At 37.9% G+C, this 57,671-nt stretch carries 36 protein-coding genes, 9 tRNA genes and 9 rRNA genes (1 of these 54 cut by a window edge); 19 read left to right on the top strand and 35 right to left on the bottom strand.

The genetic code is table 11. The annotated features are described in order from the left end of the window. Together NWE55_RS07980 and dinB are read right to left on the bottom strand one after the other, a co-directional pair. On the bottom strand, positions 1 to 351 hold the 5' portion of the coding sequence (locus tag NWE55_RS07980) for a S66 peptidase family protein (RefSeq protein ID WP_155091604.1). The gene continues 543 nt to the left of window position 1, outside the view; the window shows 351 of its 894 coding nt (coding positions 1-351); the start codon lies at positions 349 to 351; its stop codon lies off the left edge, out of view. A gap of 20 nt (positions 352 to 371) precedes the next feature. Then, positions 372 to 1,442, bottom strand: coding sequence for a DNA polymerase IV (gene dinB, locus NWE55_RS07975; RefSeq protein ID WP_155091605.1), 1,071 nt, complete (start codon positions 1,440 to 1,442; stop codon positions 372 to 374). A 229-nt stretch (positions 1,443 to 1,671) separates the two neighbouring features. Here dinB and NWE55_RS07970 point away from each other — a divergent pair, with 229 nt between their 5' ends. Beyond that, positions 1,672 to 3,522 carry a monovalent cation:proton antiporter-2 (CPA2) family protein gene (locus NWE55_RS07970; protein WP_258204686.1) on the top strand — a complete coding sequence of 617 codons (1,851 nt, stop codon included), beginning with the start codon at positions 1,672 to 1,674 and terminating at the stop codon, positions 3,520 to 3,522. A 182-nt stretch (positions 3,523 to 3,704) separates the two neighbouring features. On the opposite strand, the gene NWE55_RS07965 is transcribed toward NWE55_RS07970, so the two are convergent. Beyond that, complete coding sequence (locus tag NWE55_RS07965; protein WP_160339588.1) at positions 3,705 to 5,792, bottom strand: transporter-like protein; 2,088 nt, start codon at positions 5,790 to 5,792, stop codon at positions 3,705 to 3,707. A gap of 100 nt (positions 5,793 to 5,892) precedes the next feature. Here NWE55_RS07965 and NWE55_RS07960 point away from each other — a divergent pair, with 100 nt between their 5' ends. Further along, positions 5,893 to 6,363: a CYTH domain-containing protein gene (locus NWE55_RS07960; RefSeq protein ID WP_160339581.1), complete on the top strand. Its 471-nt coding sequence runs from the start codon at positions 5,893 to 5,895 to the stop codon at positions 6,361 to 6,363. A gap of 349 nt (positions 6,364 to 6,712) precedes the next feature. Here NWE55_RS07960 and NWE55_RS07955 read toward each other — a convergent pair whose 3' ends face one another. Both NWE55_RS07955 and NWE55_RS07950 read right to left on the bottom strand, forming a co-directional pair. Next, positions 6,713 to 7,201, bottom strand: coding sequence for a septal ring lytic transglycosylase RlpA family protein (locus NWE55_RS07955; protein WP_155091608.1), 489 nt, complete (start codon positions 7,199 to 7,201; stop codon positions 6,713 to 6,715). A 186-nt stretch (positions 7,202 to 7,387) separates the two neighbouring features. Further along, entirely contained in the window at positions 7,388 to 7,843 is a 456-nt protein-coding gene (locus NWE55_RS07950; RefSeq protein WP_155091609.1) for a hypothetical protein, read from the bottom strand. Between the two features lie 497 nt (positions 7,844 to 8,340). Here NWE55_RS07950 and NWE55_RS07945 point away from each other — a divergent pair, with 497 nt between their 5' ends. Next, the gene (locus tag NWE55_RS07945; RefSeq protein WP_155091610.1) at positions 8,341 to 8,940 is read left to right on the top strand and encodes an ATP-binding cassette domain-containing protein; all 600 of its coding nucleotides are present in this window, start codon (positions 8,341 to 8,343) and stop codon (positions 8,938 to 8,940) included. 771 nt (positions 8,941 to 9,711) lie between these two features. Beyond that, positions 9,712 to 10,659: an SIMPL domain-containing protein gene (locus NWE55_RS07940; protein WP_155091611.1), complete on the top strand. Its 948-nt coding sequence runs from the start codon at positions 9,712 to 9,714 to the stop codon at positions 10,657 to 10,659. Positions 10,660 to 10,781: 122 nt separating this feature from the next. Here the strand turns inward: NWE55_RS07940 and NWE55_RS07935 are convergent, their stop codons facing one another. Further along, the gene (locus NWE55_RS07935) at positions 10,782 to 11,210 is read right to left on the bottom strand and encodes a thioredoxin family protein (RefSeq protein WP_230381498.1); all 429 of its coding nucleotides are present in this window, start codon (positions 11,208 to 11,210) and stop codon (positions 10,782 to 10,784) included. Between the two features lie 37 nt (positions 11,211 to 11,247). Then, positions 11,248 to 13,500 (bottom strand): TonB-dependent receptor, encoded by a 2,253-nt coding sequence (locus tag NWE55_RS07930; protein ID WP_155091613.1) that lies wholly within the window; start codon positions 13,498 to 13,500, stop codon positions 11,248 to 11,250. Positions 13,501 to 13,605: 105 nt separating this feature from the next. On the opposite strand from NWE55_RS07930, the gene NWE55_RS07925 reads away from it, so the two are divergent. Beyond that, positions 13,606 to 14,262, top strand: a complete 657-nt coding sequence (locus tag NWE55_RS07925) for a metal-dependent transcriptional regulator (RefSeq protein ID WP_155091614.1) — start codon at positions 13,606 to 13,608, stop codon at positions 14,260 to 14,262. Positions 14,263 to 14,292: 30 nt separating this feature from the next. Here the strand turns inward: NWE55_RS07925 and NWE55_RS07920 are convergent, their stop codons facing one another. Beyond that, the gene (locus NWE55_RS07920; protein ID WP_155091615.1) at positions 14,293 to 15,228 is read right to left on the bottom strand and encodes a siderophore ABC transporter substrate-binding protein; all 936 of its coding nucleotides are present in this window, start codon (positions 15,226 to 15,228) and stop codon (positions 14,293 to 14,295) included. A gap of 161 nt (positions 15,229 to 15,389) precedes the next feature. Between NWE55_RS07920 and NWE55_RS07915 the strand changes: the two genes are divergently transcribed. The 3 genes from NWE55_RS07915 to aspS all read left to right on the top strand — a co-directional run bounded on the left by NWE55_RS07915 (position 15,390) and on the right by aspS (position 19,498). Next, positions 15,390 to 16,460 carry an NADH:flavin oxidoreductase/NADH oxidase gene (locus NWE55_RS07915; protein WP_155091616.1) on the top strand — a complete coding sequence of 357 codons (1,071 nt, stop codon included), beginning with the start codon at positions 15,390 to 15,392 and terminating at the stop codon, positions 16,458 to 16,460. A gap of 33 nt (positions 16,461 to 16,493) precedes the next feature. After that, positions 16,494 to 17,654: an MFS transporter gene (locus tag NWE55_RS07910; protein WP_155091617.1), complete on the top strand. Its 1,161-nt coding sequence runs from the start codon at positions 16,494 to 16,496 to the stop codon at positions 17,652 to 17,654. 86 nt (positions 17,655 to 17,740) lie between these two features. Then, the gene (gene aspS, locus NWE55_RS07905) at positions 17,741 to 19,498 is read left to right on the top strand and encodes an aspartate--tRNA ligase (RefSeq protein ID WP_155091618.1); all 1,758 of its coding nucleotides are present in this window, start codon (positions 17,741 to 17,743) and stop codon (positions 19,496 to 19,498) included. 55 nt (positions 19,499 to 19,553) lie between these two features. On the opposite strand, the gene pth is transcribed toward aspS, so the two are convergent. The 3 genes from pth to NWE55_RS07890 all read right to left on the bottom strand — a co-directional run bounded on the left by pth (position 19,554) and on the right by NWE55_RS07890 (position 21,838). After that, entirely contained in the window at positions 19,554 to 20,120 is a 567-nt protein-coding gene (pth, locus tag NWE55_RS07900) for an aminoacyl-tRNA hydrolase (protein WP_155091619.1), read from the bottom strand. Between the two features lie 137 nt (positions 20,121 to 20,257). Then, the gene (locus NWE55_RS07895) at positions 20,258 to 20,863 is read right to left on the bottom strand and encodes a 50S ribosomal protein L25/general stress protein Ctc (protein ID WP_155091620.1); all 606 of its coding nucleotides are present in this window, start codon (positions 20,861 to 20,863) and stop codon (positions 20,258 to 20,260) included. A gap of 33 nt (positions 20,864 to 20,896) precedes the next feature. Then, the gene (locus NWE55_RS07890) at positions 20,897 to 21,838 is read right to left on the bottom strand and encodes a ribose-phosphate pyrophosphokinase (protein WP_155091621.1); all 942 of its coding nucleotides are present in this window, start codon (positions 21,836 to 21,838) and stop codon (positions 20,897 to 20,899) included. Positions 21,839 to 21,997: 159 nt separating this feature from the next. Between NWE55_RS07890 and NWE55_RS07885 the strand changes: the two genes are divergently transcribed. Further along, positions 21,998 to 22,077 (top strand) — tRNA-Leu (locus NWE55_RS07885). Positions 22,078 to 22,129: 52 nt separating this feature from the next. Here the strand turns inward: NWE55_RS07885 and NWE55_RS07880 are convergent. After that, a complete protein-coding gene (locus tag NWE55_RS07880) occupies positions 22,130 to 22,627 on the bottom strand; it encodes a DinB family protein (protein ID WP_155091622.1) in 498 nt (165 codons plus the stop codon). 183 nt (positions 22,628 to 22,810) lie between these two features. On the opposite strand from NWE55_RS07880, the gene NWE55_RS07875 reads away from it, so the two are divergent. Continuing rightward, complete coding sequence (locus NWE55_RS07875) at positions 22,811 to 23,287, top strand: regulatory protein RecX (RefSeq protein ID WP_155091623.1); 477 nt, start codon at positions 22,811 to 22,813, stop codon at positions 23,285 to 23,287. Positions 23,288 to 23,509: 222 nt separating this feature from the next. On the opposite strand, the gene rrf (NWE55_RS07870) is transcribed toward NWE55_RS07875, so the two are convergent. The 17 genes from rrf (NWE55_RS07870) to NWE55_RS07790 form a co-directional block, all read right to left on the bottom strand. Continuing rightward, a 5S ribosomal RNA gene (gene rrf, locus NWE55_RS07870) occupies positions 23,510 to 23,619 on the bottom strand. Positions 23,620 to 23,725: 106 nt separating this feature from the next. After that, a 23S ribosomal RNA gene (locus tag NWE55_RS07865) occupies positions 23,726 to 26,617 on the bottom strand. A gap of 117 nt (positions 26,618 to 26,734) precedes the next feature. Next, positions 26,735 to 26,808, bottom strand: a tRNA-Ala gene (locus NWE55_RS07860). 86 nt (positions 26,809 to 26,894) lie between these two features. Further along, a tRNA-Ile gene (locus NWE55_RS07855) sits at positions 26,895 to 26,968 on the bottom strand. A 74-nt stretch (positions 26,969 to 27,042) separates the two neighbouring features. Beyond that, positions 27,043 to 28,560 (bottom strand): 16S ribosomal RNA (locus NWE55_RS07850). A gap of 262 nt (positions 28,561 to 28,822) precedes the next feature. Further along, a 5S ribosomal RNA gene (gene rrf / locus NWE55_RS07845) occupies positions 28,823 to 28,932 on the bottom strand. A gap of 106 nt (positions 28,933 to 29,038) precedes the next feature. Then, positions 29,039 to 31,930: ribosomal RNA gene (locus NWE55_RS07840) — 23S ribosomal RNA — on the bottom strand. A 117-nt stretch (positions 31,931 to 32,047) separates the two neighbouring features. After that, a tRNA-Ala gene (locus NWE55_RS07835) sits at positions 32,048 to 32,121 on the bottom strand. Positions 32,122 to 32,207: 86 nt separating this feature from the next. Beyond that, a tRNA-Ile gene (locus tag NWE55_RS07830) sits at positions 32,208 to 32,281 on the bottom strand. A 75-nt stretch (positions 32,282 to 32,356) separates the two neighbouring features. After that, a 16S ribosomal RNA gene (locus tag NWE55_RS07825) occupies positions 32,357 to 33,874 on the bottom strand. Between the two features lie 262 nt (positions 33,875 to 34,136). Beyond that, positions 34,137 to 34,246 (bottom strand): 5S ribosomal RNA (rrf, locus tag NWE55_RS07820). 106 nt (positions 34,247 to 34,352) lie between these two features. Further along, positions 34,353 to 37,244, bottom strand: a 23S ribosomal RNA gene (locus tag NWE55_RS07815). Between the two features lie 117 nt (positions 37,245 to 37,361). Next, positions 37,362 to 37,435, bottom strand: a tRNA-Ala gene (locus tag NWE55_RS07810). An 86-nt stretch (positions 37,436 to 37,521) separates the two neighbouring features. After that, a tRNA-Ile gene (locus NWE55_RS07805) sits at positions 37,522 to 37,595 on the bottom strand. A 75-nt stretch (positions 37,596 to 37,670) separates the two neighbouring features. Next, positions 37,671 to 39,188, bottom strand: a 16S ribosomal RNA gene (locus NWE55_RS07800). The 16S, 23S and 5S rRNA genes sit together here with 6 tRNA genes alongside, the layout of an rRNA operon. A gap of 773 nt (positions 39,189 to 39,961) precedes the next feature. Beyond that, entirely contained in the window at positions 39,962 to 41,611 is a 1,650-nt protein-coding gene (locus NWE55_RS07795; RefSeq protein ID WP_155093436.1) for a DUF6029 family protein, read from the bottom strand. A 3-nt stretch (positions 41,612 to 41,614) separates the two neighbouring features. Then, positions 41,615 to 42,103 carry a TlpA family protein disulfide reductase gene (locus NWE55_RS07790; protein WP_155093437.1) on the bottom strand — a complete coding sequence of 163 codons (489 nt, stop codon included), beginning with the start codon at positions 42,101 to 42,103 and terminating at the stop codon, positions 41,615 to 41,617. 120 nt (positions 42,104 to 42,223) lie between these two features. On the opposite strand from NWE55_RS07790, the gene NWE55_RS07785 reads away from it, so the two are divergent. Beyond that, positions 42,224 to 43,186 (top strand): Omp28-related outer membrane protein, encoded by a 963-nt coding sequence (locus NWE55_RS07785; protein ID WP_160340045.1) that lies wholly within the window; start codon positions 42,224 to 42,226, stop codon positions 43,184 to 43,186. Between the two features lie 75 nt (positions 43,187 to 43,261). Here NWE55_RS07785 and NWE55_RS07780 read toward each other — a convergent pair. From NWE55_RS07780 to rseP, 3 genes are all read right to left on the bottom strand, one after another. Continuing rightward, positions 43,262 to 43,335, bottom strand: a tRNA-Asn gene (locus tag NWE55_RS07780). A gap of 621 nt (positions 43,336 to 43,956) precedes the next feature. Next, positions 43,957 to 44,030: transfer RNA gene (locus NWE55_RS07775), tRNA-Asn, on the bottom strand. An 83-nt stretch (positions 44,031 to 44,113) separates the two neighbouring features. Next, the gene (rseP, locus tag NWE55_RS07770) at positions 44,114 to 45,463 is read right to left on the bottom strand and encodes an RIP metalloprotease RseP (RefSeq protein ID WP_155091988.1); all 1,350 of its coding nucleotides are present in this window, start codon (positions 45,461 to 45,463) and stop codon (positions 44,114 to 44,116) included. Positions 45,464 to 45,713: 250 nt separating this feature from the next. Here rseP and serS point away from each other — a divergent pair, with 250 nt between their 5' ends. The 5 genes from serS to NWE55_RS07745 all read left to right on the top strand — a co-directional run bounded on the left by serS (position 45,714) and on the right by NWE55_RS07745 (position 50,505). Then, positions 45,714 to 46,985 (top strand): serine--tRNA ligase, encoded by a 1,272-nt coding sequence (gene serS, locus NWE55_RS07765; RefSeq protein WP_155091987.1) that lies wholly within the window; start codon positions 45,714 to 45,716, stop codon positions 46,983 to 46,985. Between the two features lie 115 nt (positions 46,986 to 47,100). Then, entirely contained in the window at positions 47,101 to 47,412 is a 312-nt protein-coding gene (locus NWE55_RS07760) for a DUF4286 family protein (RefSeq protein WP_155091986.1), read from the top strand. A 10-nt stretch (positions 47,413 to 47,422) separates the two neighbouring features. After that, positions 47,423 to 48,211 carry a 16S rRNA (adenine(1518)-N(6)/adenine(1519)-N(6))-dimethyltransferase RsmA gene (rsmA, locus tag NWE55_RS07755; RefSeq protein WP_155091985.1) on the top strand — a complete coding sequence of 263 codons (789 nt, stop codon included), beginning with the start codon at positions 47,423 to 47,425 and terminating at the stop codon, positions 48,209 to 48,211. Then, positions 48,192 to 49,544, top strand: coding sequence for a magnesium transporter (gene mgtE, locus NWE55_RS07750; protein ID WP_155091984.1), 1,353 nt, complete (start codon positions 48,192 to 48,194; stop codon positions 49,542 to 49,544). Before rsmA ends, mgtE begins: the two co-directional genes overlap by 20 nt. 19 nt (positions 49,545 to 49,563) lie before the next feature. Next, positions 49,564 to 50,505 (top strand): 2-hydroxyacid dehydrogenase, encoded by a 942-nt coding sequence (locus NWE55_RS07745; protein ID WP_155091983.1) that lies wholly within the window; start codon positions 49,564 to 49,566, stop codon positions 50,503 to 50,505. A 76-nt stretch (positions 50,506 to 50,581) separates the two neighbouring features. On the opposite strand, the gene NWE55_RS07740 is transcribed toward NWE55_RS07745, so the two are convergent. Beyond that, positions 50,582 to 52,417 carry a GNAT family N-acyltransferase gene (locus NWE55_RS07740; RefSeq protein WP_155091982.1) on the bottom strand — a complete coding sequence of 612 codons (1,836 nt, stop codon included), beginning with the start codon at positions 52,415 to 52,417 and terminating at the stop codon, positions 50,582 to 50,584. Positions 52,418 to 52,604: 187 nt separating this feature from the next. Here NWE55_RS07740 and NWE55_RS07735 point away from each other — a divergent pair, with 187 nt between their 5' ends. From NWE55_RS07735 to NWE55_RS07725, 3 genes are all read left to right on the top strand, one after another. Further along, the gene (locus NWE55_RS07735; protein ID WP_155091981.1) at positions 52,605 to 53,366 is read left to right on the top strand and encodes an exodeoxyribonuclease III; all 762 of its coding nucleotides are present in this window, start codon (positions 52,605 to 52,607) and stop codon (positions 53,364 to 53,366) included. 31 nt (positions 53,367 to 53,397) lie between these two features. Further along, positions 53,398 to 54,303: an OmpA/MotB family protein gene (locus NWE55_RS07730; protein ID WP_155091980.1), complete on the top strand. Its 906-nt coding sequence runs from the start codon at positions 53,398 to 53,400 to the stop codon at positions 54,301 to 54,303. Positions 54,304 to 54,507: 204 nt separating this feature from the next. Beyond that, positions 54,508 to 55,815 (top strand): mechanosensitive ion channel family protein, encoded by a 1,308-nt coding sequence (locus tag NWE55_RS07725; protein WP_155091979.1) that lies wholly within the window; start codon positions 54,508 to 54,510, stop codon positions 55,813 to 55,815. Between the two features lie 50 nt (positions 55,816 to 55,865). Here the strand turns inward: NWE55_RS07725 and xseB are convergent, their stop codons facing one another. After that, a complete protein-coding gene (gene xseB, locus NWE55_RS07720) occupies positions 55,866 to 56,060 on the bottom strand; it encodes an exodeoxyribonuclease VII small subunit (protein WP_155091978.1) in 195 nt (64 codons plus the stop codon). Beyond that, complete coding sequence (gene xseA, locus NWE55_RS07715; RefSeq protein WP_155091977.1) at positions 56,030 to 57,508, bottom strand: exodeoxyribonuclease VII large subunit; 1,479 nt, start codon at positions 57,506 to 57,508, stop codon at positions 56,030 to 56,032. The genes xseB and xseA overlap by 31 nt, the downstream gene beginning before the upstream one ends. Positions 57,509 to 57,671 lie beyond the last annotated feature (163 nt).

Raw genomic sequence — 57,671 nt, 5'->3', positions numbered from 1 at the left:
ATGACAATGCAGAACAGTAACATCGCTAAAACCGATAATCCACTTGGGATTAGCCATTAATAAATCAAAGTCGATTGCATCCACGATGCGGACAGTACCATATCCACCTCGTGCACACCAGATAGCCTTAACAGATTCGTCAGCTAACTGCTTGTTGAAATCCGCAGCTCGCTCTTTATCACTCCCCCCTAATTGGAAATTATCAAGGCCAATAGTATCGCCAAGTACGGGTACCAATCCCCAACTTTGTAGTAACTCAATAGCAGGTTGTGCTTCTTCTCTGCTGAATTTTCTCGCTGTACAAACAATTGCAACTTTATCTCCTTCTTTTAAATATGCAGGTTTAATCATTTTCTTTTTAATAATCATTGTTAAAAATCAAAAGCCAACTGTATAGCTATTGGCTTTTTTCTCTCCTCTGTATTGAGATTGGATACTGTAACTCCAATCAAGCGAACAGAGTCTTTTAGTTTCTCTTGGTATAATAAATCTTTTACTATATCGCGAATAATAGCCGCATCGGCAATAAAATACGGAACTGTTTTACTCCTTGTCTGCTGCAAAAAATCAGCATACTTAATCTTCAAGGTAATCGTCTTACCAGCGACATTTACTTTCTTTAACCGCAATACGAGTTCTTCCACTATCACTTCCAGTTTATCCATCAAAAAAACTTCTGAAGACAAATTCTCATCAAATGTCCGCTCTGTTCCCACAGATTTCATAACTCGATTTGGACGAACTTCCGAAGTTTGTATTCCCCTAACTAAGTGATAATACTCAGCCCCTGATTTTCCAAAGTGTTCACTTAAAAAGGCTTCACTTTTCTCTTTTAAATCCCTTCCGGTAAAAATTCCTAAATGATACATCTTCTCTGCAGTTTTCTTACCTATACCAAAGAACTTCTTTATCTCTAAGGCCTCTAAAAAGGGAATCACTTCCTCAGGCTCTATCGTTTTTTGTCCATTTGGTTTATTGTAGTCACTTGCAATCTTCGCTAAAAACTTATTGATAGAAATTCCAGCAGATGCGGTTAGCTGTAAGCGCTCGAAAATCTTTTGTCTAATCTCATAAGCAATTAAAGTAGCACTCGGGCAACCTATTTTATTTTGAGTAACATCCAGAAAAGCCTCATCTAATGCTAATGGTTCCACGAGATCAGTATATTCATAGAAGATACTTCGAATTTCTTTGGATATCTCCTTATAGCGATCGAATCGCGGTTTGACAAAGATTAAATCTGGGCAATTTCGCTTCGCTTGAGCACCACTAATAGCACTTCTAACGCCAAACTTTCTTGCTTCATAACTCGCTGCTGCAACTACTCCTCTCTCACCACTACCACCCACAGCAATAGGTTTTCCTCTCAGTTCGGGAAAATCCAATTGCTCTACCGATGCGTAAAAAGCATCCATGTCGATATGTATAATCTTTCGATCCATCTATCACAAATGTACTATTCAAATGAGTATGAAAGTTAAAATTTATCCTAAAAAAGGCCAATATTTTTAATCGAATGCTTACTTATAGGAATAAGATTTTTATAAATTTGTAGGAGCTATGAAGAAAACCGTTAAAATATTAAAATTATACCCCTTAAGATCTTATTTATTTTATAGTTTCTTTATACTAATCTGTTTTACAAACAATATGTAGTTAAAAACGAAAAAAATGAATGAATTTTTAATACAAGCTTTTATATTTCTATTTGCTGCTGTAATCTGTGTACTTATCTCAAAGAAATTAGGTATGGGGTCTGTCTTAGGATACCTATTTGCAGGAGTATTAATCGGCCCTTTTGTTTTGCAATTTGTCGGAAAAGACGGTGCTGATATTATGCATGCAACTGAGTTTGGAGTAGTTATGATGTTATTCCTTGTGGGATTAGAATTAGACCCAAAGGAGTTCTGGAAAATAAAAAATGAAATTATTGGTTTAGGTACTGCTCAGCTTGTTGGAACCACAACAATTGTAACAGCCATAGCACATTGGGGGTTAAATATGACTTTAGGAACCTCTCTGACGCTTGGGTTTATTATAACCATGTCTTCTACCGCGATCATCTTACAAACAATATCTGAACGAGGTTTAAACCAATCCAACGCAGGTAAATCGAGTTTTGCCGTATTACTGTTTCAGGATATAGCTGTTATCCCAATGATGGCAATTATTCCCTTATTAGCAGTATCAGCCAAAACGCCAATAGAAACCGGAACGGGTAGCTGGTTAGATGGAGCTCCTGTGTTTATGAAGACCTTAGCGATATTAGGTGCGATTTCTATTATTTTCCTTGTTGGAAATTATATTGTTAATCCATTGTTCAAATCAGTAGGTAGACTCAAAATTAGAGAGATATACACAGCCTCTGCTTTACTTTTAGTTATTGGGGTTGCAATATTGATGCAAGCGGTAGGACTTTCTCCTGCCTTAGGAGCTTTTATAGCAGGTATTGTACTGGCAAATAATCCTTACAAACACCAATTAGAAAGTGACATAGAACCTTTCAAAGCACTGCTTCTGGGTATTTTCTTTATTGCTGTTGGTTCGACAATCAACTTTGATATCATTGTCAATGAGCCTTTAATCATCTTAGCATTATTAGTCAGTGTGATGTCCATCAAAGCGATTGTATTACTCGCAATCGGTAAATGGAAAAAATTCCCTAAAGATCAGTCCTTCTTATTCGCTATTCTACTTTCTCAAATAGGAGAATTTGCCTTTGTAATTTTGGCTTTGGCCAAAACAATCAACTTAGTAAATCAACAGTGGTACGACTATATGTTAGCTACTACAGCTCTATCAATGGTCGTTACACCAATCTTACTCCTTTTAAACGAAAAGTGGATTGCCCCTTATCTTGGGTTAACACCGTCAACTAAGGAAAGTCAAGAATACGATGACTTAACACATATCAGTGCAGAAAAGAAAATTGTAATTGCTGGATTTGGAGATTTTGGAAATACAATAGGACGATTATTACAAGCAAATGACATACCTACATTAGTACTCGACAATGATGCTGAAAGAGTTGATCACTTGCGCAAGCTTGGCTTTAATGTTTACTATGGAGACGCAACGTCCATTAACATCTTGAAATCTATTGGACTTGATCAAGCAGATTATGTGATTGCCGCTATGGATCCTCCTGAAGTTAATCAGCAACTTGTAGAGGTCATCCGCAAGAATTTTCCAAATGTCGAAATAATCGTACGCGCCAAAAATAGAAAGAATGCATACGAATACTTACAAGACGGCTTAACTGAAGTATATAGAGAAACCTTCTTTACAGCGGTATACGTCGGAGCGGTAATGCTTGAAAAACTTGGCTTTAGTCACGAAGAAGCAAGGCAACAAAGCGAATTATTTATCAATAGCGATAGAAAGTCCCTGAGAAAATTAGCAAAGAATATCCACAACTTAGAGGACTATATAAATGTCTCGAGAATTGAATTTGCTGAACAATCAGAACTTCTAAAACAGAAACTATCTGAGAAAAGAAATAACCCAAAGAACAATTCATAATGAATAAACAGCCCTATTGATTGATAGGGCTGTTTTATTTACATAAACCCCCATCATACAAGAGTTTAACTTTGCTCTTATAAAGAAGATCTCTTGTCAATACTCCATAAAAAAAGCAGTGATATTCTCTATGAAGAGTATCACTGCATTATCTTTATATGCGAATAGATATTAATTATATCCTATTTCTTGTCTTTCTGTATGTCTGTATCACTTTTCCCTGTTAAGTTGTTCGGATTCTCAACAACACCAGAAGAAGTCGGCAAGAAAAACTCCATTGGAAAACTCTTAAAGTGTCTCCAGGTAACACGAGCAAGGTCTTTTGTTTCCTTAAAGGGAATATTACGCGAACGGAAGGCTAATAACAAGGACAAGCTAAAACTTACCATGAAGTTCATAAATCCAATCAGCCACATTCCTATAAAAGCCCATACAAGCATTTCAACTGGCGCAGCAAAACCAGATCCATAAAGACCTAAAGCAATATTACCACTCACAAAGGTAATGTGGCGAATGTCAATTCCCAATCCTAAAAAAGCACCAATAGTACCACAAGTACCCATAAAGACTCCAAACCAAACGTTAGATACCATACCAGGCCACTTAGTATCTACCCAGTTTGCCAACTTAGCAGTACGTTTTGGTCCAAGATTTCTCTTCAACCAAGGGTGTTCTTGAATGCGGTAAAGTACTTTATTGTGTTTGTTTCTATTGGAAACATTTCCAGAAATAATACCCGATAAAAATAAGAAGATACCAGCAATACCAGCGTGAAATAAGGCTCTCGAAGCAAACGGATCTGTATCGACAAGCATCTTAGTCCACTCCTCTTGAGTACCCACAATATTCACTCCAAACAATTGGTCTATCCCCCATATTAAAAACAATGCAACTGGAAAAGCCAAAATTACGTTTCCTACAAAAGCGATAAACTGAGAGCGAAACAAACGCGCAAATAATTTAGCAAAACCAAGGTGTTTGTCATCGCTATCGATATGTTGTTTTCTACCATCTTCAATAGCCTTAATAATCGTTGCGGCAGTCATTGCTGGCTGCTTTGTAGCTAAAGTAAAACCGAGTAAATAAATAAGACAGAAACCAAATGCATAATTCAAACTATATAGCATCGCTTCACCGAAATTACTAACATCTGCATGGTGAGCAAATACTTTGAAAATACACAAGAATCCTACGACAATTCCGGCTCCCATTGACCCTCTAAACATGTGCCAATACTCCCTCGGAGAATTAGTAATATAGTGCTCTCCTGTCTTAGCTGTATGCTGCGTTATTTCATAAGAAATCAATTGGGTACTCTCTTTTATCAGCCCTGTTACATTGTACTTATAACAGTTATACTTCACCAACCTCCTTGCCAACTCGATAGTATTGGTTTGTCTTTCTACCACAACATCTTCCTTCACTACTAACAGAGAAATCAATACATACACACGTTGCAATTGCTGACGAAGACGCAACAAGCTTTGATTTACTTTAATTGAGATACCGTACTTAGAGCTATTCTTGAATGCCTGATTGACAAATTCCTGACACTGTTTATGTAAAATCAGAATCTGCTTATAGCTCATGTCACTCTCATGCAGAACCTTAATCTCGTCGTTTAGGAAAGCCTCTAATACACTGCTAAACTCGATTTCCAAAGCCCTAAAAGGACTTTCTAAATGGGAGTACTCCGGCACCATATTGATTATATAGCTCTCCATAGCACGTCCACTCATCCTTTGAGTAATAATATCAATAGAATTTAGCAACTCGTTTAAGACTGTTCCCTCTTTATTACTGACAAATAAATCGTTGAACTCAAGTAATCCGAACAATTCCAACAACTGTTCTACGGGAATCATATCTACCCATTCTGCATCGGTATGCTTATAGAAAACTTGATTCAACACATATTCGTAAGTTCCTTTCTCAGGCTGATATGGAAGTACTTTTGCCCACAAACGCTTTTTTACCTCACTAAAAAATTCAGAATCTTGTAGAATCCCTGCATCCGAAACCATTCGGCTGAAATAGCGATTAGACAATAACTCTTTAAGATAAACAGAAATAGCAGCACGTTCGGTATCGTGTGTTTTTAAATATGAAACTAATGCATCAATGGATACACGTTTTATTTTCTTTACATTTTTAGGTCTAAAAATATGAACTAAATCAACGATAAAAAGTAAGTCGTCAGTAGCGTATACCTTCCCGTCTATCACATATTTATTAAACAATTCTTCAACTCCATGAGGAGATTGTAACATGTGTCTTAACTTCATTCGAATAAATTTTCTTCGTTTTAAAACAGCTTTTAAATTTAATCATTGTAATTTGGCATAAAATTACATTTTATTCTGAATAATCATGATTGAAATAGAAAGAAAATTTTTAGTGAAATCTGAGAAGTTTATCTCAAAAAGTTTTAAAAAAACACAAATAACTCAAGGATATTTGAATTCAGATTCAAATAGAACAGTTAGGGTACGTTTAAAAGATCATCAAGCTTATATAACTGTAAAAGGCAAGTCAAATGAAGCTGGTACAAAAAGATTTGAATGGGAAAAAGAAATCAATTATGAAGAAGCAGTTCAGTTACTCAAACTTTGTGAGGATTACATCATTGACAAAACGAGATACTTGGTAGAGTATGAAGGTCATCTATTTGAAGTTGATATCTTTCACGGAGATAATGAAGGACTCATTATAGCTGAAATAGAATTAACTACAGAAAATGAAAAGTTTGAAAAACCAGATTGGTTAGGTGTAGAAGTTACTGGTGATATCCGTTACTACAATTCGTATATCTCGAATACTCCTTTTAAACAGTGGAAATAAAATCGAAAAGAAAAGGACAACCAGAAGAAATATTCAAAGTACAGTGTTATAAAACCTACTGTAACTAACTGAATCATTCTTCCCTAAAAAAGAGTAAATGACGTAGCACGTCAAACTTGTATTACAGCATATAATGATCGATAGGAATTGTCAGAGAGTGCATCTGAACAAGAGTCCCAATACGCGGTAGATATACTCAAATTGTGGATTTTTTCCACACAAAAACCCCCTCGATTACCCTATAAAAACAATTCCATATTCAAGATATAGTATTGTCTTTTTTACGGATACTTCAATATGTATAATTGAAAATTTACTCTTGTAAAGTTCTTTATAGTTGAACAGGTGATTAGTCCTCTGCTTCGATAAGTCGCTCTATCTTCACATCGAGAACACCACTATTCAAATTGTCAGCTAAATCTAAGAAAGCCTTTTTAGACAAGTCAATACTCCTCCCCTTAACAAAAGGACCTCGATCAGTAATAGTCAATATAACAGAGCGCTGATTGTTGATATTTGTAACCTTTACTTTTGTACCAAAAGGCAATGTTTTATGAGCAGCTGTATACTCTTGATTATTAAAAACTGCACCACTTGCCGTTTTTCTACCAGTAAATTTATCGTGATAATAAGATGCTTTTGTTTCTTCGTTGATTAGTTCATAATCATCTTCATCTTCAATAGCTACAACTATAGAATCATCATCAACAGCAAGTGTGTCACTCACAGGATAAGCTGAAATTACTCTTGTTGTATGTGGTTTGAAAATATAATCTCCACTTGTAAAGCTGAATAAAATAAAAGTAAAAAGTACTAATAAATAAACACTCTTTTTCATCGTTTGTAAAGTTTCTAACTTCGATATATAGGCAACTTATATACCAAAACTAAAAAAGTTTAAAAAGCTCTTGTTTATTCACTCGTACAAATATCTCTCCCCAAACGAGTACTCCACTATTTTTGGAATGGTCAAAAACAAAAAAAGGAATCTAAAAATAGATTCCTTTATATATTGTATTTCTAATTATCCAAAGATACTTGGCAACCAATTTGACCAAGGGATTCTCGATAAAATTAAGATCAATCCGATTGTATAGAAAATTGTAAATTTCTTAAACTTACTGTTGTCGTCAGTCGCTTTTTTGTGTTTAGACCATCCAATAGTAATCAAAACGATTGCTAAGATATTAATCATTGGGTGCTCAATTCCATAAAGTCTCAATGCTGAGTTCTTCATTACTTCTCCCATACTGCCATTCAATGTGTGAACCATTGGAGATACAAAGTATAAGATTAATCCTAACAATAATTGAATATGAGTAAAGATTAAAGCAAATAATCCAAACTTCTTATCCTTATCTGTAAACTGTCTTTTAGCTGATGCGCCAGCGAAAGCATTAATAATAGCAATAGCTAAAAATATAATAGCCAAATATGCTACTCCAGAGTGTGCCTGTTTAATAATTGTACTGAATTCCATATTGATGTTATTAGTTTAGAGGCAAATATACTTAAAACTATCAAATACCAACGGACACAATGAAGTTTTACTATTAATTTACCCACTAACTAAAACATAACCTTTATTGCTAAACATAAAGTACTCAAACCTCTAATCTACTAAATCAGACTTTAGATTGACTAAAATTTTCTTAATTTGTACTTGGTGTGATAAAAAAGGTTAACTTACTATTTACAAACCAAACAATTACATACTTATGAAAAGCAGAATCACAGTTCCATGGAGAGATGTGTTTTCTATATTAATCTTAAACATTGCCCTGAGTATAGCGATGCGAAATGTCTTATTTTTCTTTATTCCTATCATCACAATAGGTCTATACAGTTTATATTTCATAGCATTCAGAAAAAATGAACTGATCTACCATCGAAATAATAAAATGCCCATTCTAAAAAGTCTAATACTGCTAACGTTAGGCTGTGCAGTCTTCACCTACTTTATTCAATACTTGTTCAATGTCATATAACCATACTCTACACGTTGATAGCCTCCAGTACACCATTGACAATAAAACTATATTAAATGGCATATACTTCACTGCTGTAACAGGTGATGTAGTCAGTATTAGTGGACGAAATGGAACTGGCAAAAGCACGCTGATGAAAATTATGTTTGGAATACTCAAAGCAGATCATTCATACATCCGAGTGGATCATACAGTCATAACTAATAGATATAATCTCAATCAATACTTCAGTTATAAACCGCAATTCAATATCTTTCCAAAACACTTAAGAGTAAAAGAAGTTCTAAAATCAAACGATACTGATCTAACTCCCATACAACCTTTTATAAACTCAAAAATAAAAGACTTATCCAAAGGTGAGCAACAATTAATACAAACACTTTACATTCTAAATCTACCCCAGCCGATCTGTTTATTAGATGAGCCTTTTGCTGGGTTATCACCTATTCTACAAGAATTTATAGCTCATCGCATAAAAGAAAAAGCAAGAGATAAGATTATCATCGTCACGGACCATAACACAGAATTAGTAAGCGAAATATTGACGAAAAATTTAATTCTTGAAAATGGTATCCTAAAAGAGTTGTAAACACAACAATCCCATAAAATCACTCCTAATATCCCCTAAGGATAAGCAATATTATGTTGCGAAAAAATTTACAATAAGATAAACACTTCAAACTTACAGAAGAAGCCTTGATAGGATCCTTCTATGACATAATCCCTAAGTGATACCATAAAGTTCGCATAGTGGTCGCATGTTTTTGGCTATAAATAATGCGACCACTATGCGATCACTATGCGACCACAAGCCGACCACCCCCTAAAATCAATGTCTCGTTCTATGTCTCGTCCTAATATAGCTGTACAGTTATTGTTTATAATCCTGCTTTTAACTGTACATTTGGTTTTCTAATCCTATTATAACTATACAAATTCTTGTCGTACGTTTTTTTCGTATAGTAGGTCTTCCTTCTCATAACGAAAATGACACGCTGTAGACCTGCCTGCAGTAAATCGCTCGTACAACCCTAACTCCCCAGTCGAATATACAACTCCAATAGCTGCTATTGACACTTGTGATTCTAATCACAAACAAACCTATTCAGATCATCCATAGTTGTATCAAGTTCTCTTAGTTGCCGTAAAACTAAATTCAATAGAACAAACTGCTAAACCTAATGGTGTTACCTCAATACGTTAAATTCTTCCTTGATTAGCACAAACTCATTTAATGACCAATCCCATTCGATTTTTAAAATAAAACAGAAATAAATAAATTATTATTAAAAATTTAAAAACAAACCATTACTAACAGATATAGACAACAAAAAAATATCATATTAACAAATAAAATAACATGAAGAAAATTTACTTATTACTACTACTTAGTTCAACATTTGTGCAAGCTCAAGTAGCAGGAAACGCACTTTACTCGAATGGAAGTTCAAACTACACTTACACGAATTACTCTTCAATATCCAAAATCGACAAGATTCTAAACCTAACAGTTAGTGGAAAAGCAAATGTAAAAGCAGATGCCTTTATTGCCATTTTTGCTCTAAAGCAAACAGGTAAAAACATTGAAGAAACTGTTACCTTAATGGATAATAAACTAAAATCTATCACGCAAAATCTCTCACAAATACCAAAAGTTGAAACGCAAATCGACATGATCTCCTTGGTACCCCTATACGAATACGAAATAGAGAAAAAGGTCTTTAAGAAAAATGATTATAACGAAGTACCTATTGGTTTTGAACTTTGCAAGAACATTCATATTAAATATTGCAATGCAAACGACATTGATCATATCGTTCGAAAACTGGCTGAAGAAGACATCTATGATTTAGTAAAAGTCAATTACTTTTCGAGCAAAATAGATAGTATAAAGAGAGAACTTCAATCAAAAGCAGAACAAGTACTTTTAGATAAAATAAAACATCACGAAACGGTATTAAACACCACGTTTAATAACCAACAAAAATTTATTAAAAGTAATTATATAGATACCTATCCAAGCAATAGTTATCATGCTTATTCTGCCTTTAGTAGCCCAAGTCTAACAACTAAACAGAGTAGCAACAACAATGTGAATCAACAAACAAAGAGTATCACGAGATATTATAATTCATTTAGCGATGCTAACTTTGACTTTGTGATCGGACAAGCTCTATCAGAACCAAGTATTCAGATAATTTACGAAATCACAATGGCCATAGACTTGGAACTAAAAAAGAATAAGCTTGACCCCCAAGAAATAAAAGTTTTAACTCCCAATGGAGATCTAAAAACCATACAATTGTAGCTAAAGGCAAATAATAAAATGGTTTAATGTAAGGAGTAATAGATTTACCTCTATAATAGAAATAGCTCAATCTGTCAATAAGCAGATTGAGCTATTTCATATTGTGATAACGATAAAGCTATTTATAATAATTCAAGTAACTTAGACAGATCATCTGGACGAATATAAGCATTGTGCTCATATACTTTTTCGAGTTTTTCATTCAAAAAGATGAGGGCGGGATAAGCCTCTTTTCCACTTAGTAAATTTGCTAAATCGTGAACTCCCCCATTTATACCTTTCTTTCTAAACGAATACGTTTGATTGTGAAAAACGATATCCTCTTCCTGTTCTGCATCAAATGAAATAAAATAGAAATCGCTATTCAATTTACTAACTACTTCTTCATTCTTAAATGTTTTCCTCTCCATCAAAGTACAATAACTACACCACTTGGTGTGTAAAAAAATGACCACAGGCTTTGGATCATTCTTCAGAACCTCCTCCACTTGAGAAATTAGTATCTCTTTGGGTTGAGCAAAAGCTGCTAACCCAAAGAAATAACTAAACATAAAAAAAAGAATACATCTCATCGTAAATTACAACTAACTAAAATATATTATATCGAACTCCTAAGAAACCTCTGATTCCCTGTAGTGGAGTATAACTGTAATCATTAGGTTCAAAAATGACATCATTGCGCCCATTTGGCGGTGTCACGCCATTACCAGGCTCTCCAAATGGATCCCACCATCTTGCAATAGGATCTTCTTTTGGCAATACGTTAAATAAGTTCTTTACACCTCCATAAACTTCCAAACCATTGTTAAACTTCTTACTTACCTGAACATTAGTCAAGACAGTCCAAGGTGAATACTCAGGTCTATAGTCATCTTCAACTCTTGGCAATCTCATTGGCCCTTTCCAGTCCCCAGTTAAATCAGCACTAAATCCATTTCCAAAATTGTAGCTTGCTATAAAATTACCTGACCATTTTGGCGCGTGATAGATTTGTTCGCGTTCTCCGTCTTCCTTGCGGTAAACATCCATATAAGTTACCCCTGCCATTAATTTCAATGGTATATCAAAAGTCATGTCTACGTTTAGAGATACTCCTTGTGAAATTGCATGTCCATCGAGATTCGCATATATAATTTTAGTTTGATCTGTATCAGTATCTGCATCAATTTTATTCGTAAAATAGGTATAGAAACCATTCACATCAAAATTGAATACTCCAAAATTAGTAGGCAACTTGAATGTATAGTTCAAATTGGCATTATACGATTTTTCAGGGTCTAACTTTTCAGCAAAGACAACTTCTCTTGCCCCTGTTAAGGCTCTGTGATCTTCAGTAAATACATTTACAACGCGAAAACCTGTACCAAAACTACCTCTTAATGTATGATGTGGATGTGGCGTATACTTATATCCAACCCTTGGTGAGTGAATGCCATAATGCGTTTTATCATAGTCAAAACGATAACCTAACAAAACCTTGTTCTTTTTGTTTAAAGTCCATTCATCCTGAATAAAAATACCAGGTATCGGTGTCTCTTGTGGCTGATTCTTTACCAAACCATTTTCATCATAAATTCCAGTTGCTCGAGTATTGTCATCATAATAAGTGTACTTAAATGATCCTCCTACTAATAGACTGTGATTTCCAATCTCTTTATCCCAATAAGCTTGAGCAAAAGCCACTTGTTGTTTTGCATCGTATGATTCAGGACCATACATCGAATTTTGTCCGTGATAGATATAAGAGAACTGTGTATAGATCTTTTCAGTTGTCGGCAATTGATACATACCAATTGCTTCAAATCGGTTCGTAAAGATGCTTTCAGCATACACTTCTTCACCTCCTCTGTGTTTCTTGCGATCCCAGTTTGTCTCTCCTCCCCATCTATCTTCATATACGTAACGCAAAGCTAAACTTGCCACTTTATTCTCTGGACGCTTAAGCGTAAACTTATTAAATACAGATACTCTTTCTTGTTGAGTAACATCAGTAAAACCATCGTTGTTCTTATCTTTTCGCTCTCCGAACTTAAAGTAGTTACCTCCAAACAAACCATTTACTTTCTTTCCTAACTTATAGCTTGCTCCTAAATCTACATTGTTCTCTAACCAAGTAGTACTAAAGGCATCTACGCTTAATTTAGCAGCGTGCTCAGGATCTTTGGTAATTACATTGATAATACCACCCATAGCTTCTGTTCCATAAAGCGAAGAAGCAGGTCCTTTAACAACCTCTACTCGCTCAATCAAACTCGTCGGAATACCGAATAAACCATATACTGTTGACAAAGAAGAAACAATCGGCATCCCATCTATCAAAATCATTGTATATGGACCTTCCATCCCGTTAATGTGGATATCACCCGTATTACATACATTACAGTTTAACTGAGGCTGTACACCATTAATCATCTGAACAGCGTCAAATAAACTTGCTGTTGGGTTCTTAGCAAAAAAAGCGGGATTGTAAATCTCTACTGGTACTACGGCATCCGATTTTAAAACAGGCTTTAAAGTTCCCGAAATAACAATCTCATCTAAATTAGAATCTTCTTTCAATTCAAAATTGACAGTTACATCTTGTCCGTTCTTAATGTTGACGCGCTTGTACTGTTTCTGATAACCAACAAATTCAGCACTAACTTGATAGGCTCCATCTTTGAGATGACTCAAAACAAAGTTCCCATTCTCATCTGCTGTCACACCACTTGCTGTGCCATCAATGGCTACAGTGGCATAAGGCAAACTCGCCCCCCCAGAAGCTACTCTTCCTTTAATGTTTTGTGCTATTGAGGAACCAACAAAAAACAGGGTTGACAAAAAACATATTGCTACACGCATAAAAATATATTTTTACTTATATTAATTAAAATTTAGGCAAAGCTAAAAATATATTTATAAATAAAAAAAATGTAACTTTGTTTTTTTAAAATAAAACACGCGATTATGCTTACATATTCTGAGGAAAATTATTTGAAAACCATATTCCACCTGTCTTTGGGACAGCAACAAGGTATTTCAACTAATGCAATAGCTGCTAAAATCGAAACTAAAGCGTCCTCTGTAACAGATATGATCAAAAAACTTAATGAAAAAAAGTTAATTAAGTATCAAAAATACCAAGGGGTAACACTCACTGCAGAAGGATTATTAGCTGCAAAGATGATTGTTCGCAAACACCGACTATGGGAGGTTTTCTTAGTCGATAAACTTGGTTTCAGTTGGGATGAAGTCCACGATGTCGCTGAGGAGTTAGAACATATAAAGTCCGAAAAGCTGATTAATAAACTCGATGCATTTTTAGAATATCCAACACAAGATCCACATGGAGATCCAATTCCAAACGCTAAAGGAGAAATAAAACAAGTTGATAAAAAGTTATTATCAGAAGTAGAAACGAATAAAATAGTTATCTGCGTAGGAGTAAAAGATTCATCTTCAGAGTTTTTGCAATATTTGGATAAACAAAAAATATCCTTAGGTTCAAAAATAGAAATAACAGACATCGAACCATTTGACCAATCCTACACGGTCAAAATAGATAATCACAATATTACTATAACAAAGAAAATAGCAAGTAATCTATTTGTAAAAGAACAATAAAAAAAGCCTCTAAATAGAGGCTTTTCTTTATTATTTGTAGGCATTTTCAATCTCGTCTAACATAATGTTCAATGAGATATAACCCCCTCCTGCTAAATACCAAGCGTTTGGATCTAAGTATACGATCTTGCCATTTTTGTATGCATTTGTCTTTTGAATAAGAACGTTTTCAACCTCTTTCTTCTCAGCAATTTGATTATCCATAACAGCACCGCGATCGATAATAAAGATGATATCAGGGTTTTGTTCCAAAATAAACTCACTTGAAACTACATTACCGTGGTCACTACCTCCTTCAATTCCTTCTGCTGAAGGCTTTACACCAAGGTGCTTAAAAATATAACCGTAACGAGACTCAGGATCAAAAACACTGTAATTCTTATTGTTGTATAAAATCAACATCGCCTTTTCACTGCGGTCTTTGATAGCGTTGTGAATACGCGCAACTTTGTCGTCAATATTCTTAATCAAAAGCTCAGCTTTCTCTTCAACTTGGAAAACTTGACCTATCGTAGCAATATTCTCTTTTGTACTTGCTAAATAATTACTTCCAGAAATCCCTAAAGAAATCGTAGGAGCGATCTTAGCGTACTCACTGTAATCCTTGTCAAACCAGTTACTCATGATGATTAAATCAGGATCAACTGAACTGATTTTTTCAAAATTAGGTTGCATAAAAGAGCCTACATTGACAATATTGTCATCTTCTGCGTACTTAGAAAGGTAGTTAGGACTGTAAACTTTAGCCATACCCTTGAACGGAAGACCAAGTTCAACCATATTCTCCATTGCACCAACGTCAAATACTACAACATTGTCCAATTTCTTGTCAAATGAAATAGATCTACCCATATTCTCAACCGTTAACGTCTCTGTAGATTGAGATTCCTTATTCGTCTGCTTACAACTAGTCAAAACAATAGCCATCAAAGCTACACTTCCAAGTAGCCTAACACAATTTCTCATACTTTAATTTAAATTAATTATAAATAACAAATATAAGGCACCTTTTTCACAACGAATCACATAAAACAGATTTTTGTAAAATAAAATCACTTTTTAGGACAAAAGACCTTCTATTCCAAGAATGAATTAATAATTTTGCACCACCAAACAACACACAACTTATGAAAACTTTATTTACTCCTTTAAAACTAAGGGACAATACTTTACGCAATAAAATAATTGTTTCCCCAATGTGTCAATATTCAGCAATAGATGGTTTTGCGACAGATTGGCACTTAGTACACTATGGACAGTTTGCGATAGGGCAAGTAGGCGCTATTATCCAAGAAGCAACAGCTATCTGCCCAGAAGGAAGAATTACCTATGGAGATTTAGGCTTATGGTCAGATCACCAAATTGATAAACTCAAACAAATAACAACTTTCATCAAGTCACAAGGAACAGTTCCAGGCATACAACTTGCCCATGCAGGAAGAAAGGCAAGCTGTGAAAAACCGTGGATAAGTAGAGCACAAATCAGCGCAAATGAAGAAAATGGCTGGCAAACGGTAGCTCCGTCAACAATTCCATTTAACGTAGATGAAAATCCGCCATTAGCCCTGTCTTTAAGTGAGATAAAGAAAGTTGTAACAGATTTTAAAGCAAGTGCTATAAGAGCAGTAGCAGCAGGTTACAAAATAATTGAATTACACGGAGCTCACGGATATTTAATACATCAGTTTCTATCTCCTCTCACCAATCACCGAACAGATCAATATGGAGGAAGCTTCGAAAACAGAACGCGATTAGTAGTCGAAATTATAAAGGAAGTAAAGTCAGTATTGACAACCGAAAGCTTGTGGTTGAGAATATCAGCTACAGATTGGGCAGAAGGAGGCTGGTCGTTGGATGAGAGTATTAAGCTTTCAGAAATAGTATCTCAATTAGGAGTAGAACTTATTGATGTTAGTTCGGGAGGATTGGTAAAACACCAATCCATTGACATCAAACCAAATTACCAAATACCATTTGCTCAGGCGATCAAACAACAAGCTAATATTCTTGTTGGGGCTGTTGGCCTAATAAAAACAGGTAAACAAGCCGATGAGATTTTAGCAAACAATCAAGCAGATTGTATTCTCTTAGGAAGACCCTTTTTAAGAGATCCCCATTTTGTAATGAAAGCGGCTCTCGAATTAGGTGTCGATTTACAATGGGCAAACCAATATGAAAGAGGAAAAGAAACAATATAATATTTATACAAAATTAAAACTCAACAAAAGAAAATGAACAAAAGTTTAATAGCATTAGCAGTAGGTGGATTAGCCATCGGAATGACCGAATTCTCAATGATGGGCTTATTACCTGATATCGCTAATGACTTAAAGATAAGCATCCCAAAAGCGGGTAACTTCATATCTACATACGCTTTAGGTGTGGTGGTAGGAGCTCCACTCTTAGTGATGTCATCCAATAAGTATGCACCACATAAAGTATTAATGTCTTTAATGGTCATGTTTTCAGTTTTTCACCTATTATTTGTAATCTCTCCAAGTTATACAACATTAATCATATCGAGATTTATGTCAGGATTACCTCATGGAGCATTCTTTGGTGTTGGATCAGTTGTGGCTACGCGCTTGGCAAAGAAAGGGAAGGAAGCACAAGCTGTAGCAATCATGTTTGCAGGATTAACTACAGCGAATTTAGTTGGTGTACCATTGAGTACGTATATTGGACACGAGTACTCTTGGCGTACAGCTTATATGTTAATTGCTTCTCTGGGTATAATATCAGCGTTGACAATAGCTGCTTGGGTTCCGAAATTAGAAGCAGATAAAGAGACCAACTTAAAAAAGCAAACAGCTTTCTTTAAAACTCCAATAGCGTGGGTATTAGTTGCTTTAATCTCTATTGGTACTGGAGGTTTATTCGCGTGGATAAGCTATATCGCGCCGATGATGACCAACATTGCCCTGATTGCAGAAGCAAAAATACCTATAGTAATGACTTTAGTAGGATTAGGAATGTTCTTAGGAAACTTTGTAGGAGGAAAATTAGCAGATACTTTCCCTCCAGCAAAAGCAGTAATCTTTTCCTTCTGTGCAATGGCGATTTGTTTGATTATCGTATATTACACAGTTCACATTCAATGGATGGCTTACGCTATGTCATTAATAACAGGATTAGTTGCTTTCACAATAGGATCTCCTTTGCAAATGCTATTAATAAACAATGCCAAAGGATCTGAAATGTTAGCTGCCTCAGCAGGACAAGCTTCTTTCAATATAGGAAATGCTTTGGGAGCATCCTTAGGAGGAATACCAATCACAATGGGATTAGGATACAATTCTCCAGAATGGGTTGGAGCAGGACTTGCTTTATGCGGAGCGATATTAGCCTATATCTTTATCCTAATGAAAAACAAGCAAATAGCAAAATCTTAGAAATTAATAAAATCTATGTATAATGTCTTAGCTTTTATTCTCTCATTCACAATAAGTTTATAAATTTGTAGAAATAATTTTTAGCAATGTACAGAACGCATAATTGCGGAGCCTTAAGAGCTTCGGATATAAATACAGAAGTTACCCTGTCAGGATGGGTAAGCAAGCATCGCGATAAAGGTTTTATGATTTGGGTTGACTTACGTGACCGTTATGGTATCACACAGTTAATCTTTGATGCTGAGAGAACTGATAAAGCAGTATTTGAAGCAGCTAAAAACCTTGGGAGAGAGTTTGTCATTCAAGTTAAAGGACAAGTAATTGAACGTGCTTCTAAAAATCCTAATATTCCAACTGGAGATATAGAAATTTTAGTAAATACACTAACTGTATTAAACGAATCAGCAGTACCACCATTTACAATTGAAGATGATACTGATGGAGGGGAAGATATTCGCATGAAATACCGTTACTTGGATATCCGTAGAAACCCAGTTAAAAACAATTTATTGTTTAGACACAAGGTTGCTCAAGAGGTAAGAAATTATCTTTCTGCTCAAGATTTTTGTGAGGTAGAAACTCCATATTTAATTAGTTCTACTCCAGAGGGAGCTCGTGACTTTGTAGTTCCATCTCGAATGAACGCAGGGCAATTCTACGCGCTTCCACAATCTCCACAGACTTTTAAACAGCTGTTAATGGTAGGTGGTATGGATAGATACTTCCAAATTGTGAAGTGTTTCCGCGACGAGGACTTACGCGCTGATAGACAACCTGAGTTTACTCAAATTGACTGTGAGATGGCATTCGTAAGCCAAGAAGACGTTATGGATACATTTGAAGGCATGACAAGACACTTGTTGAAATCAATTCACGGAATTGAAGTGGATAAGTTTCCTCGTATGACTTTTGAAGAAGCAATGCGAAAATATGGTAACGACAAACCAGATATCCGTTTTGGGATGGAATTTGGTGAGTTAAATGCTGTAGCTCAACATAAAGAATTTGGAGTATTTAACAGTGCTGAATTAGTAGTTGGTATAGCTGTACCAGGTGCAGCTTCGTATACTCGTAAAGAAATAGATGCTCTTATTGATTGGGTAAAACGCCCACAAGTAGGTGCTTCTGGTATGGTGTACTGTAAATGTGAAGCAGATGGTTCATTTAAGTCTTCAGTAGATAAATTCTACGATCAAGAAGACCTGAAAAATTGGGCTGAAGTTACTGGTGCTAAAGCTGGTGATTTGATTTTAGTGCTTTCTGGACCTGCTAACAAAACAAGAGCTCAATTAAGTGCTCTGCGCATGGAATTAGGAAACCGCATGGGATTGAGAAAATCTGATGAGTTTGCTCCTTTATGGGTTATCGACTTCCCATTATTTGAGTACGATGAAGAAGCTGGTCGCTATTTTGCAATGCACCACCCATTTACTTCACCAAAAGTAGAAGATATTCCATTATTAGATACTGACCCAGGTAAAGTACGTGCTAATGCTTATGACATGGTATTAAACGGTAACGAAATTGGAGGTGGTTCTATTCGTATCCACGATAAAGCTACTCAAGAATTAATGTTTAAACACCTTGGATTCACGAAAGAAGAAGCTGAAAAACAATTCGGATTCTTAATGAATGCATTCCAATATGGAGCACCACCTCATGGAGGTTTAGCTTTTGGTTTAGATAGATTAGTGGCTATCTTAGGAGGGCAAGAAACGATTAGAGATTTTATCGCTTTCCCAAAAAATAATTCAGGTAGGGACGTAATGATAGACGCACCAGCGACGATTACGCCAGAACAATTAGAAGAATTACACATCACTGTGGTACAACCACAAGAATAAATACAAAAGGGAATTACTCAAAAAGTAACTCCCTTTTATTATATAATCAAAATAACTATTTTCCATTGTAATTATTCATAGCATTGCCTAATCCTCCTAAAGCAAACTCTTGTATCGCTTTAGAAGCCATTTTAAGCCTCTCTGGAAGAAGTTCTTTCTCCTCATCACTCCAAGTACCTAAAACATAATCTACTTGCTGTCCCTTCTTAAATTCATCGCTTATTCCAAATCTAAAACGAGGATAAGCAGCAGAGTTTAAAATACCTTGAATACTCTTTAATCCATTGTGGCCTCCATCAGATCCCTTAGGTTTGATTCGAATAGTTCCAAATGCCAAATTCAAGTCATCTGTTACAACCATTAAGTTTTCGATTGGAATCTTTTCCTTCTCTAACCAATACTGAACAGCTTTACCACTGAGATTCATATAAGTATTCGGTTTCAGTAACAAAAGGGTTCTCCCCTTAATTTTGACTTCTGCAAGGCTGCCAAGTTTAACGGTTTTCCATTCTCCATCAAGTTCATTAGCAATTTCATCAACTACTTTAAACCCTATATTATGTCTGGTGTGTATATACTCTACACCAATATTGCCTAACCCAACAATCAAAAACTTTTTCATTTGATTAATCTTTCTTAAATAATAGAATGTCACAAAAATACATCAAACACTTATTTCACACAAATCATAAATTACAATCACAAAAAAAGCGCTTGTATAAATACAAGCGCTTATCAATATGTTTCTCTCGAAAGAAATTATTTTTTCTTTGGAGTAGCTTTTGCTGCTTTTGCTGCTTCTTGAGCTGCTTTCATTGCTGCACGAGAAATTCTTACTTGACAGATAACAGTGTTATCAGCGTGTAATAATTTATAGTTCTCAGTAGCTACATCAGTAACGTATAATTTGTTACCCATGTCTAAGTTAGAGATATTAACCTCTACGAAGTCAGGTAAATTAGCAGGTAAAGCTTTAACTTTCAACTTACGTAAGTTTAAGTTTAAAACACCTCCAGCCATAACACCTTTAGATTTTCCAGTGATTTTCACAGGAACATCTAATGTGATTTCTTTATCATCGTGTAATTTATAAAAATCGATGTGTAAGATTTCATCAGTTACTGGGTGAAATTGGATATCTTGTAAAATAGCATTGATTGTTTTACCTTCCAACTCAATTACAACAGTGTGTACGTTTGGAGTATAAACCAAGTTTTTAAATGCTTTTTCTTCTGCTGCAAAATGCACAGCTGGTTCAGTTCCTCCGTATACTACGCAAGGTACCATTCCAGCATTACGTAAGGTTTTAGTAGAAACTTTACCTACGCTTTCTCTTTCTGATCCTTTAATTGTAATTGATTTCATTTAAAATATATATTTAAAAAATTAATAAATTTCTTAGACTACAAATGTTTTGCTAATTGACTCATTAGCGTGAACATTGTGCATCACTTCTGCAAATAACGGTGCACAACTAAGCACTCTAATCTTCTCACATGGCTTTTTCAAAGGGATTGAATCCGTAACAATTAGTTCCTTAATTGCAGATTGCTCAATCTTTTCATATGCACTTCCAGATAGAATTGCATGTGTACAGATTGCACGCACACTTAAAGCTCCTTTCTCCATCATCATATCTGCTGCCTTAGCTAATGTTCCTCCTGTATCAATCATGTCGTCAACCAAAATAACATTACGCCCTGTTACATCACCTATCAACTCCATTTTATCAATGACATTTGCTTGTTTACGCTGTTTATAACAGATAACAACATCTGATGATAAAAACTTAGAGTAAGCATATGCTCTTTTTGAACCACCCATATCAGGAGATGCAATAGTAAGATTCTCTAACCCTAAACTTTTTACATAGGGTAAAAAGATTGTAGAAGCATATAAATGATCTACAGGTTTCTCAAAGAATCCCTGGATTTGATCCGCATGCAAATCCATTGTCATGATACGCGTTGCTCCAGCTGATTCAAGCAATTTCGCAACTAATTTAGCGCCAATCGGAACCCTTGGTTTGTCTTTTCTATCCTGTCTTGCCCAACCGAAATAAGGTATAACAGCAGTTATATGTCTTGCTGATGCTCTTTTTGCTGCATCACACATAAGTAACAACTCCATCAGATTATCCGATGAAGGAAAAGTAGAACATACTAGAAAAACTCTTCTTCCTCTTATTGATTCTTCAAAAGATGGTTGAAACTCCCCATCACTATAATGTGATAAAGAAACTTTTCCAAGTTCACACCCATACTCTTTCGCAATTTTCTCAGCAAGCTCAACGCTTTGAGAACAGGCGAAAATCTTTGCTTCTGGTTCGAAATATGACATTTGTATAATTAGTTGTTATGTTGCTAGTTAGAGCCTAAGTTGTTTTTTTAGGCGTTGCAAATTTATAAAATATATATTGACTACACGATTTTTTTTAAAAAATTTCTTTGTAACTAATTTTTTTTATCTACATTTGCACTCACAAACAATAAGTCATCAGCCCGGATGGCGGAATTGGTAGACGCGCACGACTCAAACTCGTGTTCTTCGGAGTGTGGGTTCGATTCCCACTCCGGGCACAAAAAAAGCCTAACTCAATGAGTTAGGCTTTCTTATTTTCATTATGTGCCATTACTTATTCATATCATCTGCAGACGGACCATACATTCCAGGTATAGCGATATCCAATAATCTTAAATAAACAGAAAGTTGCCCTCGATGATGATAAATGTGGTTGTTTACAATAAATCTATTAGCAGCAACTTTAGGCATTGCTACAATAACATGCTCACCTGATTTCAGTTGCCACTCATCCATCCACTTTTCTTCATCAAACATATTTATAGCAGATATAACAGCTTTTTCATACTTATCAAGGTAAGATATTAACTCATCTGTAGAAGCTGCCTTAAAAGGCTCGTAATTACTTTGAAAATCTAATGATTCTAACAGTAGTACATACTCTGTCCAAATTGTCAACTCCACTATGTGTTTCGACAATTCTCCAAGAGACATAGATTTAGTATGAGGCTTCCAATCCCATTTCTCTGTTGGCACACAACTAATAATCTTTTTACTACTTGCAACTTCATGTTGCAACTCTAATAGAAAACTTTTACTAATACTCATTGTTCAAAATTTTACTTAAATGTAATAAAAAAGAAAACGTAAGACATAACTACAATTAATACTAAGTAAGGATTCAATTAAATAGAACACCTTCCTTCTAATTTCTTTAATTTAGCAACAATTAGGACAAATAATCTAATCTATCAACAAACTATTTATCCCTTAACGATAAACTATTATTCCATGACAGAACCAAACAAATACATTTCAACAAAAGAAGCTATAAAAAAATTGGAAAACTATTGTGCCTATCAAGATCGTTGTCACAATGAAGTTATAACGAAGCTATATAACTTAAATATTCCCAGCAATGAACATGACGAGATTATTGTCTACCTAATTGAAAACAAATTTCTAAATGAAGAACGCTTCGCAAGAAATTTTGCAAGAGGAAAACACAGAATAAGTGCTTGGGGTAAAAATAGAATAATTTCGGAACTTAAACTCAGAAAAATATCCTCCACTTTAATCAAGCTTGCTTTAAAAGAAATAACTGATGATTTATACTATGAGACTTTCGAACGTATAAGCAACCTAAAATGGGAGTCCTTGAAAGATACAGATATTGAAAAGAAAAAAGCCAAATTACATGCTTACCTCTATCGTAAAGGATACGAATCTGATATTATTTACGATAAGATAAAGGAGCTATCTAAATAAAATATATCTTTTTCTTTGATCATTACCTGTGAGATATCAAAAAAATTCACAAAGAAAGTAAAATTGGATCATAATAGATATCTATTCTGTCTTTCTAAACTCAAAATATAACTCACTATTACATAAAGCCAATAAAAAAAATTCGTAATAATACTTTACAATCATCTAAAGTATATAAACAAAAAAATCCCCAACCTCATATGAGATTGGGGATTCTTAAAAGAAGGGCGACGACATACTCTCCCACTGGTTAGCAGTACCATCTGCGCTAGCGGGCTTAACTTCTCTGTTCGAAATGGGAAGAGGTGAGCCCCGCCGCAATAACCACCCTAAATCGGTTGTTACTTTAACGTAACTAATATTGTTAACTATATTGATATTTTAACTTAACTATCACTTAGAAAGTTGCCCTCCCCTTGTATGTAAACAAGGGGAGATTCACATAAGCTTACGGGCTATTAGTACTACTCGACTATGACATTACTGCCTTTACATCTATAGCCTATCAACGTGGTAATCTCCCACGGCCCTTTAAAGAAATCTCATCTTGTGGTGGGTTTCGCACTTATATGCTTTCAGCGCTTATCCCTGCCCAACGTAGCTACTCTGCGATGCCCCTGGCGAGACAACAGATGCACTAGAGGTTGGTCCAATTCGGTCCTCTCGTACTAGAATCAGATCCACTCAAATTTCTAACGCCCACAGTAGATAGAGACCGAACTGTCTCACGACGTTCTGAACCCAGCTCGCGTGCCACTTTAATGGGCGAACAGCCCAACCCTTGGGACCTTCTCCAGCCCCAGGATGTGACGAGCCGACATCGAGGTGCCAAACCCCCCCGTCGATATGAGCTCTTGGGGGAGATCAGCCTGTTATCCCCGGCGTACCTTTTATCCTTTGAGCGATGGCCCTTCCATGCGGAACCACCGGATCACTATGCTCTACTTTCGTACCTGGTCGACTTGTTAGTCTCTCAGTCAAGCTCCCTTATACCATTGCACTCTACGCACGGTTACCAAGCGTGCTGAGGGAACCTTTAGAAGCCTCCGTTACTCTTTTGGAGGCGACCACCCCAGTCAAACTACCCACCAAGCAATGTCCTCCACAATTGCGGAGTTAGATCTCAAATAAGCAAAGGGTGGTATTTCAACAATGACTCCACAACGCCTAGCGACGCCATTTCACAGTCTCCCACCTATCCTACACATCACTTATCCGAGAACAATACTAAGCTATAGTAAAGGTGCACAGGGTCTTTTCGTCCCACTGCGGGTAATCGGCATCTTCACCGATACTACAATTTCACCGAGCTCATGGCTGAGACAGTGTCCAGATCGTTACACCATTCGTGCAGGTCGGAACTTACCCGACAAGGAATTTCGCTACCTTAGGACCGTTATAGTTACGGCCGCCGTTTACTGGGGCTTCAATTCAATGCTTCTCAACAATTACTCATCGATAACATCTCCTCTTAACCTTCCAGCACCGGGCAGGTGTCAGGCCCTATACGTCATCTTACGATTTTGCAGAGCCCTGTGTTTTTGATAAACAGTCGCCTGGACCTCTTCACTGCGGCCAGCTTGCGCTGGCGACCTTTCTCCCGAAGTTACAGGTCTATTTTGCCTAGTTCCTTAGCCATGAATCTCTCGAGCGCCTTAGGATACTCTCCTCGACTACCTGTGTCGGTTTACGGTACGGGTACTTATAACCTATGTTTAGAAGCTTTTCTTGACAGCCCTTAGGCACACTATCTCTTTGTCCGTAGACGCTGAGTACTATCGCATTTCTCCAAGTCTGACGCATTTTACTATCAAACCTATAGGTACGTGCTTCAACGAACTATTCCGTCAGTTCGCGGTGCTTTCATCACTGTGTCACTCCATCACTGTTATAAGTAGTACGGGAATATTAACCCGTTGGCCATCGACGTCCCCCTTCGGGTGTGCCTTAGGTCCCGACTAACCCTAAGCTGATTAGCATAGCTCAGGAATCCTTAGTCTTACGGCGGGGGTGTTTCTCGCACCCCTTATCGTTACTTATGCCTACATTTTCTTTTCTATAAGCTCCAGCAATTCTCACAAATCACCTTCTCTGCCGATAGAATGCTCCCCTACCACTCACGTTATAAAACGTAAATCCATAGCTTCGGTAGTATACTTATGCCCGATTATTATCCATGCTCGATCGCTCGACTAGTGAGCTGTTACGCACTCTTTAAATGAATGGCTGCTTCCAAGCCAACATCCTAGCTGTCTGGGCAATCAAACCGCGTTTTTTCAACTTAGCATACATTTGGGGACCTTAGCTGATGGTCTGGGTTCTTTCCCTCTCGGACATGGACCTTAGCACCCATGCCCTCACTGATGATTATCATTAATTAGCATTCGGAGTTTGTCAGGAATTGGTAGGCGGTGAAGCCCCCGCATCCAATCAGTAGCTCTACCTCTAAGTAACTATGATCATCGCTGCACCTAAATGCATTTCGGGGAGTACGAGCTATTTCCGAGTTTGATTGGCCTTTCACCCCTACCCACAGGTCATCCGAAAACTTTTCAGCGTTAAACGGTTCGGTCCTCCATTTAGTGTTACCTAAACTTCAACCTGCCCATGGGTAGATCACACGGTTTCGCGTCTACCACTACTGACTAAAGCGCCCTATTCAGACTCGCTTTCGCTACGGATCCAGACCTGAAGTCCTTATCCTTGCCAGCAACGGTAACTCGTAGGCTCATTATGCAAAAGGCACGCCGTCACCCCACAAAGGGGCTCCGACCGCTTGTAGGCGTATGGTTTCAGGATCTTTTTCACTCCGTTATTCACGGTTCTTTTCACCTTTCCCTCACGGTACTGGTTCACTATCGGTCTCTCAGGAGTATTTAGCCTTAGCGGATGGTCCCGCCAGTTTCAATCAGGGTTTCACGTGCCCCGACCTACTCAGGATACCACTATTCTTATCTTTTCTTACTTATACGGGACTGTCACCCTCTTTGGTATACCTTTCCAGGTATTTCTAATTCAAGCCGCAAGAAATGTCGTGGTCCTACAACCCCAAAATTGCCGTAACAACTTTGGTTTGGGCTATTCCGCGTTCGCTCGCCACTACTTACGGAATCACTTTTGTTTTCTTCTCCTCCGCCTACTTAGATGTTTCAGTTCAGCGGGTTCGCCTCCTATACAGGATAATATGTCTTCAACATATTGGGTTGCCCCATTCGGATATCTACGGATCAATTCGTGTGTGCCAATCCCCGTAGCTTTTCGCAGCTTATCACGTCCTTCTTCGCCTCTGAGAGCCTAGGCATTCCCCATACGCCCTTATTTTGCTTATGTGCTTACAATTCTTTCGAATCGTACTTTCTATATATTTCTATATTTTTTGTTCTTTCTAACTGTTTTGTTAGTTAAGTTTTATCAATATGTCAATGAACGGTTGGACTTTAGTCCTTGTGGAGAATATCGGAGTCGAACCGATGACCTCCTGCGTGCAAGGCAGGCGCTCTAGCCAGCTGAGCTAATCCCCCGTTTCTAGTGTTTGGTTAACAGCTTACAGTTAACAGTAACTTTTGGGCGGTTAGTCTAAACCTCTAGTATTTCCTGTGTATTTTAGTAGTCCCGGGCAGACTCGAACTGCCGACCCCTACATTATCAGTGTAGTACTCTAACCAGCTGAGCTACGAGACTCTGTATAATACCTTTTTTTATTTTTTGAACAAGCAGCGAGAGTAAGTAGAATTAACACTTAACTAATTCTCTAGAAAGGAGGTGTTCCAGCCGCACCTTCCGGTACGGCTACCTTGTTACGACTTAGCCCCAGTCACTAGTTTTACCCTAGGCAGCTCCTTGCGGTCACCGACTTCAGGTACCCCCAGCTTCCATGGCTTGACGGGCGGTGTGTACAAGGCCCGGGAACGTATTCACCGGATCATGGCTGATATCCGATTACTAGCGATTCCAGCTTCATAGAGTCGAGTTGCAGACTCCAATCCGAACTGAGACAAGCTTTGGAGATTCGCATCCTGTTGCCAGGTAGCTGCTTTCTGTACTTGCCATTGTAGCACGTGTGTAGCCCAGGACGTAAGGGCCGTGATGATTTGACGTCATCCCCACCTTCCTCTCGGTTTGCACCGGCAGTCTTGCTAGAGTCCCCGCCTTAACGCGATGGTAACTAACAATAGGGGTTGCGCTCGTTATAGGACTTAACCTGACACCTCACGGCACGAGCTGACGACAACCATGCAGCACCTTGTAAATTGTCCGAAGAAAAGTCTGTTTCCAAACCTGTCAATCTACATTTAAGCCCTGGTAAGGTTCCTCGCGTATCATCGAATTAAACCACATGCTCCACCGCTTGTGCGGGCCCCCGTCAATTCCTTTGAGTTTCATTCTTGCGAACGTACTCCCCAGGTGGGATACTTATCACTTTCGCTTAGCCACTCAGTCCGAAAACCGAACAGCTAGTATCCATCGTTTACGGCGTGGACTACCAGGGTATCTAATCCTGTTCGCTACCCACGCTTTCGTTCATCAGCGTCAATAAGTACGTAGTAACCTGCCTTCGCAATTGGTATTCCATGTAATATCTAAGCATTTCACCGCTACACTACATATTCTAGTTACTTCCATACTATTCAAGTCAAACAGTATCAACGGCAGTTTCATAGTTAAGCTATGAGATTTCACCACTGACTTATCTGACCGCCTACGAACCCTTTAAACCCAATAATTCCGGATAACGCTCGGATCCTCCGTATTACCGCGGCTGCTGGCACGGAGTTAGCCGATCCTTATTCTTACGGTACCGTCAAATACCTACTCGTAGGCACATTTCTTCCCGTACAAAAGCAGTTTACAATCCATAGGACCGTCATCCTGCACGCGGCATGGCTGGTTCAGAGTTGCCTCCATTGACCAATATTCCTCACTGCTGCCTCCCGTAGGAGTCTGGTCCGTGTCTCAGTACCAGTGTGGGGGATCTCCCTCTCAGGACCCCTAGTCATCGTTGCCTTGGTATGCCGTTACCATACCAACTAGCTAATGACACGCATGCCCATCTTTTACCGATAAATCTTTATTATTCAAATGATGCCATCCAAATAAACCATGGAGCATTAATCCGAATTTCTTCGGGCTATTCCCCTGTAAAAGGTAGGTTGCATACGCGTTACTCACCCGTGCGCCGGTCTCTAAAAAGCAAGCTTCTTATACCCCTCGACTTGCATGTGTTAGGCCTGCCGCTAGCGTTCATCCTGAGCCAGGATCAAACTCTTCATCGTATATTTTTTATATTTTCGATTAGCGCGTTAATTCAAATCTTTCGACTTGCCTTACTCTCTTTTTGTATGCTGTTGTCCAATATGTCTTAGAACGTATTCTTCTTGTTTTTCTCACTTGTGTTTCAAAGCGAGTGCAAAAGTAGAAAACTTTATTTTACAAACCAAACTAATTCGGCTTTATTTTTTAAAGTTTTTTGTATCTTGCTTGTATTAATGTTTTTAGATAAAAAATCCTTGCTGGAAATCAGCAAGGATTTCAAAAGAAGGGCGACGACATACTCTCCCACTGGTTAGCAGTACCATCTGCGCTAGCGGGCTTAACTTCTCTGTTCGAAATGGGAAGAGGTGAGCCCCGCCGCAATAACCACCCTAAATCGGTTGTTACTTTAACGTAACTAATATTGTTAACTATATTGATATTTTAACTTAACTATCACTTAGAAAGTTGCCCTCCCCTTGTATGTAAACAAGGGGAGATTCACATAAGCTTACGGGCTATTAGTACTACTCGACTATGACATTACTGCCTTTACATCTATAGCCTATCAACGTGGTAATCTCCCACGGCCCTTTAAAGAAATCTCATCTTGTGGTGGGTTTCGCACTTATATGCTTTCAGCGCTTATCCCTGCCCAACGTAGCTACTCTGCGATGCCCCTGGCGAGACAACAGATGCACTAGAGGTTGGTCCAATTCGGTCCTCTCGTACTAGAATCAGATCCACTCAAATTTCTAACGCCCACAGTAGATAGAGACCGAACTGTCTCACGACGTTCTGAACCCAGCTCGCGTGCCACTTTAATGGGCGAACAGCCCAACCCTTGGGACCTTCTCCAGCCCCAGGATGTGACGAGCCGACATCGAGGTGCCAAACCCCCCCGTCGATATGAGCTCTTGGGGGAGATCAGCCTGTTATCCCCGGCGTACCTTTTATCCTTTGAGCGATGGCCCTTCCATGCGGAACCACCGGATCACTATGCTCTACTTTCGTACCTGGTCGACTTGTTAGTCTCTCAGTCAAGCTCCCTTATACCATTGCACTCTACGCACGGTTACCAAGCGTGCTGAGGGAACCTTTAGAAGCCTCCGTTACTCTTTTGGAGGCGACCACCCCAGTCAAACTACCCACCAAGCAATGTCCTCCACAATTGCGGAGTTAGATCTCAAATAAGCAAAGGGTGGTATTTCAACAATGACTCCACAACGCCTAGCGACGCCATTTCACAGTCTCCCACCTATCCTACACATCACTTATCCGAGAACAATACTAAGCTATAGTAAAGGTGCACAGGGTCTTTTCGTCCCACTGCGGGTAATCGGCATCTTCACCGATACTACAATTTCACCGAGCTCATGGCTGAGACAGTGTCCAGATCGTTACACCATTCGTGCAGGTCGGAACTTACCCGACAAGGAATTTCGCTACCTTAGGACCGTTATAGTTACGGCCGCCGTTTACTGGGGCTTCAATTCAATGCTTCTCAACAATTACTCATCGATAACATCTCCTCTTAACCTTCCAGCACCGGGCAGGTGTCAGGCCCTATACGTCATCTTACGATTTTGCAGAGCCCTGTGTTTTTGATAAACAGTCGCCTGGACCTCTTCACTGCGGCCAGCTTGCGCTGGCGACCTTTCTCCCGAAGTTACAGGTCTATTTTGCCTAGTTCCTTAGCCATGAATCTCTCGAGCGCCTTAGGATACTCTCCTCGACTACCTGTGTCGGTTTACGGTACGGGTACTTATAACCTATGTTTAGAAGCTTTTCTTGACAGCCCTTAGGCACACTATCTCTTTGTCCGTAGACGCTGAGTACTATCGCATTTCTCCAAGTCTGACGCATTTTACTATCAAACCTATAGGTACGTGCTTCAACGAACTATTCCGTCAGTTCGCGGTGCTTTCATCACTGTGTCACTCCATCACTGTTATAAGTAGTACGGGAATATTAACCCGTTGGCCATCGACGTCCCCCTTCGGGTGTGCCTTAGGTCCCGACTAACCCTAAGCTGATTAGCATAGCTCAGGAATCCTTAGTCTTACGGCGGGGGTGTTTCTCGCACCCCTTATCGTTACTTATGCCTACATTTTCTTTTCTATAAGCTCCAGCAATTCTCACAAATCACCTTCTCTGCCGATAGAATGCTCCCCTACCACTCACGTTATAAAACGTAAATCCATAGCTTCGGTAGTATACTTATGCCCGATTATTATCCATGCTCGATCGCTCGACTAGTGAGCTGTTACGCACTCTTTAAATGAATGGCTGCTTCCAAGCCAACATCCTAGCTGTCTGGGCAATCAAACCGCGTTTTTTCAACTTAGCATACATTTGGGGACCTTAGCTGATGGTCTGGGTTCTTTCCCTCTCGGACATGGACCTTAGCACCCATGCCCTCACTGATGATTATCATTAATTAGCATTCGGAGTTTGTCAGGAATTGGTAGGCGGTGAAGCCCCCGCATCCAATCAGTAGCTCTACCTCTAAGTAACTATGATCATCGCTGCACCTAAATGCATTTCGGGGAGTACGAGCTATTTCCGAGTTTGATTGGCCTTTCACCCCTACCCACAGGTCATCCGAAAACTTTTCAGCGTTAAACGGTTCGGTCCTCCATTTAGTGTTACCTAAACTTCAACCTGCCCATGGGTAGATCACACGGTTTCGCGTCTACCACTACTGACTAAAGCGCCCTATTCAGACTCGCTTTCGCTACGGATCCAGACCTGAAGTCCTTATCCTTGCCAGCAACGGTAACTCGTAGGCTCATTATGCAAAAGGCACGCCGTCACCCCACAAAGGGGCTCCGACCGCTTGTAGGCGTATGGTTTCAGGATCTTTTTCACTCCGTTATTCACGGTTCTTTTCACCTTTCCCTCACGGTACTGGTTCACTATCGGTCTCTCAGGAGTATTTAGCCTTAGCGGATGGTCCCGCCAGTTTCAATCAGGGTTTCACGTGCCCCGACCTACTCAGGATACCACTATTCTTATCTTTTCTTACTTATACGGGACTGTCACCCTCTTTGGTATACCTTTCCAGGTATTTCTAATTCAAGCCGCAAGAAATGTCGTGGTCCTACAACCCCAAAATTGCCGTAACAACTTTGGTTTGGGCTATTCCGCGTTCGCTCGCCACTACTTACGGAATCACTTTTGTTTTCTTCTCCTCCGCCTACTTAGATGTTTCAGTTCAGCGGGTTCGCCTCCTATACAGGATAATATGTCTTCAACATATTGGGTTGCCCCATTCGGATATCTACGGATCAATTCGTGTGTGCCAATCCCCGTAGCTTTTCGCAGCTTATCACGTCCTTCTTCGCCTCTGAGAGCCTAGGCATTCCCCATACGCCCTTATTTTGCTTATGTGCTTACAATTCTTTCGAATCGTACTTTCTATATATTTCTATATTTTTTGTTCTTTCTAACTGTTTTGTTAGTTAAGTTTTATCAATATGTCAATGAACGGTTGGACTTTAGTCCTTGTGGAGAATATCGGAGTCGAACCGATGACCTCCTGCGTGCAAGGCAGGCGCTCTAGCCAGCTGAGCTAATCCCCCGTTTCTAGTGTTTGGTTAACAGCTTACAGTTAACAGTAACTTTTGGGCGGTTAGTCTAAACCTCTAGTATTTCCTGTGTATTTTAGTAGTCCCGGGCAGACTCGAACTGCCGACCCCTACATTATCAGTGTAGTACTCTAACCAGCTGAGCTACGAGACTCTGTATAATACCTTTTTTTTATTTTTTGAACAAGCAGCGAGAGTAAGTAGAATTAACACTTAACTAATTCTCTAGAAAGGAGGTGTTCCAGCCGCACCTTCCGGTACGGCTACCTTGTTACGACTTAGCCCCAGTCACTAGTTTTACCCTAGGCAGCTCCTTGCGGTCACCGACTTCAGGTACCCCCAGCTTCCATGGCTTGACGGGCGGTGTGTACAAGGCCCGGGAACGTATTCACCGGATCATGGCTGATATCCGATTACTAGCGATTCCAGCTTCATAGAGTCGAGTTGCAGACTCCAATCCGAACTGAGACAAGCTTTGGAGATTCGCATCCTGTTGCCAGGTAGCTGCTTTCTGTACTTGCCATTGTAGCACGTGTGTAGCCCAGGACGTAAGGGCCGTGATGATTTGACGTCATCCCCACCTTCCTCTCGGTTTGCACCGGCAGTCTTGCTAGAGTCCCCGCCTTAACGCGATGGTAACTAACAATAGGGGTTGCGCTCGTTATAGGACTTAACCTGACACCTCACGGCACGAGCTGACGACAACCATGCAGCACCTTGTAAATTGTCCGAAGAAAAGTCTGTTTCCAAACCTGTCAATCTACATTTAAGCCCTGGTAAGGTTCCTCGCGTATCATCGAATTAAACCACATGCTCCACCGCTTGTGCGGGCCCCCGTCAATTCCTTTGAGTTTCATTCTTGCGAACGTACTCCCCAGGTGGGATACTTATCACTTTCGCTTAGCCACTCAGTCCGAAAACCGAACAGCTAGTATCCATCGTTTACGGCGTGGACTACCAGGGTATCTAATCCTGTTCGCTACCCACGCTTTCGTTCATCAGCGTCAATAAGTACGTAGTAACCTGCCTTCGCAATTGGTATTCCATGTAATATCTAAGCATTTCACCGCTACACTACATATTCTAGTTACTTCCATACTATTCAAGTCAAACAGTATCAACGGCAGTTTCATAGTTAAGCTATGAGATTTCACCACTGACTTATCTGACCGCCTACGAACCCTTTAAACCCAATAATTCCGGATAACGCTCGGATCCTCCGTATTACCGCGGCTGCTGGCACGGAGTTAGCCGATCCTTATTCTTACGGTACCGTCAAATACCTACTCGTAGGCACATTTCTTCCCGTACAAAAGCAGTTTACAATCCATAGGACCGTCATCCTGCACGCGGCATGGCTGGTTCAGAGTTGCCTCCATTGACCAATATTCCTCACTGCTGCCTCCCGTAGGAGTCTGGTCCGTGTCTCAGTACCAGTGTGGGGGATCTCCCTCTCAGGACCCCTAGTCATCGTTGCCTTGGTATGCCGTTACCATACCAACTAGCTAATGACACGCATGCCCATCTTTTACCGATAAATCTTTATTATTCAAATGATGCCATCCAAATAAACCATGGAGCATTAATCCGAATTTCTTCGGGCTATTCCCCTGTAAAAGGTAGGTTGCATACGCGTTACTCACCCGTGCGCCGGTCTCTAAAAAGCAAGCTTCTTATACCCCTCGACTTGCATGTGTTAGGCCTGCCGCTAGCGTTCATCCTGAGCCAGGATCAAACTCTTCATCGTATATTTTTTATATTTTCGATTAGCGCGTTAATTCAAATCTTTCGACTTGCCTTACTCTCTTTTTGTATGCTGTTGTCCAATATGTCTTAGAACGTATTCTTCTTGTTTTTCTCACTTGTGTTTCAAAGCGAGTGCAAAAGTAGAAAACTTTATTTTACAAACCAAACTAATTCGGCTTTATTTTTTAAAGTTTTTTGTATCTTGCTTGTATTAATGTTTTTAGATAAAAAATCCTTGCTGGAAATCAGCAAGGATTTCAAAAGAAGGGCGACGACATACTCTCCCACTGGTTAGCAGTACCATCTGCGCTAGCGGGCTTAACTTCTCTGTTCGAAATGGGAAGAGGTGAGCCCCGCCGCAATAACCACCCTAAATCGGTTGTTACTTTAACGTAACTAATATTGTTAACTATATTGATATTTTAACTTAACTATCACTTAGAAAGTTGCCCTCCCCTTGTATGTAAACAAGGGGAGATTCACATAAGCTTACGGGCTATTAGTACTACTCGACTATGACATTACTGCCTTTACATCTATAGCCTATCAACGTGGTAATCTCCCACGGCCCTTTAAAGAAATCTCATCTTGTGGTGGGTTTCGCACTTATATGCTTTCAGCGCTTATCCCTGCCCAACGTAGCTACTCTGCGATGCCCCTGGCGAGACAACAGATGCACTAGAGGTTGGTCCAATTCGGTCCTCTCGTACTAGAATCAGATCCACTCAAATTTCTAACGCCCACAGTAGATAGAGACCGAACTGTCTCACGACGTTCTGAACCCAGCTCGCGTGCCACTTTAATGGGCGAACAGCCCAACCCTTGGGACCTTCTCCAGCCCCAGGATGTGACGAGCCGACATCGAGGTGCCAAACCCCCCCGTCGATATGAGCTCTTGGGGGAGATCAGCCTGTTATCCCCGGCGTACCTTTTATCCTTTGAGCGATGGCCCTTCCATGCGGAACCACCGGATCACTATGCTCTACTTTCGTACCTGGTCGACTTGTTAGTCTCTCAGTCAAGCTCCCTTATACCATTGCACTCTACGCACGGTTACCAAGCGTGCTGAGGGAACCTTTAGAAGCCTCCGTTACTCTTTTGGAGGCGACCACCCCAGTCAAACTACCCACCAAGCAATGTCCTCCACAATTGCGGAGTTAGATCTCAAATAAGCAAAGGGTGGTATTTCAACAATGACTCCACAACGCCTAGCGACGCCATTTCACAGTCTCCCACCTATCCTACACATCACTTATCCGAGAACAATACTAAGCTATAGTAAAGGTGCACAGGGTCTTTTCGTCCCACTGCGGGTAATCGGCATCTTCACCGATACTACAATTTCACCGAGCTCATGGCTGAGACAGTGTCCAGATCGTTACACCATTCGTGCAGGTCGGAACTTACCCGACAAGGAATTTCGCTACCTTAGGACCGTTATAGTTACGGCCGCCGTTTACTGGGGCTTCAATTCAATGCTTCTCAACAATTACTCATCGATAACATCTCCTCTTAACCTTCCAGCACCGGGCAGGTGTCAGGCCCTATACGTCATCTTACGATTTTGCAGAGCCCTGTGTTTTTGATAAACAGTCGCCTGGACCTCTTCACTGCGGCCAGCTTGCGCTGGCGACCTTTCTCCCGAAGTTACAGGTCTATTTTGCCTAGTTCCTTAGCCATGAATCTCTCGAGCGCCTTAGGATACTCTCCTCGACTACCTGTGTCGGTTTACGGTACGGGTACTTATAACCTATGTTTAGAAGCTTTTCTTGACAGCCCTTAGGCACACTATCTCTTTGTCCGTAGACGCTGAGTACTATCGCATTTCTCCAAGTCTGACGCATTTTACTATCAAACCTATAGGTACGTGCTTCAACGAACTATTCCGTCAGTTCGCGGTGCTTTCATCACTGTGTCACTCCATCACTGTTATAAGTAGTACGGGAATATTAACCCGTTGGCCATCGACGTCCCCCTTCGGGTGTGCCTTAGGTCCCGACTAACCCTAAGCTGATTAGCATAGCTCAGGAATCCTTAGTCTTACGGCGGGGGTGTTTCTCGCACCCCTTATCGTTACTTATGCCTACATTTTCTTTTCTATAAGCTCCAGCAATTCTCACAAATCACCTTCTCTGCCGATAGAATGCTCCCCTACCACTCACGTTATAAAACGTAAATCCATAGCTTCGGTAGTATACTTATGCCCGATTATTATCCATGCTCGATCGCTCGACTAGTGAGCTGTTACGCACTCTTTAAATGAATGGCTGCTTCCAAGCCAACATCCTAGCTGTCTGGGCAATCAAACCGCGTTTTTTCAACTTAGCATACATTTGGGGACCTTAGCTGATGGTCTGGGTTCTTTCCCTCTCGGACATGGACCTTAGCACCCATGCCCTCACTGATGATTATCATTAATTAGCATTCGGAGTTTGTCAGGAATTGGTAGGCGGTGAAGCCCCCGCATCCAATCAGTAGCTCTACCTCTAAGTAACTATGATCATCGCTGCACCTAAATGCATTTCGGGGAGTACGAGCTATTTCCGAGTTTGATTGGCCTTTCACCCCTACCCACAGGTCATCCGAAAACTTTTCAGCGTTAAACGGTTCGGTCCTCCATTTAGTGTTACCTAAACTTCAACCTGCCCATGGGTAGATCACACGGTTTCGCGTCTACCACTACTGACTAAAGCGCCCTATTCAGACTCGCTTTCGCTACGGATCCAGACCTGAAGTCCTTATCCTTGCCAGCAACGGTAACTCGTAGGCTCATTATGCAAAAGGCACGCCGTCACCCCACAAAGGGGCTCCGACCGCTTGTAGGCGTATGGTTTCAGGATCTTTTTCACTCCGTTATTCACGGTTCTTTTCACCTTTCCCTCACGGTACTGGTTCACTATCGGTCTCTCAGGAGTATTTAGCCTTAGCGGATGGTCCCGCCAGTTTCAATCAGGGTTTCACGTGCCCCGACCTACTCAGGATACCACTATTCTTATCTTTTCTTACTTATACGGGACTGTCACCCTCTTTGGTATACCTTTCCAGGTATTTCTAATTCAAGCCGCAAGAAATGTCGTGGTCCTACAACCCCAAAATTGCCGTAACAACTTTGGTTTGGGCTATTCCGCGTTCGCTCGCCACTACTTACGGAATCACTTTTGTTTTCTTCTCCTCCGCCTACTTAGATGTTTCAGTTCAGCGGGTTCGCCTCCTATACAGGATAATATGTCTTCAACATATTGGGTTGCCCCATTCGGATATCTACGGATCAATTCGTGTGTGCCAATCCCCGTAGCTTTTCGCAGCTTATCACGTCCTTCTTCGCCTCTGAGAGCCTAGGCATTCCCCATACGCCCTTATTTTGCTTATGTGCTTACAATTCTTTCGAATCGTACTTTCTATATATTTCTATATTTTTTGTTCTTTCTAACTGTTTTGTTAGTTAAGTTTTATCAATATGTCAATGAACGGTTGGACTTTAGTCCTTGTGGAGAATATCGGAGTCGAACCGATGACCTCCTGCGTGCAAGGCAGGCGCTCTAGCCAGCTGAGCTAATCCCCCGTTTCTAGTGTTTGGTTAACAGCTTACAGTTAACAGTAACTTTTGGGCGGTTAGTCTAAACCTCTAGTATTTCCTGTGTATTTTAGTAGTCCCGGGCAGACTCGAACTGCCGACCCCTACATTATCAGTGTAGTACTCTAACCAGCTGAGCTACGAGACTCTGTATAATACCTTTTTTTTATTTTTTGAACAAGCAGCGAGAGTAAGTAGAATTAACACTTAACTAATTCTCTAGAAAGGAGGTGTTCCAGCCGCACCTTCCGGTACGGCTACCTTGTTACGACTTAGCCCCAGTCACTAGTTTTACCCTAGGCAGCTCCTTGCGGTCACCGACTTCAGGTACCCCCAGCTTCCATGGCTTGACGGGCGGTGTGTACAAGGCCCGGGAACGTATTCACCGGATCATGGCTGATATCCGATTACTAGCGATTCCAGCTTCATAGAGTCGAGTTGCAGACTCCAATCCGAACTGAGACAAGCTTTGGAGATTCGCATCCTGTTGCCAGGTAGCTGCTTTCTGTACTTGCCATTGTAGCACGTGTGTAGCCCAGGACGTAAGGGCCGTGATGATTTGACGTCATCCCCACCTTCCTCTCGGTTTGCACCGGCAGTCTTGCTAGAGTCCCCGCCTTAACGCGATGGTAACTAACAATAGGGGTTGCGCTCGTTATAGGACTTAACCTGACACCTCACGGCACGAGCTGACGACAACCATGCAGCACCTTGTAAATTGTCCGAAGAAAAGTCTGTTTCCAAACCTGTCAATCTACATTTAAGCCCTGGTAAGGTTCCTCGCGTATCATCGAATTAAACCACATGCTCCACCGCTTGTGCGGGCCCCCGTCAATTCCTTTGAGTTTCATTCTTGCGAACGTACTCCCCAGGTGGGATACTTATCACTTTCGCTTAGCCACTCAGTCCGAAAACCGAACAGCTAGTATCCATCGTTTACGGCGTGGACTACCAGGGTATCTAATCCTGTTCGCTACCCACGCTTTCGTTCATCAGCGTCAATAAGTACGTAGTAACCTGCCTTCGCAATTGGTATTCCATGTAATATCTAAGCATTTCACCGCTACACTACATATTCTAGTTACTTCCATACTATTCAAGTCAAACAGTATCAACGGCAGTTTCATAGTTAAGCTATGAGATTTCACCACTGACTTATCTGACCGCCTACGAACCCTTTAAACCCAATAATTCCGGATAACGCTCGGATCCTCCGTATTACCGCGGCTGCTGGCACGGAGTTAGCCGATCCTTATTCTTACGGTACCGTCAAATACCTACTCGTAGGCACATTTCTTCCCGTACAAAAGCAGTTTACAATCCATAGGACCGTCATCCTGCACGCGGCATGGCTGGTTCAGAGTTGCCTCCATTGACCAATATTCCTCACTGCTGCCTCCCGTAGGAGTCTGGTCCGTGTCTCAGTACCAGTGTGGGGGATCTCCCTCTCAGGACCCCTAGTCATCGTTGCCTTGGTATGCCGTTACCATACCAACTAGCTAATGACACGCATGCCCATCTTTTACCGATAAATCTTTATTATTCAAATGATGCCATCCAAATAAACCATGGAGCATTAATCCGAATTTCTTCGGGCTATTCCCCTGTAAAAGGTAGGTTGCATACGCGTTACTCACCCGTGCGCCGGTCTCTAAAAAGCAAGCTTCTTATACCCCTCGACTTGCATGTGTTAGGCCTGCCGCTAGCGTTCATCCTGAGCCAGGATCAAACTCTTCATCGTATATTTTTTATATTTTCGATTAGCGCGTTAATTCAAATCTTTCGACTTGCCTTACTCTCTTTTTGTATGCTGTTGTCCAATATGTCTTAGAACGTATTCTTCTTATTATTCTCACTTGTGTTTCAAAGCGAGTGCAAAAGTAAAACTATTTTTTAATCTCGCAAAACTTTTTTCGAAAAATTTCTTTTCCTTTTTTCTTGCGAGCCACAGTGTTTACTGAAGCGGACCGCAAAGATAATACCTTATCTTTTACTTATCCAAACTTTATTTTGTTAAAGTTTTCAAAGCTTTTCAAAGTTATTAATTCTTCTTTGCTGCTTTCTTTATATTTAGGAGCGTCTGCCTCTAGAGTCGTTATTACTTCTCTAATGCGGATGCAAAAGTAGTATCTTTTATGCTACTTCCAAACTTTATAACGCCTTTTTTTAAAGGTTTTTTTCGGAGTAACGATAACTACCTATTATGATACACATTACAAGTAAAACTTTCTTTAGTATTTCTGATATCCCCCCTTCCCTACCTTACTTACACCAGTAATAATGCATTTATCTCCTTCAACAAGATTCTTTATACTATATCAAGATTCTTTATACTATATATAGTATAGTACATACCTAAATACTTCGATATAATACAGGTGCCAATAACCAAATACAAGAAAACAAATCACACTCTATTAAATAGTGAAAACAAAAAATGAGGACAAGTCCTCATTTTTTAAAAGAAAGTAATAGCAAAACTATAAAGCTATACCTATCCTATATAATTAAACTTTAAAAAGATGTAGTAATACCTATAGTAAGTCCAGCCGCTTCTGTTACATAACGACAAACACCTCCTACACACATTAAACCGCCTCTTTGTCTACCGTAAGCAGCAGAAACACGAGTAACACCTTTTGTAAAACTAGCTCCAAAATTATAGTAATGAATTTTGTTATCTGAATCATCATTCCCATAATTATACATGTCACTACCAAAAAAAGACCATTTACTGTTTAGTGCAAATTCCAAAGTACCTGCCATCCAATTCTTATTATCAGCATCCGCCCACATATGTTGTAATTCCATTCTAACAGATTTATCATCCAAGAATTGATAAGTTGTTTCAGCACTCACAATATTTGTATTGATATTTTCCATTTTACCAAGTAATACAGGAGCATTATAGAATTGATTCAAATACATAAAGACAGAAGACCATTGTTTAGACCATTTCTTTCTAACTTCAAAGCCAAGATCTCTATAATACTTTTCTCCAAAACCAATAAACTCGTTACTTACATCCCCTTCAAAGAAATTAACTTCAGATTTTAGTCCAGCCCAATACGCACCATTAACTGTTAAGTTCATTCCATACGCACCTCCCAGAGAAGTACCTTTCTTAAACTCATAATAAAAATCAAATTGTCCTCCGATCTCTCCTGTCTTACCAGCCATCAAATCAATATTAGACTGCGCTTGGTATACATATATATTCTGTAAAGAATAATCATACTGTTTAGTCAATGCAGGAACATAATTCATAATCCCCTTAAAATAATCATTCCCCAAGAATTCACGTTCAGAGAAAATCCCCATATTCTCAATTCTTCTGAAATTAACATCCAAAGACATACCCTTTTGAGTAAAACCAGTATTAATTAACAAAGCATTACCATCATACTTACTCCCCTCATCAATCATAAAATTCTGAACTAAACAATCAGAGGCCTTAGTTACATACTCAGCACCAATATAAAACCCTTTAAAAGCGTAATCAGCTCTAAAAGAATAACCACTATTAAATCGATCTAAATCATCATACTCGTCGTTTTTATTAAAATTTCTACCTAAGAAACTAGCCCCTAAACTCAGTGTATGTTCATCCCATCCAGCTAAGTCATCAATACTAACACCAATATCGGCACCAAACAAAAAAGACTTAGACAAATCAAACCCCATTCCGACTCTCTGTCTACCACCGAAAACAGTAACTTTCCCCCAGTTATCTACACTATACTTAGCATTAACTCCAAAAATAGCATTATTGACACCTAATTGCTTGTCTTCCCAAGCTCTAAAAAGCAGACCACTACCAAATTGATCATAAAAATGACCAGCCGTAACATCGATTCCCTTTTCTACATTATTATATCTAGCATAGATAGTACCAATGCTAACTTTATCATAGTCTGGTGAGTAATTAAGCATCGCTTTAGGGGCATATCCCTCTAATTGAGTCCCAAAGGTCCAATTTTTAAAATCGTAATCCACTTTCAAGTATGAATTTGAACGAAAACGATCTTCTGCTTCAATAGGAGCAAGCTTGATTTTTTTATCATCAATATACCATTGAGAATTATTCTCAAAACCAACTCTAATCTGTGAATAAGAGTTAGTAACTCCTAATGCAATCCCTAAAAATAGTAATATACGTTTCATAGGCTATTTCTTTAATGCAGCTTTGACCTGCTTGAACAATTCTTTCTCTACTCCTGGTGTATAACTAGTGTGTTTATAAACGATCTTACCTTTATATACAACCAAAGTATAAGGAACATTAGCAACATTCATCGCTCTTTTCAAGTTGTGATTATCATCTAAAAGGACTTGATAATCCCATCCTTTACCATTAACTAAAGGTTTTACGCGTTTAACAGACTTAGCATCATCAATAGAAATAGCAATAAGTTCAACCCCCGTTTCTTCTTGCCATTCGTCATAAACATCATTGATAGCAGCTAATTCTTTCAAACATGGACCACACCATGTTGCCCAAAAGCTAATAATAACAGGATTTTCGCCTTTTCCTAATTCGCTAATATTAACTTCTTTTCCATTCAAGTCCTTTAAAGAGATACTTGGTAGTTCCGATTGCTGTGAAAAAACAAAGATTGGAAACGCAAAAATTAAAAAAACAAATAATTTCTTCATATCTATAAGATTAATTGATTAATTATCGTAAATATATATGAATTAATTAAACTTTTTGTGTACATTTAAAAAAAATAATATTTATTTTTACACACAAATCAACCAAAAAACACATTAAAAATGAAAAAAAGAAACCTATTTAAGTTTGCAATGTTATTTGCTTTATTCACGGCATTTTTAACATTCACGTCTTGTTCAAGCGATGACAACACAAAAGAAAAAGACGAGATTATCGATCCGAAACCAGATCCAGATCCAACTCCAAATCCAGATCCAAAAGAAACAAACTTCTTCAAACACAAAACACTAGTAGAAGATTATACCTCTGTTGGATGTCCTGCATGTCCTTATGCAGCATTTATACTTGACGAGTTGCAAACAACGAGTATAAAAGATAAAATCATTACTGTAACGGTACACGATGATTATGGAAGTACAAAAGATCCCTATCGTTTAAAAAACATCAATGATTATGTTAAGCTAATGAAACCAAAGTTTCTACCATCAATATACTGGGTAAGAGATTCTAAAGCATGGGCTTTACAAAATAATTTCATAGATGGAGAAGATACTTCAAACGGACCACGTTACTTTATTAATCAAGATGCTGTTCTTGGTGCAATAGAAAAGTTGAATATCATTAAGGAGAAATCTAATATTGGAATAAAAATAGAATCTCAATTGACAAAAACTGCAGGAGAAGTTAAGGTATCACTGCAATTCACAAACGATATCAATGAAGAATTAAAATATGTCGTTTACCTAATAGAAGATGATCTAAAATACAAACAAGCGAACTCAACACCATTATACGGAAACAACACTGGAAAAGGAAGATGGGAAAATAATTTTATGCACCAACATGTTTTACGTGCAGCTAACAATTTTGCAGGGATAAAAGTAGCAGCAAACGAAACAATAAAAGCAAAAGAATTTAAAACTACTGTAGCTTTAGAAAACTACACTTTAGACAATTTAGAAAAAACATCAGTAGTTGTAGTAATACTAGATAAAAATGGTAAAGCCTTAAATGCTCAAATAGCAAAAGCAAATACTACACAAGATTACGAAATCGTAAAATAGCAAAAAGCCTCTATGTAAACATAGAGGCTTTTTCTTTTATATAAAAAAAGCCAGACATCACTGTCTGGCTTTCTGCTCCCCCTCTTGGGCTCGAACCAAGGACCCTCTGATTAACAGTCAGATGCTCTAACCAACTGAGCTAAGGAGGAAGGTGTGTTACCTTTATTGCGATGCAAATATATATAGAAAATTTAGTTTTACAAACTAAAATACCTCGTAAAAAACAAAAAACACAAATACTTATAGCTAACTTTTTGGTGTTCAAACAAGTATAAATTCATTTTTTTTACCTTAATTACCGAAGATGAACTCTACATATACAAGTACTTCGACAATATAGGCAGTCTCACTTAAAGTCAAACACACAGAACTCCTATTTAGACAAGCACAGTAAGTTATAAGCACACAGTAAGAAAATATCTTCTATTTTGTGAACACAAAACTTTACGTATTAGCAGGAAAAATATGCATCTCAACTTTACACTATCCATTTAAAGATTCTAAAATCTCTTTTCTACAAAACAACCAACTACTTGACTAAATAGAATTATTAAAGCATCTGCTAAATCGTTTAGTATGAAACTAAATTGCTTTTTACATGATAGATAAAGTTGTTAGAAATTAGAAATTTCTTCTCATCAGATAAATAAAACTTTCGGCTTACCCTCCTTATCTCTTGACACAAGTTTCAAACAATAATTCAATATAGTTATTATCTATACTTAGACAATTTCAATAAAAAAAGCCAGACATTACTGTCTGGCTTTCTGCTCCCCCTCTTGGGCTCGAACCAAGGACCCTCTGATTAACAGTCAGATGCTCTAACCAACTGAGCTAAGGAGGAAGGTGTGTTACCTTTATTGCGGTGCAAATATAAAACGATTTTTAAAACCTGCAAACACTATAAGCATATTTTTTACTATTTATCTATCGCACGAAGATTGCTTTGTAAATATCGTTCCCATTAGCAAATAAAAGCAAGCCAATAAGTATAAAGAAACCAACCATTTGTGCATTCTCTAAGAACTTATCACTTGGTTTTCTCCCAGAAATCATTTCATAAAGTAAAAACACTACATGTCCACCGTCTAAAGCAGGAATAGGAAGTAAATTCATCACTCCAAGCATAATAGAAAGCATTGCAGTAATATTCCAAAACACTTCCCAGCTCCAATATTGTGGGAAAATATCGTATATAGCCTTGAAACCACCTACACCTTTATAAGCTCCTGTTTCTGGTTTAACCATTTTCTTCAATTGATCAAGATAGCCAACAACCTTATCTTTACCTTTTACAATACCGACAGGGATAGATTCAATAAAAGAATACTTCTCTTGAACGATCGTATAATTTCCAAGTTTCTCGTGATTACTTATAGGAAGCATCGCAGCAAAAACAACTTGCAACTTACCTTCTTCGTTAATTTGAGCAACAGTCTTCTCGTCATTACCATTTCTTTCTACAACCACATCAACAGTAGATCCCTTAGACAATTCTAATTGTTCCATAACCATATCAGCAAAAGGAGTATCAATGCCATTGATACTTTTAATAATATCATTAGCCTTTAAATTACCTTCGTTAGGAGAATTCTCAGGAAAAGCAGTAACAATAAAAGGAACGCGCAATCCGAATAAAGGTCCTGCTTGTGCTCCACTACTTAGCTGACCTAACAAATCAGTTGGCAAATCTATTGTCAGCATTTCACCACTTCTTTCTACTTCTATTTGATGTCCCATAAGAACAGCATAACTAACATCGTTAAAATGTTCAAACTCTTTACCATCAACTTTTGCAATTCGGTCCCCATTCTTCAAACCTATATTCTTCATTAAATCCGATTGAACCCATACCCCGTGTTTCATATCCTTATTTGAAACATACAAGTCCCCATAAGCATAAGTCATTCCGATGTATATAATAAAAGCTAAAACAAAGTTCACAAAAACACCACCTAACATGATAATCAAACGTTGCCAAGCAGGTTTAGATCTAAATTCCCAAGGCTGTGGTTCACCAGCTAACTGATCAGTATCCATGCTCTCATCTACCATACCAGCAATCTTCACATATCCACCCAAAGGAAGCCAACCAATTCCGTAAACCGTATCACCAATCTTCTTTTTAAATAAAGAAAACTTAATATCAAAAAATAAGTAAAACTTTTCAACACGAGTTTTAAATAACTTAGCAGGGATAAAATGACCCAACTCGTGTAAAATAATAAGCAGCGATAAACTCAATAAAAACTGAGATAATTTAATAAGTATTTCCATTTTGTAATATTACAATCTTAACTATAAGTAGACAAAAATAGAATATTACTTTTAGTAATTCATATTTTTTTTACTATAGTAATTTATTTATCAATTCTTTCACATAAAAAAGGGGTATAAAATCAACATGACAGACAATAAAAAGGGTCAATAGCAACAAAACACATAAAAATAGTAAGACAATTAGACAAAAAAGCTACTAATAGAAAAGTATTTTCTAAATTTGCTCTATTAATTAATTATAATAGATATGTTACAGATAGCTTTTATTAGAGAAAATCAAGAGCAAGTAGCTAAAGGATTAGCAAAGAGAAATCTTGATGTTACGGCGTTGCTAGAGGAAGTGTTGGCTTTGGACGAGAAAAGAAGAAGCACACAGGTGGAATTAGACAATGTATTAGCAGAATCTAACAAGCTATCCAAAAGTATTGGTGAGTTAATGAAGAATGGTGAGAAAGCAAAAGCAGAACTTATCAAAGAAAAAACATCAAACTTACGCGATCAGAGCAAACAACTTACAGAGCAATTAAACGCAATTTCTGCTGAGTTGACTGAAAAACTTTATACTATCCCGAATGTACCAAACGATATAGTACCAACAGGAAAAGATGCAGATGATAACTTAAACGTATTTGAAGCAGGTGAAGTGCCAAGCTTACATGAAGGAGCATTACCACACTGGGAATTAGCAAAAAAATACGATATTATTGATTTTGAATTAGGTAATAAAATCACGGGAGCAGGTTTTCCAGTATATAAAGGTAAAGGAGCACGATTACAAAGAGCTCTAATTTCTTATTTCTTAGACAAGAATACAGAAGCAGGATACAAAGAATACCAAGTACCTCATTTAATTAATGAAGCATCAGGGTATGGAACAGGACAATTACCTGATAAAGAAGGGCAAATGTACCATTGCACTGTAGATGATTTATATTTAATTCCTACAGCAGAAGTTCCTGTTACAAATATCTTCAGAGATGTAATCTTACAAGAAAGTGAATTGCCAATTAAGTGTACTGCTTACACTCCATGTTTCCGTAGAGAAGCAGGATCATATGGAGCGCATGTAAGAGGTCTTAACCGCCTTCACCAATTTGACAAAGTAGAAATTGTACGCATAGAGCATCCAGATAATTCATATCAAGCGTTAGATGGAATGGTAGAACATGTAAAAGGAATCTTAAACGAATTAAAATTACCTTACAGAATCTTGAGATTATGTGGAGGAGATATGGGATTCACTTCTGCCCTTACTTATGACTTTGAGGTATTCTCAACCGCTCAAGATAGATGGTTAGAGATTAGTTCAGTATCTAACTTTGAGACATTCCAAGCTAACAGACTTAAACTACGCTTTAAAGATAGCGATGGAAAAAACCAATTAGCTCATACCTTAAATGGAAGTTCGTTGGCATTACCACGTGTTTTAGCTGGAATCTTAGAAAACTACCAAACTCCTGAAGGAATTGTAATCCCTGAGGTTTTAAGACCTTATACAGGATTTGATATTATAGACTAATATTTACATTGAATACAAATAAAATATCAAGCACCAAATCCCTTACAAAGACTTTGGTGCTTTTTTTATCTTTGCACAACTCAAACGATTATAACTTCTTATAAAGAAAACTACAATGATTATTTACAATATCACAATCAACATACATGAAAGTGCTCATGAAATGTGGATAAAATGGATGGAGAACGCTTATATACCAGGGATTCTTGCAACAAAAAAATTTGATAAAGCTAGAATGGTAAAAGTATTAGTAGAAGAAGACATGGGTGGAATCACGTACTCAGTTCAATTTGAAACTAAGAGCAAGGAATTGTTACAACAATTTTATAAAGAAGATTTTGATCGTTTTGAAAGCGAGGCAAAGAAATTATTTGGCGAGCTCATGCTTACATTTAAAACAGAATTAGAACTAGTACGAGAATATTAAAAAGACAACAATGGAGAAAGTAAGAGCTAAAAAACACTTAGGTCAGCATTTTTTAACTGATGAAAGTGTAGCAAAGCGCATCGCAGATACTCTATCATTAGATGGGTATAAGAAGGTGTTGGAAATAGGGCCAGGTATGGGAGTACTAACTAAATATATCTTGGACAAGCCTATTGAGACATTCGTTGTCGAAATTGATACCGAGTCAGTAGATTACCTAAATTTGCACTATGAGAAGCTACACGACCATATTTTTGGACAAGATTTTCTAAAGTTTGATATTGTAAGAGCGTTCAATCAAGAGCCTTTTGCAGTAATTGGAAACTTCCCTTATAATATATCAAGTCAAATTGTCTTCCGAGTATTAGAACTAAAAGACTATGTACCTGAGTTCTCAGGAATGTTTCAAAAAGAAGTAGCTGAGCGTATATGCGAAAAAAAAGGAAGTAAAACCTATGGTATACTTTCTGTTCTTACACAAGCATTTTACGAAACAGAATATCTATTTACAGTTTCAGAACACGTATTCAATCCACCACCAAAAGTAAAATCAGGTGTAATGAGAATGCGAAGAAAAGAAAACTACGCTCTACCATGTAGCGAAAGACTTTTCTTTAACGTAGTAAAAACAGCTTTTAATCAACGTCGAAAAACCTTGCGAAACAGTTTAAAAAGCTTTCAACTACCAGAAGAAATTAGAGAACAAGAAATATTTAACTTAAGACCTGAACAATTAGGTTTTGAAGAGTTTATCAACATTACTAAAACAATAGAAGCAAATGGAGTTCAAAATCTGTAAAGAATCTATCGAGTTAATTGAGGAGTTAATCGCAAAAAAAGATGAAAAAGAACTATTAGTTATTTTACAAGATTTGCACTATGCGGATATTGCTGAGATAATGAATGAGCTTTCGAACGACGAGGCCTCCTATATATTTGACATACTTGATAGTGAAATTACAGCGGAAATTCTATTAGAATTAGACGAAGATATAAGGGAAAAGATTCTTAGAGGTCTTTCTCCAAAAGAAATTGCAGAAGAATTAGACGAATTAGATACAGATGACGCTGCAGATATTATATCAGAGTTACCTGAGGGTAAGAAGGAAGAAGTTCTCTCTGAATTAGAAGATTTAGAACATGCAAAAGACATCGTCGAGTTACTGCGATACGACGAGGATACAGCAGGGGGATTAATGGCTAAAGAATTTGTCTCTGTTAATGAAAATTGGTCCGTACTTACTTGTGTAAAAGAAATGCGCAAGCAAGCTGAGCATGTATCAAGAGTTCACTCTATATACGTTATTGACGATGAGAGCAGATTAAAAGGGCGTTTATCCCTAAAAGATTTACTTACGACATCCACTACAACACATATTAGCGATGTATATATACGCAATGTTGATTATGTGAAAGTAGACACCAAAGATGTAGAAGTAGCTCGTATAATGCAAAAATATGACTTAGAAGCTATCCCTGTAGTGGATGAGATGGGAAGACTTGTAGGTAGAATTACAATTGATGACATTGTCGACGTCATCAAAGAAGAAGCAGATAAAGACTACCAATTAGCAGCGGGTATTTCGCAAGACGTTGAGGCCAATGACAGTATTCTAATGTTAACTCGCGCACGATTGCCATGGTTAGTTTTGGCGATGATTGGGGGATTTGTCGCTGTAAATGTTTCAAGAAGCTTTGAAGGAGCAATGGAAAAATTTGGAGTACTCTTCTTTTTCACACCGTTAATTGCCGCTATGGCAGGAAATGTAGGAGTACAATCTTCAGCCATCATTGTACAAGGTCTTGCAAACAATTCTATCACTGGATCAATCTGGAAACGCCTATTAAAAGAAGTTACCTTAAGCTTACTAAATGGATTTCTCTTGGCTATTTTAATGATGTTGGGAAGTCACTTCCTATTAGGAGTCGATTATATTATAGGTATAACCGTTTCTATCGCATTAATCAGCGTGATCATTATAGCCAGTTTAATAGGAACCTTCGTTCCAATTTTCTTAAACAAATACGGTATTGACCCAGCTTTAGCAACAGGGCCTTTTATTACTACCAGTAATGACATATTTGGAATCTTAATTTACTTCTCTATTGCGAAAGTAATATTAGGATTCTAACGAAAAACTAAAAAGTAATATGCAAACAAGAAAAGTACTTCATATTGACAGCAATCATCCCTTAATGATAAGAGAGCTTTCATTACTAGGATATGAAAATGTAGAAGATTATACCACTTCTAAAGAAATAATTGAGCAAAGTATCCATCAATATGAAGGCATTATTATTCGCAGTCGATTTAAAATCGATCGCCAATTCTTAGATTTGGCGACAAATTTAAAATTTATAGGTCGCGTTGGTGCAGGGTTAGAGAATATAGATTGTGATTACGCCATACAAAAAGGTGTAAAACTTATTGCAGCTCCTGAAGGAAATAGGACAGCAGTTGGTGAACACGCCTTAGGGATGCTGCTTTCACTACTAAACAAATTGAATTTAGTAGACCAAGAAGTAAGACAAGGCATTTGGATAAGAGAAGGCAACCGAGGTATAGAGATTGAGGGTAAAACTGTTGGTCTGATAGGTTATGGCAACATGGGTAATGCATTTGCAAAACGCCTACAAGGTTTTGATTGTAAGGTAATTTTCTATGATATAAAAGACAATTTAGAAAATCAATTTGCCAAACAAGTTTCTCTTCATGAGTTACAAGAAGAAGCTGATATTATTAGTTTACATACGCCGCAAACTCCACAAACAATTAACTTAGTAAACAAAGCTTTTATAGAGAATTGCAAGAAGCCATTTTGGTTGATAAATACAGCAAGAGGTAAAGCTGTTAATACAGCAGACTTAGTTGAAGCATTAAAAGAAAAAAAAGTATTAGGTGCAGCATTAGATGTATTAGAGTATGAGAAATCAAGTTTTGAAAATATGTTCACAGAGAACAGCTTGCCAGAACCAATGCAATACTTAATACAAGCTAAAAATGTACTTTTATCGCCACATATTGCTGGATGGACAATCGAGAGTAAAGAAAAACTAGCACAAGTAATTATAGATAAAATCAAAAAACTGTAACTGTGCTTTTCACGATACAATAAAAAAGGGCTTAGTGTACACTAAGCCCTTTCTGTTGAAATTAAATATATAAAGATTAAATACTCTTCTCTCTTTCTCTTTGTTGATTTTCCTCTTGAATCTTGCGTTCAAGTTCTGCCTCAAACTCTTCCATTACAGGTTTAACAGTACTTTCAGGTAGATCGGCAATCTTAATATACATCAGACCATCAATAGCATTATTAAATAAAGGATCAACGTTAAAAGCAATTACCTTTGCATTTTGCTTAATATACTTTTTAATCAAAACAGGTACTCTCAACTTACCAGGTTCAATATCCTCAATAACTTTATCAAATTTATTCAGATCTGAATCTGTCTCATTAAAAATTAAATCGCGATCAGATTCCTTTAGATTGACCTTATACTCCATTTTAGGAGTAACATACTGAGCAATGAAAGGATCAAAATAGTGAGATCTCATAAACTCAATCATCAACGATTTAGAAAAATCGGAAAACTGATTACTAATACTCACACCTCCTATTAAATACTTGTGTTCAGGGTATCTCAGCGTTGTATGCACAATCCCTTTCCAAAGTAAGAACAGCGGCATAGGCTTTTGTTGGTACTCCTTAATAATAAAAGCACGCCCCATTTCGATAGATTGAGCCATCATTGGATACAATTCAGACTCAAAGCGAAATAATTCGTTCAAGTAAAAACCGTTAATACCGTGTTTCTTGTAAATCTCAGATCCTAATCCCATACGATAAGCTCCACAGAGTTGCTCAGCTTCTGAGTCCCACAAGAACATATGGTGATAATAAGAGTCGTATTGGTCAATATCGGTTGAATTATTTGTTCCCTCTCCTACTTCTCTAAAAGTAATCTCTCTTAAGCGACCTATCTCACGCATAATTGTCGGTATCTTATCTGACTTACACAAGAAAACCTCATAATTCTTAGACTGAAGTAAACGGAAATCACCTTCTCGAAGTGCTTCGATTTCAGACTTAATAGTATCATTCGAAGATGGAGATGCAATTTCTTTTACCGTTTTCGGCAACTTAAAATTAAAGGAAGGTACCTTAATCCAACGATTGATATCACCTTTATAAGCATTAGACAACAAATAAGTTTTAAACCTCAAAAAGTTACCATAATCTGATAAATCATAATGCTCATTTTGTTCTTCAACTGAAATTGGACGACCTATGCGTATCTTGATTGTACGATTCTTCTGAGTTAACAATTCTGAAGGAAGTTTAGCGGTACGCAAAGTTGGATTTATCTTAGATAAAAAATAAAACAACTTACTATTCTGTGCGTGAAAATAAATAGGAACGACAGGAACATTAGCTTTCTTAATCAGCTTAATTGCCCCTTCCTCCCAAGGTTTATCAACAACTAATTTACCATCCTTATAGGTAGACACTTCTCCAGCAGGAAAAATCCCTAAGGGTTTTCCATCACTTAGATGGCGAAGTGTATCTTTAAGACCTATCACACTAGACTTCGCATCCTTGTTATTCTCAAAAGGATTAACAGGCATAATGAAAGGCTTAAGAGGCTCTATCCTGTGAAGTAAAAAATTAGCAATAATCTTAAAATCAGGATCGTGTTCCATCATCAATTTAAGCAACAGAATACCGTCTATGCCACCAAGAGGATGGTTAGAAATAGTAATATAAGGACCTTTTTTTGGCAGTCTCTTTAATTCTTCTGGATCTATCTCAAAATCAATTTGAAACTCTTCTAAAATAGCATTTAGGAACTCTAAATCGTTAAGATGCTTATTCTTATTGTAGATCTTATTTAATGTAGTAATCTTAAGCGTTTTCATCAACATCCAACCAGTCAATGTGCCAAAAACACCGTATTTGTCAACATTAATTGCCTTAGCTACTTCTTTAGCTGTTACTAACCCCATTTAATAATCATAATTAATAATACAAATATACTAAAATATTTAGGCAATCTCTTTTATTTCAACATAAGTAGCTGATTTTTACTCCAAAACCATTTAAAAAAAACCTAAATAACTGATTAAAACATACATAAGTAATATAGCATAAACTTATAATTTTTCTATTTTTGGGCTATTAAAACAATTTAAAATGAAGATAATATCATATAACGTAAATGGAATACGTGCTGCAATCAAAAAAGGATTCATTGATTGGATACAAGAAGAAAATGCAGATGTCATTTGCTTACAAGAAACTAAAGCGAAAGAAGACCAGATTCCAGTAGAGGACTTAGCTGCTGCAGGGTATCCATACCAATATTACTTTTCAGCAAATAAAGCAGGCTATAGTGGTGTAGCAATATTGAGTAAACACAAACCCAACAATGTAGTTTATGGGACGGGAATAGATTATATGGACTTTGAAGGAAGAAATGTAAGAGTTGATTTTGACGATATTTCAGTGATGTCTTTATATCTACCCTCAGCATCAAACATTGATCGTTTAGACTTTAAGTATCAATATATGGATGATTTTTTCACTTATATAACAGAACTTAAGAAGGACGTACCTAATCTCGTTATCTGTGGAGATTACAATATATGTCACCAAGCTATTGATATTCACGATCCAGTTCGCAATGCTAAAGTATCAGGATTCTTGCCAGAAGAAAGAGCATGGTTAGACAAGTTTATCAACAATGGGTTCATCGATAGCTTTAGAATGTTTAACAAGGAACCACACAATTATAGTTGGTGGACCTATAGAGCAAATGCAAGAAACAACAACAAGGGATGGCGAATAGATTATAACCTCGTAACAGAAACGCTAAGATATCGCATCCAATCTGCGTCAATATTAGCTGACGTTGTACACTCTGACCACTGTCCTATTTCAGTAGTTATAAAATAATAAAGGCAATATAAAACGCAAAAGCTAAAAAATGAATCTTAGAACGATCGTACTCGGCCTAATAGCCACGGCATTACTTTCATCATGTGTAACCCGAAGATTATACAACGATTTAGAAGAGCAATATCAAGAAGCACTCAAAGAAAACGACAATCTCTCTAATGACTTAGCTATGCTTAATAGTTCTAATAGTGATTTAGAAAAAGGGAAGAAAGAACTTGCTAAACAGTTAAAGGAACTGCAAGAAGAACGCAAGAACCTCAATGCTGAAATCATAGCTGCTGAAAATCGCTTAAAGGATTTAGAACAGTCGTATAAAACACTACAAAAAAATAATCGCGATGCTTTAGAAGCTGAAGCGGCACGCTTATCTTCAGCCAAAAGTGAACTTGCAAGTAAATCAACTCGTATAGCGGAGTTAGAAGCTATACTTGCAGCGAATGACAAGCAAATGCGCGATTTGAAAGAGAGCTTATCATCAGCTTTAAACGCTTTTGAAGGAAAAGGTTTAAGCATAGAACAGAAAAACGGCCGTGTATATGTATCGATGGAAAACAAGTTGCTGTTTCGATCTGGAAGTTGGTCTGTAAACCAGGAAGGAGCTCAAGCAGTCAATGAATTGTCAAAAGTATTAGCAAACAATCCTCATATAACTGTGTTAATAGAAGGACATACAGATAACGACAAGATTGTTGGCCAATTAGGAGAAGGTGTTAAAACAAATTGGGACTTGTCTACAAAACGAGCCCTGGCTATCGTTGAAATTATAACCTCTAATCCAGATATAGTCAAAAGCAATATAACTGCCGCAGGGCGAAGTGAATATGCACCATTACAATCAAACGATACACCAGAAGGTAAGGCGAAAAATAGGCGAATTGAAGTTATACTTACCCCTAACTTAGACAAAATTAATTCAATGCTAAATGCACTATAATATAAAATGAGATAACAATTGTTATCTCATTTTTTTAATATACCTAAACAAAATACAGAAAAACAAAAAACACTACTTATCACAACTTAAAATCATAAGTTAAAAAAGAAAAACGTAGCTTAAAAACAACTAAACTTGCATAACAAAATAATAATGTTATATTGTTAAAACACATTAGAATAGTAATTAAAAAACAAATACAACTTGAATTCAATTACAATAGATAACATCATTGATCCTGAAAACTTTAACGGGCTGTACAATTGGTTCTACAAAATGATCAAAGCATTTGGGTTAGGAGAATACGAAACTCATATCACGACCACTATTACCCTACTGTTAACCTTCACTGTTATAATGTTTATATTTGACTATGTACTCAAAAACATTATTATTGTATTAGTGAAGTCATTTGCTATTAAAAGTAAAACCAAATTCGACGATATCTTAATCGAAAATAAGTTACTACACAATTTTACGCATCTTATTCCTGTTTTTGTAGCTAAGATATTCTTTCCAATATTCTTTAAAGGCTTTCCTAATCTAACCCAATTCATGATAGCTGTAACTAATATATTATTAATTATAGCTTTGACTTTGGTATTGAGATCAGTCATCAAGAGTATCAGAGATTACGCCAAAACAAAACCAAAATTAGCAGACAAACCCATTGATAGTTATTCGCAAGTTTCGTCAATATTCTTATATTTCTTTGCTGCAATTTTTATCTATACAACTATTACAGGTCAATCACCAGCAAATCTCTTTTTATCCTTAGGAGCAGCATCGGCTATTCTAATGTTGGTCTTTAAGGATACAATAATGGGATTTGTGGCGAGTATTCAAGTTTCAACCAATGATATGGTAAGAGTTGGTGATTGGATTGAGATGTCAAAGTTTGGTGCAGATGGAACTGTGTTAGAGATAAACTTGAGCACTGTAAAGGTTCAGAATTTTGACAAAACAATTACGACAATACCAACCTATTTTCTAATTAGCGATTCCTTTAAAAACTATAGAGGGATGCACAATGCAGGAGGAAGGAGAATTAAGAGGAGTATCAATATTAAAATGTCCTCTATCCGCTTTTTAGAAAAAGATGAAATAGAGAACCTCAAAAAGATTCAACTATTAAAACCTTATATCGAAGAAAGACAAAAGGAGATTGAAGAATATAATGCCAACACTGGTGCAGATCAATCAATGCCTGTCAATGGCCGAAGAATAACAAATATAGGAATGTTTAGGGCTTATGTATTGAGATACGCGCAACAAAACCCCCATATCCACAAGGAATATTTCTTAATGGTAAGGCATTTACAACCTACAGAACATGGATTGCCAATTGAACTATACATGTTTACCAATAGTACACAATGGGTATTCTACGAAAATGTCATGGCAGACATTTTTGACCATGTTTTTGCAGCAGTAGATTATTTTCACCTTGAAGTATATGAATTACCATCTTCTGACGACGTGAGACAATTCATTTCAAATAGTAAACATTAAGAGATTTACAGTCAATCACTTGATCATCAATACACCACCCAAGTGATTGACTATAAACCTAATTTCTCAATAATATTCTCTACTTTTAACTCTGTATTAGATAGCTTCTCCTTACAGAATACAATCAGCGTAGAAGCTCTTTCCACCTTAACTGCCAAATCATCAATTGTCACTTGGTTATCCTTTAATTCGCTTAGAATAGCTTCTAATTCTTTTACTGCGCTTTCATAGGTAAGTGTTTCCATTTTTCTTTCTCTTTTATATCTTTAATTACAATTTCGAAACGTTTATTAAATACATCCACTTGAATGACATCCCCTTCACGAAGTGAAGTAAATTCATTAATTGTCTTATTCTGATACCAGACAATAGCCAGTCCCATTTTCATCAGTGAATCCAAGTCGTATAAATTCGGAATCTGCTCCAAGTGTTCTACTCTGAGTTTTTCCTTTTTCAAAGTCGAAGAAACCCTCAACTCCAAAACCTCACGGAGTTGTGCTATGTTCTGCTTATTACTTCTCAGATTCTCACCAAACAAGTACGCTACCAGGCTTCCCTTCTCACGCAGTTTGTTGCGTTCAGTTAAACAAATTGAACTTGGAGCATAATGTATGGTTTGACTTGCAAGGTTAATCGCCGAACGCTCTTTTTGAATCCGTCCATTCGATTCAACAACAAGCAAATTAACATCCGATTTTAGCTTGTTCTTCTCATACAACAACACTCTTGAAGTTTCAATTTTCAAATGAGAACTAAGTTTTTCTAATACATGTCCCTGAATCTCAACTTGCTGCTTGGCAATAGAAGTGATACTATCATAAAGGCTCTTTACCTGCGTGTGAAACTGAACAGCTCTTTCAACAATAAAAGCAGCGACAGCACTGGGTGTTTTAAACCTTTTATTAGCCACAAAATCAGCTACGGTTGTATCGACTTCATGACCAATACCAGTAAATACAGCTGTGTGCAATCTCGCTAATACTTCTGCCAAGGCATAGTTATTAAACTCATCCAAGTCCAAAGCTGCACCACCTCCCCTTAGCAAAACAACAACATCATAGGTATTTTCAGGAATCTGATTTAGCTTATTAATAATTTCCACATGAGCATTATCTCCCTGTACACGACAATCAAAGTAATCAATATCGAAGGCAAATCCATACTCATTGTACTCCAACTGATTAATGAAATCAATATGCCCAGCAGTATTCAAGGATCCAACTAAAGCAATCTTCTGAATAACAAGAGGAAAAGAAAGCTTCTTATTCAAATCGAGTAATCCATTAGCCTCTAACTTCTTAATTGCCTCTTGCTTTCTTCGTTCAACTTCGCCTAATGAGAAACTCAAATCAACGTCTAATACATTAACCGAAAGACCAAAAACCACATTATAAACAACTTCACATAAACACAAGATTTCAGCACCTTCTTTTAGAATATTATTTGCCTCTTTATCCAACTTAGAATAGATGACATTCGCCACGTGATTCCAAATGGTTCCCCTTGCTTTAGCAAGAATAACTCCGTCACTATTCTCTACCAATTCTAAATAAACATGCCCTCTCCTATCTCTCTTAAACTGAGAGATCTCCACTTTCATCCAAAAAGTATGTCCAGATATAGACTCGTCAAATATCTGTTTTACCCTACCTAAAATAGTACTTAATGTAAACCACTTGATTTCCTCTTTCACGGCAAAAAACTTAGACTAACAAAAATACAACCTTTATATCAATATAAATAAAGATGCTTTGCTACTAACTTTAGCATTACACACAAAAGTCCAAAACACCATATAACAAACTGATTAACAATAACAAACAACTCTAAAAAAGGGATTTATAAAATAAGTTGTC

It is taken from the genome of Myroides albus (genome assembly GCF_024722315.1).
GTDB lineage: Bacteria > Bacteroidota > Bacteroidia > Flavobacteriales > Flavobacteriaceae > Flavobacterium > Flavobacterium album_A.
This window is presented reverse-complemented; position numbering and strand designations above follow the sequence as displayed.

What these genes read in the sequence shown, in the direction of transcription:
- NWE55_RS07935 (WP_230381498.1), bottom strand. Translation starts at nt 11,210, where the DNA reads ATGTTTAGTTATTTCTTTGGGTTAGCAGCTTTTGCTCAACCCAAAGAG.
- NWE55_RS07930 (WP_155091613.1), bottom strand. Translation starts at nt 13,500, where the DNA reads ATGCGTGTAGCAATATGTTTTTTGTCAACCCTGTTTTTTGTTGGTTCC.
- NWE55_RS07795 (WP_155093436.1), bottom strand. Translation starts at nt 41,611, where the DNA reads ATGAAACGTATATTACTATTTTTAGGGATTGCATTAGGAGTTACTAAC.
- NWE55_RS07735 (WP_155091981.1), top strand. Translation starts at nt 52,605, where the DNA reads ATGAAGATAATATCATATAACGTAAATGGAATACGTGCTGCAATCAAA.
- NWE55_RS07960 (WP_160339581.1), top strand. Translation starts at nt 5,893, where the DNA reads ATGATTGAAATAGAAAGAAAATTTTTAGTGAAATCTGAGAAGTTTATC.
- NWE55_RS07940 (WP_155091611.1), top strand. Translation starts at nt 9,712, where the DNA reads ATGAAGAAAATTTACTTATTACTACTACTTAGTTCAACATTTGTGCAA.
- NWE55_RS07880 (WP_155091622.1), bottom strand. Translation starts at nt 22,627, where the DNA reads ATGAGTATTAGTAAAAGTTTTCTATTAGAGTTGCAACATGAAGTTGCA.
- NWE55_RS07965 (WP_160339588.1), bottom strand. Translation starts at nt 5,792, where the DNA reads ATGTTACAATCTCCTCATGGAGTTGAAGAATTGTTTAATAAATATGTG.
- NWE55_RS07915 (WP_155091616.1), top strand. Translation starts at nt 15,390, where the DNA reads ATGAAAACTTTATTTACTCCTTTAAAACTAAGGGACAATACTTTACGC.
- NWE55_RS07955 (WP_155091608.1), bottom strand. Translation starts at nt 7,201, where the DNA reads ATGAAAAAGAGTGTTTATTTATTAGTACTTTTTACTTTTATTTTATTC.
- rsmA (WP_155091985.1), top strand. Translation starts at nt 47,423, where the DNA reads ATGGAGAAAGTAAGAGCTAAAAAACACTTAGGTCAGCATTTTTTAACT.
- NWE55_RS07760 (WP_155091986.1), top strand. Translation starts at nt 47,101, where the DNA reads ATGATTATTTACAATATCACAATCAACATACATGAAAGTGCTCATGAA.
- NWE55_RS07895 (WP_155091620.1), bottom strand. Translation starts at nt 20,863, where the DNA reads ATGAAATCAATTACAATTAAAGGATCAGAAAGAGAAAGCGTAGGTAAA.
- NWE55_RS07970 (WP_258204686.1), top strand. Translation starts at nt 1,672, where the DNA reads ATGAATGAATTTTTAATACAAGCTTTTATATTTCTATTTGCTGCTGTA.
- dinB (WP_155091605.1), bottom strand. Translation starts at nt 1,442, where the DNA reads ATGGATCGAAAGATTATACATATCGACATGGATGCTTTTTACGCATCG.
- aspS (WP_155091618.1), top strand. Translation starts at nt 17,741, where the DNA reads ATGTACAGAACGCATAATTGCGGAGCCTTAAGAGCTTCGGATATAAAT.
- rseP (WP_155091988.1), bottom strand. Translation starts at nt 45,463, where the DNA reads ATGGAAATACTTATTAAATTATCTCAGTTTTTATTGAGTTTATCGCTG.
- NWE55_RS07790 (WP_155093437.1), bottom strand. Translation starts at nt 42,103, where the DNA reads ATGAAGAAATTATTTGTTTTTTTAATTTTTGCGTTTCCAATCTTTGTT.
- NWE55_RS07950 (WP_155091609.1), bottom strand. Translation starts at nt 7,843, where the DNA reads ATGGAATTCAGTACAATTATTAAACAGGCACACTCTGGAGTAGCATAT.
- xseB (WP_155091978.1), bottom strand. Translation starts at nt 56,060, where the DNA reads ATGGAAACACTTACCTATGAAAGCGCAGTAAAAGAATTAGAAGCTATT.
- NWE55_RS07925 (WP_155091614.1), top strand. Translation starts at nt 13,606, where the DNA reads ATGCTTACATATTCTGAGGAAAATTATTTGAAAACCATATTCCACCTG.
- NWE55_RS07740 (WP_155091982.1), bottom strand. Translation starts at nt 52,417, where the DNA reads ATGGGGTTAGTAACAGCTAAAGAAGTAGCTAAGGCAATTAATGTTGAC.
- mgtE (WP_155091984.1), top strand. Translation starts at nt 48,192, where the DNA reads ATGGAGTTCAAAATCTGTAAAGAATCTATCGAGTTAATTGAGGAGTTA.
- NWE55_RS07745 (WP_155091983.1), top strand. Translation starts at nt 49,564, where the DNA reads ATGCAAACAAGAAAAGTACTTCATATTGACAGCAATCATCCCTTAATG.
- pth (WP_155091619.1), bottom strand. Translation starts at nt 20,120, where the DNA reads ATGAAAAAGTTTTTGATTGTTGGGTTAGGCAATATTGGTGTAGAGTAT.
- NWE55_RS07730 (WP_155091980.1), top strand. Translation starts at nt 53,398, where the DNA reads ATGAATCTTAGAACGATCGTACTCGGCCTAATAGCCACGGCATTACTT.
- NWE55_RS07890 (WP_155091621.1), bottom strand. Translation starts at nt 21,838, where the DNA reads ATGTCATATTTCGAACCAGAAGCAAAGATTTTCGCCTGTTCTCAAAGC.
- serS (WP_155091987.1), top strand. Translation starts at nt 45,714, where the DNA reads ATGTTACAGATAGCTTTTATTAGAGAAAATCAAGAGCAAGTAGCTAAA.
- NWE55_RS07945 (WP_155091610.1), top strand. Translation starts at nt 8,341, where the DNA reads ATGTCATATAACCATACTCTACACGTTGATAGCCTCCAGTACACCATT.
- NWE55_RS07910 (WP_155091617.1), top strand. Translation starts at nt 16,494, where the DNA reads ATGAACAAAAGTTTAATAGCATTAGCAGTAGGTGGATTAGCCATCGGA.
- NWE55_RS07875 (WP_155091623.1), top strand. Translation starts at nt 22,811, where the DNA reads ATGACAGAACCAAACAAATACATTTCAACAAAAGAAGCTATAAAAAAA.
- NWE55_RS07920 (WP_155091615.1), bottom strand. Translation starts at nt 15,228, where the DNA reads ATGAGAAATTGTGTTAGGCTACTTGGAAGTGTAGCTTTGATGGCTATT.
- NWE55_RS07785 (WP_160340045.1), top strand. Translation starts at nt 42,224, where the DNA reads ATGAAAAAAAGAAACCTATTTAAGTTTGCAATGTTATTTGCTTTATTC.